We start from the raw sequence: 57,671 nt of genomic DNA, 5'->3' as shown, positions 1-57,671 counted from the left end.
CGGCGGTTTGGAGTGATGCTGGATCGGTCCGAGTCGGCGCTGGGCATCGTTCTCCGGTCACGCTTCTACCGTTCGGCGTTCCTGTCGCTGCTGGTGGCCGGCATCGGGGTGTCGTCAGCTACCCCGCAGCTGACGCTGTTCCTAGTACGGGACCTGGGCGCACCGCTGCCGGTCGCCGGGCTGTACTACGTGACCAACCTCGCCGCGCCGATCGCCGGGTACCTGATCGGCCGGTGGTCCGACCGGAGCCGCGACCGGCTGCTGTGGTTCCGGATCTGTTCACTGGTCGGCGGCGTTGGCTGGCTGGCGATGGCTGCTGCGAACGCGGTGTGGCTTCCGTTCGTGATCAGCACGCTGGCGCTGAGTGTCGCCGGTGGGGCGATGGCGCTGCTGTTCGCCGCCTGCCGGGACGAGCTCAGCCGGCACCCGACGCGCGCCGAGAACCGGGTGATCGCCACAGTGCGGATGGCGTTCACCACTGGCTGGATCCTGGGGCCGGTGTTCGGGAGCTGGTTCGGCGGGGTGTTCGGGCTGCGGCCGCTGCTGATCGCTACGGCGGTGTGCATGTTCGCGCAGCTGCTCCCGCTCGGCCGGCAGCGCGTCGAGCGGTACATCGACATCGCCACGCCAGCGGGTCATCCGCGGCGGCGGATCGCCGATTTGCTGCCGCTACTCGTCTTCACCGCGGTGTGCGTCCTCGCGATGACTGGTGACACGATCAAGTTCGGCTACCTACCGATCTACATGGCCGAGCAGTTGCAGGTGTCCGACTCGGTACGGGGTGCGGTGATCGGCATCCAGCCGCTGCTCGAGTTGATGCTCCTCCCGGTGGTGGCGCGGCTGGCTGACCGGTTCGGGGCGATGCGGGCGATGACGGCCGGTGCGGTGCTCGGGTTGAGCGGGAACGTCGCGTACGCACTCAGTACGTCGGTCGCCGGCCTGTTCCTGGGACAGGCGCTGACGGCCGGGCTGTGGGCGTGTGTCGGGGCGCTTGGGGTGACGATCGCGCAGCGGCTCTACCCACAGGGCGTCGGGACCGCGTCAGCTGTGTTCCTGAGCGCGATCCCGGTCGGCTCGGCCATCGGCGGCGCGATCGGTGGCCTCGGCGTGGCCGCGATCGGCCTTCCGCACGTCTTCTTCATCCCAGCCGCCCTCACCGCCCTCGCCATCGTCGCCTTCAGCGTCCTGAGCACGCGGGAGCTCCGCTAGTGCGGTGCACTAGCCCATCGCGGCTCGGATGGACTCGCGGAGGGAACCGAGGGTGGCGACCACTGCGGTCGGCTCGTAGCCGCAGTGGGCCATGCAGTTGGCGCAGCGCGGGTCCTTGCCGCGGCCGTACGTGTTCCAGTCCGTCTCGTCCAGCAACTGCTGGTACGTCTCCACGTACCCGTCGTCCATCAGGTAGCACGGCCGCTGCCAGCCCTTGAGTGAGTACAACGGGATCGCCCAGGCCGTGCAGTCGAAGTCGACTTTGCCTTCCAGGAAGTCCAGGAACAGCGGCGAGTGGTTCAGCCGCCACTTCTTCCGGCGCCCGTCGCCGAACGCCTTCCGGAACAGCTGCCGCGTCTCCTCCGGCCCGAGCCAGTGCTCTTGGTCCGGTGCCTTCTCGTACGCGAACCCGGGCGAGATCTGCATGTTGTCGACTTTCAGATCGTCGTTCAGGTAGTCGAGTACGTCGATCACGTCTTGTGGACTGTCGGTGTCGAAGAACGTCGTGTTCGTCATCACCCGGAAGCCGGCCGCCTGCGCCTGCTTGATCGCCGCGACCGCCTCGTCGAACACCCCGTCCTTGCACACCGACTGGTCGTGCCGTTCGCGCAGTCCGTCGATGTGCACCATCCAGGCGAAGTTCTTGTGCGGTGCGAACTTGTGCAGGTGTTTCGGCAGCAGGACGGCGTTTGTACACAAAAAGACGATCTTGTTCCGGGCCAGCAGTTGCCGGACGATCTCGTCGATCTCCTTGTGCATCAGCGGTTCGCCGCCGGCGATCGACACCATCGGCGCGCCGCACTCCTCGACCGCCGCGACCGCCTGCTCGACCGGCATCCGTTGTTTCAGCCAGTCGTGGGTCTGCTGGATCTTGCCGCAGCCGGCGCATTTCAGGTTGCAGGCGTACAGCGGCTCGAGCTCGAGCAGGATCGGGAACTTCTCCCGGCGGCGGAGCTTCTGCTTCATCAGGTATCCGCCCAGGCGGATGGACTGCCGCAGCGGCATGCTCACGGCTGAGTCACCTCTTTCGGTAGCGCGAAGCGGACGTCCTCGGTGGCGGAACCGGCCTCGGTCACGGTGACCGGTCCGAGGCCGGACAGGCAGCTGATCAGATTGTCGACAAGCGTGTGCGGCGCCGAGGCGCCGGCGGTGATCCCGATCCGGGTGACGCCGGCCAGGCGGTGCAAGGGCAGCTCGCCGGCGTCGTCGATCAGGATCGCAGGCGTGCCCGCGGCCTCGGCGACTTCGGCGAGCCGGCGGGAGTTGGACGAGTTCTGGGAACCGAGCACGATCACCAGCTCCGATTCGGCAGCGATGGCACGGACGGCCTGTTGGCGGTTCGTGGTGGCGTAACAGATGTCGTCTTTGCGCGGACCGCCGAGCGCCGGGAAGCGACGGCGAAGTACGGCCGCGGTCTCGGCGGCTTCGTCGACGGCGAGCGTGGTTTGCATCGCGTACGCGACATTGGTGGGGTCGGGGATGTGGATCGTCTCAGCCTCGGCCGGGTTCGAGACGACGAGTACGTGGTTCGGTGCTTCGCCGGTGGTGCCGACGACTTCTTCGTGGTCGGCGTGGCCGATGAGTACGACGGTGCTGCCGCGGTCGGCGTACCGGCGTACTTCTTGGTGGACCTTGGCGACCAGTGGGCAGGTGGCGTCGATGACTTGGAGGTGCCGCTCGGCTGCCTGCACGCGGACGGCCGGCGCGACGCCGTGGGCGGCGAGGACAAGCAGGCTGCCTTCGGGGACTTCGTCGACCTCTTCGACGAAGATGGCACCGCGGCGTTCCAGGTCACGGACGACGTGCAGATTGTGGACAATCTGACGACGTACATACACCGGTGCGCCGAAGCGCTGCAGGGCTTGCTCGACGGTGTCGATGGCGCGTTCCACTCCTGCGCAGAAGGAGCGTGGACCGGCCAGGAGCAGCTCCCGTTCACCCGTTGCCGCACTCCACTCGTTGATCACGTCTGCCGCGCGGCGCAGTTCGCGCAACGCTCGTACGCCCCGCTGTGGCATCCCCAGGCGGCGCAGAGGTTGTCCCGGCGTATCAACCACCGCACGTACCACCACGGTCTGCCCGTCGTCGCCTGCCAGCAGCGCCGACTCGGTGTCAACAGCAACAGCTCCAGCCGCCGCGAGGGCTGCCCGCTCCTCCGCCGAATCCACCACGTGATCGGCGGTAACCACCGGCCCCAGGTGCACAGTGAACCCCCGCCGCCGCAACTCTCCCGCGACAAGCACAGCCGCCTGACTCACCACACCACCAGCCGCCCCAACTACCTGGTCGGCGGACCGGACCTCGGTTGCGACTACCAGGTCTCCCGGGGCGATCCCGTCCACCAATGCGCCGGCCACTCCAGCCACCAGCACCGGACCATGCGGTGGAGTCCCTCGCGACCGTCCCGTGCGCATCGGAGGTGTAGTGAGCTTGCCCCGCAGCGCCATCCACTCCGCGTACAACGGCGTACACACCACGCCTGTCATCGGACATACCTGCCCAACGCCCAGATCGGAAAGACAATCCGGTACAGGTGGTACCCGATGTAGAAGTCTCCTGGAAAACCGGTACCTGTGTACCGGTGCTCGTCCCAGCCCCCGTCGGGACGCTGCGTCTCCACCAAGTACGCAAGACCGCGCTGCACCGCCTCACCACGAGCCTCAGCAGCCAGCAGGGTCAGCAGCGCCCACGCGGTCTGCGACGGCGTCGAATCACCCCGCCCAGCCCACGAAGTGTCAACGTACGAGCGTAGGTCCTCGCCCCAGCCACCATCAGCGTTCTGATGCGACTCCACCCACCGCACCGCCCGCTGGATCACCGGATCGTCCACTGGCATCCCCACAGCCACCAACGCCGGTACAACCGCCCCGGTCCCGTACACGTAGTTGGTCCCCCACCGACCGAACCACGAGCCGTCCTCCTCCTGCGAGTCCAGCAACCACTGCACCCCGCGCCGGCACTCCGCCGAACCACCGAGGCCCTCCGCCGCCAGCATCTCCACCACATGTGCGGTGACATCAGCCGACGGCGGATCGATCACCGCACCGAAGTCACAGAAGGGCAGCTTCAGCGGCGTGGTGTCCGTGTTGTCCGCGTCGAACGCACCCCATCCCCCATCAGTGGACTGCATCCCCGTCGTCCACTCCACAGCGTTGTCCAGTGCGCTCCGCAAGCGCTCCGGCTCCGGATGGTTGACCCGGCGCAGTGCAAGCACGATCTCCGCCGTGTCATCGGTATCGGGATACCCGTCGTTCGCGAACTCGAACGCCCAGCCGCCACTGACCAGATCCGGCCGGCGTACCTGCCAGTCGCCCGGTGCATCGATCTGCTCGCTCAGCAGCCAGTCAGTTGCCTTGAGCACCGTCTCGTCGTCCCCTGGTACTCCGGCATCAAGCAGCGCGCCTACTGCGAGTCCTGTGTCCCATACCGGCGACTGACACGCCTCTAGCCACCGCACTGGTCCGTCAGCAGTCTCGGCGTGCACCATGAAGCCGTCCAGCCCACGCAGCCCCGCGGCCATCACCGGATGGTCGGTCGGGTAGTTCATCAGCCGCAGCGCGATCAGCGAGTACACCCAAGGCGGCTGGATGCCTCCCCAGCCACCATCCGCCTCCTGCCGCGCCACGATCCACTCAGTCGCGCGGCGCATCGCCAACCGTCGCAGCCACTTCAACGGGCCACGCGGCCCCCAGCGCGTGTACGCGTTCAGCAGCACGTCCAGCCGCTGGAATGCACCGTCCAGCTTCCACACCGGCGCGTACGGCGCAGTCACTGCACCGGACCGCAGCTCGTCGACGGTGAACCCAACCGGATGGACAGGGCGGTGTGCACTGACGATGGTCAGCGGCACAATCGTCTGCCGCGCCCAACAGGCCCAGTTGTAGACGTTCAGTGGCGCCCAGCTCGGCAGGAAGATCAGCTCCGGTGGCAGGTCCGGGCAGTCGTCCCACTCCCACAGCCCGAACAGCGCCAGCCAGATGTGGGTGAACACCCGCGCCTTCTCCACCCCGCCGGCCGACCGGATGAACTCCGCCGCATTCGTCAGGTGTGCAGCCGCTGGATCGTCACCGGCCATCCGCAGCGCGACCCACGACTCCACTGTCGTCGACAGGTCTCCAGGACCACCCGGGAACGTCGCCCAGGTCCCGTCCTCGCGCTGCTGCGACCGTATCCACCGTGCCGTCTCCGCATCGGTCTGCGCCGTCGCCACCCCGAGGAAGTGCCGCAGCATCAGGTCCTCGGCGTCCATCGTCACGTTCGTCGCCAGATCGCCCTTCCACCAGCCGTCCTCGTGCTGCAACGAGCGCAGGTACGCCACCGCGGCGTCCAGGCACTCCTGCACGCGTACGTCGGCCGGCGCCTCGCTGGCGACCCGTTCGGCCGTCACAGCTGCCGCTCCGCGACGAACTGGGCCAACTGGTCAAGCTGCTCCCTGTTGGCCGACTGAACGCCCGCACTGTCCAGTGCCTTGCCCGCGCTGCGTACGCGCTCCTCCGCTTCCGCTAGGGCCCACTCGCGGCCACCGGCGCGTTCCACGAGTACGGCCGCATGCGCGAGGTCGTCGGCGGTCGGTGCCTCCGGATTGGCGAACCAGGCAGCCAGCTCCCGTCCGGGCGATCCACCGTACTCCAGCGACCACACAACTGGCAGCGTCTTCTTGTGCGCCTGCAGGTCGGCGAACACCGGTTTGCCGGTCTTCTCCGGCGCACCCCAGATGCCCAGCAAGTCGTCGACGAGCTGAAACGCCAGCCCGAGCTCACGCCCGTACCGCCGGAACGCTTCGCAGGTAGAGGGATCAGCACCGGCCAGGATCGCACCGAGCTGAGCTGATGCCCCCAGCAACGAACCGGTCTTCCCGACGGCCATGTCCACGCACTCCGCCAGGCTGACGTCGCTGCGCTGCTCAAACGCGACATCCAGCACCTGTCCGCGGATCAGCTCCCGCGTCGCCACAGCCAGCGCATGACCAGCCCGCGGAGCGTACGGCGAATCGCACTCCCCCAGGACCTCGTCCGCGAGACAAGCGAGCGCATCTCCGACCAGTACTGCGGTGGCATCGCCCCAGATCGCCCAGACCGTACGCCGGTGCCGGCGTTGCGTGTCGCGGTCCATCAGGTCGTCGTGGATGAGTGAGAAGTTGTGCACCAGCTCCACTGCGACACCACCAGGCACTCCGGGGTCTGGCGTACCTGCAACTGCTTCAGCCACCAGCAACGTGAGGCCCGGGCGGATTGCCTTGCCGGGACTCCCACTGGCCGGTCGCCCGTGCACGTCGCACCAGCCGAGGTGGTACGACGCCACCAACCGGCTGTGCTCGTCGAGCCGACTGACCGCCTGCCGCAGCGACGGCTCCACCAGCTCGCGCGAACGAGTCAGCAGATCCACCACCTTGGTTGCCGACGGCATCGGCTCCACAGCAGTCACAGGACCACATCCTCTGAGCCCAGTACAACCTGCGATGGCCGGTTGGTGAGCCTGTGACGCAGTACCGACGCGGCTGCAGCTTCGCCACTCCGGGCGGCGCTTTCCATCGTGGCGGGCCAGCCGGTGGCGGTCCAGGCGCCCGCAAGGTGGAGCCCGGGACGGTTGGTGGTCGCAGCCGGCCGGAGGCTGCCGGAGCCTGGGGCCGGCCGGAAGGTGGCATGTCGTTCTCGGGTCACGAAGAACTCCTTCACACGCGCGTCGGCGGCCGCGGGAAGCAGCCGCCGGAGAGCAGGCACCAACAGGTCACGCAGGTCGGCGACCGGGGTGTCGATCAGCTCGTCCGCCGCAGACAAGGACACCGCGACGTACTGCTCACCACCGGCTCGCTCCCCGCACTGCACGGTCCGGTCGAACACCCACTGCAGGGGACTGTCCACCCCGGCCACGAACGGCACGTCCAGTACCTGCCGGTCGAACACCACATGCGCATTGACGATCGGCGAACTACCGAGTGCCTCCGCCCACCCGGCCGGCAAGTCCACCGCACCATCCGGCAGCAGCCGCGCCGCCTCCGTCGGTGGAACAGCCAGTACTACGTCGTCGTACCGCTCACCTTCGATGCACCAACGACCCTCCTGTTCATTCAGTGCGCGTACGCGCGCCCGCAACCGCACCGCGACACCGGCCGCGGCCAGTGCCCGTGCAGCAGCTCCCCCGTGCAGCTGCTGCAACGGCACCAACGACCAGCCGATGTCGGCGGCGTCACTCTGTTCCAGCAGCCCGAGCTGGAACACGGTCGCTGCCACAGCAAGCGACGCCTCATCCGCTCGCGCATTGAGCGTCGCTATCCCGATCAGCTCCCACAGCGCCTCTACAGCGCGCGCGTCCTGCCCGTGAGCCGCCAGCCAGCTACCGAACGACTGCTCGTCAGTCTCCGGAGCCGTCCGGTCCACACGTCCCATGGCCAGCGCGCCACTGGCTGCAGCGACTCGCTCCACCAAGCTGAGCCAGCGGTACGACGCCAGAGCAGGTCCAAGGTGCAACGGCGCCGGTAGCTCGTTCCGTCTGATCCGTCCGACTCCAGGACGTCGTCCACTCCGCACTGGTACGTCCAGCCGCCGCTGCACGTGTACTTGGTCCCGTACGTCCAGACGCTCCAGCAACCGCAGGTACGACGTGCAGCACCGCAGGAACACGTGCTGACCGTTGTCGATCCACCGCCCGTCCCGCTCGAACGAATGCGTGAGGCCGCCCAGCTTCGGCCGCCCCTCCAACAGGTCCACCGCACAGCCCGCGTCCGCGAGCTGCAGCGCGGCAGTGATACCTGCCAGACCGCCTCCCACCACAGCTACTCGCCTCATGACCGGCCTCCCGCCAGTGACGTCAGAGCTACCTGTGCCTTCTCCCCCGCCGACAACGACAGCCGCTGGTCGTACACCAGCACTGGATTCGAACCGATCCGGCGAAGCAGGTGGTAGTAGATGCCGGACATGGCACGGCAGGACGCACCACTACGCCAGTCCAGGTACGGCAGCAGTCGCCAGCCGAGTGAGTACCAGTCCTGCGCACGACCGGCCGCGTACCGGATGTACCCGGCCAACCGCCCTTGTGGATCGTCCAGTGCGCCGTGATCGTCCAGCATGATGCGGACGCCGAAGCGCTCGAGTTCATCGGCCGGCAGGTACACCCGGCCGTTCGTCAGATCCTCGCGGATGTCGCGCAGGATGTTGGTCTGCTGCAATGCGATACCGAGCTGGTCCGCGTAGAGCGCCAGCGTCTCGAAGTCGGTGTCACTCGTCGGCCCGAAGATCGACAAGCACAGACGGCCTACCGACCCGGCCACGCGACGGCAGTACACAACCAGTTCGTCGAAGTCGGCGATGTGTACGTCCGCCAGGTCCGTCTCGACCCCGTCGACAAGCTCCTCGAACGCACCGAGCGGTACGGGGTACCGGCGCGCCGCATCAGCCACCGCCACATACACCGGATCGTCCAGGTCAGCCAGCCGGCCGAGGTTCTTCCGTACCTTCACCAGCTCCGCGCGCTTCTCGTCCAGCGGCAGATCGCCGTCGCCGATGTCGTCGATCCGCCGCGCCAGCGCGTACAGCGCGGACAGCGCGTTGCGCTTCGGCGGCGGGAGCAGCCGAATACCGTAGTAGAAGTTGCGGGCCTCGGTCCGGGTGATGTCCAGACAGGCCGTGTACGCGTCGTCAATCGTGGATGTCATCGCGCCATCGCCTTCAGCATCAAGCGCAGCGTGTCCGCCTTCGACGGGCGTGCCTGCTGCGAAAGCACGTCGCCGCCCGTACGCTGCAACGCCCGGACCGTCGCCTGCCCACCGGCCACGAACCCGGCGACGGACACCCGTGCCCAGCCGTGCAACCGCCCGACGATCGCGCTTCCCTCATCGAGCAGACGCGCGGCCCGGTCGGTCTCGAAGCTCATCAGCTCGCGCAGCGCCGGCGAGGCGACCCGCTGGTCGAGATCGGATTCGGGGACGCCGTACGTGGCGAGATCGTCTTGGGGAAGGTAGATCCGCCCCGCCTGGCGATCCTCCGCGACGTCCTGCCAATGTTCGACCAGCTGCAGCGCCGTACACACCAGATCGGACAGCCGCTCGGTCTCGGGATCGTTGACGTCGAAGACACCCAGCACCATCCGGCCGACCGGATCGGCGGACAGCCGGCAGTACCCGACGAGGTCGTCGAAGGTCTGGTAACGAGTGACCGTTTGGTCCTGCAGGTTCGCCAGAATCAAACGACGGAAGGGATCGGGTGGGAGATCGTGCGCCTGGATCACCCGGCGCAGGCGGCGCAACACCGGGTGATCGGGTTCCTGATCGGCCCAGATCCGGTCGAGATCGGCCGTGAACGCGTGCAGCGCCGCGGTCCGGTCCCCCGGAAAGCTGTCGCCAAGCTCGTCGACGGTGCGGGCATAGCCGTAAATCGCATGCAGACCCGCCCGTGGGGCGCCGGGAAGGACTTTCAGCACGACAGGGAAGTTCTCGCTCTGTTCCCTCCTGCCGAGTTCTTTCTGCAGTCCGTCTGGATGCACGTTTCCATGATCGGCAGCAGTTTCCTGCCAACTCTGCCTCGGTGGACCACATTCCACCGGCAGAAATTTGTCACGGAGTTACAGTTGGCTTGGAGGATCCGATGACTGTCGTACCGTTTGAGCGGGGCAGGCTCGAAGAGGCGCTGCTGAAGGGGCTTCCTGATCTGCTCGCGGAAGTTCGTGACCGGCTGGTGGAGCATTGGCCGGATTACGCGGCCTTTCTCGACACCGACCGGGACTCGGTGCTCGGGCCGGCCGAGTTGTTCGTGCACCGGCTACTGGACATGTCGATCGCCAACTTGAACAGTCCGGAGGAAACGACGTTCGAGCGCGGCGACGAGACCGTACGCCGCGTGTTCGAGGAAATCGGCCGCCGGCAGCTGCAGGAAGGCAACGACCTGACCCGGCTGCTGACCGCCTTCCAGCTCGGCGCGCGGGTCGCCTGGCGGCACGTCGCCGCGACCGCACTGCGGCTGGATTTCGCGCCGGTGCACCTGGCGGCGCTGGCCGATTCGGTGTTCGTGTTCGTCAACCAGCTGTCGTTCTCCGCCGCGAACGGCTACCTCCAGGAGCAGATCGACGACGCGATGGCCCGCGAACGCCGCCGCGAGGAGCTGGCCAACCTGCTGCTCTCCGGCCGCGCCAGCACCGAGGCGATCCGGTCGGCAGCGCAGCAGGCGGCGTGGCGCATCCCGGACACCGCCGCGGTGGTCATCTACAGCGACGGCGACCAACTCCCCGCGGGCGCGCTGATCCCCCGGCTGGAGCCCGGCGCGCTGCCGATCCGGCGCAACGGACTCGTGGTCGGCGCGATCGTCCCCGAACCGGCCGGTCCCGGACGCCGTCTGCAGCTCGCCCGTGAACTCGCCGGCATGGCCGCTGTCGTCGGAAATTCAGTGGCCGTCGCGCAACTGCCCCGCAGCCTGGAGATCGCCCGCATCGCGGTGCGGTTGCGGCGTACGGGCGTACTGTCCGACGACCCGGTCTTCGCCGACGAGCATCTGGACGCCCTGATCGTCTGGCGAGACGAGGCGCTGGTCGCCGCACTCCGCGACGAAATGCTCGCGCCGCTCGAAGGCGAAACCGCCGCAGCGCGCGAACGGCTCGCCGAGACGCTCGCCAGCTGGCTGCGGCACTTCGGCGACCGGCAGGCGATCGCCAACGAGTTGAGCATCCACCCGCAGACCGTCCGCTACCGGATGGCCCGCCTCAAGGCCCTGTACGGCGAACGGCTGGACGACCCGGAGTCACGCGCTCGCCTCTTCCTCGCCCTCGAATGGCCCGGTCCCTGACGCGTCATCCAGTTGCCTGAGCGTACGACCTACGCGCGCCGCCAACGCCGCGCCATCGACGAGCCGCGGATCGCTCGCCAGCCCGATGCCGAGAACGCCCGCCCAGCTCAGTGCACCGACTGCAAGTGGCGTGCCTGGTACGAGCGGCAGGATCGGGTACGCCAGCCGGTGTTCCACGCCGGCGAAGGTCAATTTGTCGGTGACGCCTGGCAGGTTGGATACGACTGCGTGCAGGAATCGCGGACCGTACACGGTGCGGGCGAACCATTGCGCGAACGGCTCCGGCACGACGCGCAGGCCGGTTGCCATCACGAATCGTGAAGCCAGTGCGCGCGTGGGGCGGCGTAGGCGTTCGGTGCGCGCGGAGACTTCGGTCAAGAGGTCGTCGAACGGACGGCCGTCCACCGGAACCTCGACGATGATCGCGCCGGTGGCATTGCCTTCCGCGGCGCTGTCGGGCGTACGCACCATGGTGGTGATGGAGAACCGCATGGTGCCCGGGAGATCCTTGCCGACGGCATGCAATCCGTCGGCAAGGGCAGCGATGAGGAGGTCGGTGACGCGTACGCCGCGGGCTGCTGCGAGCCGCCGTACCGTGTCCAGGGGGAGGTCGGCGACGCTGAACTGACGCTGGGCGGAACCGCCGGGCAACTTCGCTGCGGTCCCATCGGTCGCCAACTGCGCCAGCCCGACCGCAACCGCCGCCGCACGTCCCAGCCGCCCGACCCCGCCGCCGGCAGGCAACGCCAGTTCAACCCGGGGCTCGAACAAACTGAACGTCTGCAGGACGGTCCCGATCCCGTCCGCAATCGCATGATGCACCAGCACCACCAGCGCATCAGTCCGCTCGGTCCCACCTACGTCGCGGACCAGGGCGATGCGCCAGAGTGGGCGGTCTCTCGGCATCGGCTGCTCGGCGAGTTCGCCGACGAACCGGAGCAGGCCTGCCTCACCATCCGTCGAGTGATGCTCGATCACGTGCCAGTCGAGGTCGACGTTCTCCGCCTCCACCCAGCGTGGGCGGCGCCAACGACTCTCCGGACCGAGACGCTGGCGCATCCTCGGCAACCGCGCGAATCCCGCACCCACCAGCGCCCGGACCTCTTCAATCGTCGGCCGCCGGTCGGCAGGTTCGAGCATGACGATCCCACCGACGTGCTGCGCCGCCCCCGTCCGCTCGATGTGCAAGAAGAACGCATCAGCCGACGGTACGGCGCTCCCACTCATCGGCTCTGCACCTGCTCACCAAAGCGCGCCGACAACCGCCGGTACACGCCCGGAGCAACCCCGCGGACAGCCGGCGCCACGCGCAGCCAGCGCGGTACCCAGCTCTCGGCGCGATCGTTGGTGATGCCATCGACCAGCGCCCGCGCGACCCGATCCGCCGGTACCGGGCGCGGACGTGCCCGGTCATATGCGCGACCGCGCGCCGCGAAGAACCCGGTGTCCACCACACCCGGTACGGTCAGGCTCACCCCCACACCTGTATCACGAAGTTCCAGCCGAAGGCTCTCCGCGAAGATGTCGAGCGCGCCTTTCGTGGCGGCGTACACAGCCTCGCCCGCCACCCCTGTACGCCCGGCGATCGACCCAACCAGCGCGAGATGCCCGCTGCGACGCTCGATCATCGGGGGCAACAGACGGCGGATCAGGTGCAGCGGCGCTAGCAGGTTGAGCCCGACGAGGTGCTCCAACTCCGGACCGCTCAACTCAGTGAACGGCCCTGACCAGCCGGCGCCTGCGTTGGCTACGAGTACATCAACCTGCCCGTGAACCGCGACCGCTTCCCTGGCAACTTCCGCCGCCGCACCGGGCACCGCCAGGTCCCCCAGCACCACCGCGCCACCCACCCGATCGGCGACAGCAGCTGCGCGCCCTTCATTCCGCCCATGCACCACCACCCGGGCCCCCGCCGCGGCAAGCCGCTCCACCACCGCGGCCCCAATCCCCGCCGACCCGCCGGTCACCAACACAACCCGCCCATCCAGCCGCATCACACCTCCCACCCCCACCATGCACCCACCTCATCCCCCCCACCCCGCCGCCACGACGCGCTTTGAGAAGCCACCGCGTAAAAATCGGGACCGAAAGTACGTGGTGGGTTCTCAAAGCCGAGGTTGTGGGCGAGATGGTGGGCCGGGGTGGTGGGGCGGGGTGGTTGGCGGGGTGGTTGGCGGGGGGTTGGCGGGGTGGTTGGTTGGGTCAGCGGAAGGGGTAGCCGGGGTAGCGGTAGCCGGGGGCCCAGTACGGGGTCATTCCGTAGTAGCCGTAGAGGGTGTTCAGGTCGTCCGGTGGCTTGAACTCTTCCAGCTCGGGGTCGTAGCCGGGGGCGGATGCGATCTCGGATCGGGTCTTGCCGATGGTCACCTTTTCCTCGGTCACCTCGACGACGGCGTCCACGGGGATCAGGCGGTGTTCGGCGCCGATTCCGAGCAGGCCGCCGGACGCCACGTCGAGCAGGCGGACCCGGCGTTCGTCCGCGTCGATGAACAGCGTGCTGACCTTGCCGATGTCCTCGCCGTCGGATCCGACCACGGTACTGCCACGGACGTCGTCCTCGGGTTTCGCCAGCATCAGGTCGGTGTCGTCCAGCCGGATCAGGCCGATCGGTACTTCCTCGGTCATGATGTGCCACCTCCAGGCCCCGGCGGGTACCCGCGAACCCGCCCCGCCATTCGCCCAGCACCGGGCCGCAGCCGTTCACGCGGCACCGGGCGCGCGGCTCGGTCGGTGCGGATCCCGGTCCGGCGCCGGTACGGATCCGGGTCCGGCCGGGGTTCTCCCCGGGTCCCGGAGGACCCTGGGTCCAATAGTATGCGTTGCATAGTTTATCTCGCACACTATTGGAGCCGAGCATGACAACCACAACGCACGCCCGGTCGGTGGCCGGCGCGGTGCCGGTGCGGGAGCGAATCCTGGCGCCCGACCTGGCCCGTGGCTTCGCCCTGCTACTGGTCGCCCTCGCGCACGCGACCGGCATCCTGAACGGCACCGTCCCGGGTGTCGACCCCGACCCGCACGGCCCCGAGCGGGCCTTCTACTTCGTGATGTTCATGTTCGTGCACGCCTCCGCGCTGCCGCTGTTCGCGATGCTCTTCGGGTACGGCCTCGTGCAGTTCATGCGCCACCAGGACGAGCGCCAGGTACCGCCGGCGAAGACCCGCGCGGCACTGCTCCGGCGCCACCTCGGCCTGCTCGTACTGGGCGCACTACACGGCATCTTGCTGTTCGTCGGCGATGTACTCGGCGCGTTCGGCCTCGTCGGCCTGGTACTGACCGTGCTCGTACTGCGCCGCGGCAAGTGGGTGTACCGCATCGGCCTTGCGTACCTCGCGTTCGGCATCGTCTACCTCGGCGTACTGGCGGCACGCGTCTATCCGTCGATGTCCGGCAACTCGACCACCGACGTACCGGTCGGGCCGGACCCCACGGGAACGCTGCCGACCTATGCGGAGTCCGTCAGCGAGCGCCTGACGGACTGGCCGATCAGCACGCTCGTCCTATTGTCAACAATCCTGTTCGCGATGATCGGTATGTGGGCGGCGCGGGAGCGGATCCTCGAGGAGCCGGAGAAGCACCGCAAGCTGCTGTGGGGCGGTGCGATCGGTGGATTCGCGATCGCGATTGCCGGTACGTTGCCGATCGCTCTCACCGCCGCCGGGGTCGCCGGACCGGAGCAGTCGCTGGCCGGTGCGGCGAAGCAGCTGTACGAAGGCGCCGGGCTGTTCGGATCGGTCGGGTACATCTCGGTCTTCGGTCTGATCGGTTTGCGGCTCGCTCGTCGCCAGGGCGAGAGCCGCGTCGCCGGCGCACTGGTAGCGCTCGGGCAGCGGACGCTGACGTTCTACCTCTTGCAGTCTGTGTGTTGGCAGCTGCTGCTGACGCACTACGCGCTCCGGCTCGGTGAGCGAACGGACAGTCCGGCGTACACCGCGCTCGCCTGCGCGCTCGGGGTCTGGCTGGTCAGCCTGGTCCTGGCGTCGGTCCTGCAGCGGTACGGGTACCGCGGGCCGGCCGAGCGACTGATCCGCTGGTTCACGCACGGAAGCAATCGGCGATGATCTGACCATGCCCCCAGCACCACCCGAAAGCACAGACCATCCGGCCGAGCTGGCCCGGTTGTGGCGGACCGCTGGTCCGTCACGGCTGGGCCGGCGGCCGGAGCTTGATACCGAGCGGGTTGTCCGGGCCGCCGTCGAGCTCGCCGATCGTGGCGGGCTCGACGCGGTCGTGATGGCCAAGCTGGCGAGCCATCTCGACGTCACCACGATGGCTCTCTACCGGCACGTCGGGTCGAAGGACGAGCTGCTCGTACTCATGCAGGACGTTGCCGTCGGCGAACCACCCGCGATCGAGGCCACCGCCGACTTTCGCGCCGGCCTCCGGCATTGGGCCACAGCGATGCGCAAGTCGTACGACGAGCACCCGTGGCTGGCTGCCGTGACCGTCGGCGCACCGCCGCTCGGCCCGTACAGCGTCGCGTGGATGAACCTGGCGCTGGCCCAACTCCGCGCAACCACGCTGGACTGGCCCGAAAAGCTCGCCATCGTCGGCCTTCTCAGCAGTTATGTCCGCGAGTCGGCCCGTCTGGCGATCGACTTCGCCAGCACCGGCGCAGGTACTCCAAAAGCCGAAGCAGAGTACGCCCGCAGCCTCGCGCGGCTCATCGACCCCACCACGTACCCAGAGGTCGCTGAACTACTCACCGCGGGCGTCCTCGGCGCCACCCAAGCCGAAGACGCCGAAGACGAGTTCAATTACGGCCTGACCGTCATCCTGCGAGGCATCACACCGCACTAACACCAGCCACCCAAACCGGTTTGGGGCAGATCACCCACCCGAATCCGGCGGTAGAGCTCCCCAGTCCAGGCGCACAAGTGCCCCCAAACCGGTTTGGGGCGGGTGGCGGGCGATGCAGGGCGGGTGGTGAGTGATGCGGGGCGGGTTGTGGGTGATGTGGGGCGGGTTGGCGGGTTCAGTTCTGTGGGCGTACTCCGTGCGGTGCCGCCGGTCTGGTGAGGGACTCGGCCAGCAGGTCGATGACGGCCGCGTGTCGCTTGGCCGGGGTGTCGTCCTGACCTAAAGCGACAGTGTCGAGAAAGACTCGGCTGACCACCAGCTCGGCCGCGGTTCGTACCCGGGCCGGATCGTCGACAATATCGTCCGCCCCGGCCAGCACCTCCGCGACCGTGACCGCCGCCTCCTCGAACAACTCAGCCGCCCGAGATGCGATCTCCGGCCGCCCCTGCGCCTCCCGGAAGACGATGATCCGCGTCGCCCGGTCGTCTTCGAGTTGCTGGGCCATAGTGTCGACAATCCGACGAAGCCGCCGCCGCACCGTCCGGCCGCGCGCCGCCGTGCGCAGCACCTCGCTCGGTGCCGGGCGCTCCTGCACGATCGCGAGCAGCAGCTCCAGCTTCGTCGCGAAGTGATAGAACACCAGCCCGGACGGTACGCCGGCCTCGTGCGCGATCCGGGCCGTCGACGTCGCGTCGTAGCCGTGCTCGGCGAACAGCCGCTCGGCGGTTTCGACGATCAGCTGCCGCTTGGTGTGACGCGCGTGCGCGGGAGCAGTCATGAGCCGGCTGGTTGGGCGGCGGGCCAGGTTTCACCTTTCCGCTCGGCGGCGAGCTCGACAGCCCGCCGCAAGGACTTGAACACATAGTCCGGTACCCGTAGTCCACGCCGGTGCGCAAACATCAGCTCATACTCGGCGCGGCCCACCTGGCGGGCGTACTCGCGCAGCTCGGCCTCACCGCCGTCGCTCATCCGCAGCGCCTTCATCACGTCACCGAAATCGGTCACCTGCCGCTTGTTGTACGCCCCGACCACTTCGAACGTACGCTTCCGCAGCGCGCGCGTCAGCCACTTCTGCCAGCCGGACATCTGTCCCCACAACCCCTGCGCGGCCAGCTGGTAATACGCGAAATGGCCCGGCTCCTGGCGGCGGATCGGCGCGATCACGGTCCTGGCGATCGCCTTCTCCCCCAGCTCGAGCAGCCCGGCGTGCAGTTTGTTGTACGCGAGCACGGCCGACCGCTCCGTCGCCAGACCGGTCAGGTAGTAGAGCATCCGGCTGATGTCCTGCACCCCGGGCATCCGGCCGAGCGCACCGAGTAGCTTGAGGCTGAAGTCCACCTCGGACAGGTTCGCATCGGTCGGGGCGCGGCCGGCCTGCTGCTGCAGCTCGTCCAGGATCAGCCCGTGCTGGATCTCCTGCGGCATCCACACGTCGGCGTAGAAGTGCTTGTCCACCTCGGGCGGGTCCGGCAGCAGGATGTTCAGCTCCAGCACGTTCCGCTCGACCTCGAGCTCGACCCGGGCCATGTAGTCCAGGACGTGGCCGAACTTCTCCGCCAGCAGCCCCGGCCGCTTCATCGTGTAGTCGACGCTGTCGAGCGGGATCGGCGGGTGCTCCTCGCCGAGCCGGTCGACATGATCGGCCAGCCGGCTGTCCTCGCGGCGGCGACGTCGGGATGTGGTGACATTGCTCAGAAACATAGGCGGCACCTCGCTCGGTCTTCAGGGATGCCAGCTCGATCCCCCAGAGGTAAGCCTAACAAGGATGACTGACTGATCAGTCAGTCAGAGCTGTGACCCCGGCAACAGCGGGCGCCGCGTACGGGGCGTCCGGCAGCCCGAGGTTCCGCCAGACGAACCGCGGGATCCGGCCCAGGAACCCGTACAGGAACGCCGAACTGGCCGCGATCGCCGGCTGACTGTGCTCACTCGGGGTGAACCAGACCCAGTCCGCTTCGATCCGGAAGGTGTACCCGCCGGCCGCCATCAGGTATTCCATTTGCCGCGGATGGATCACGTCGTACGCGAACTTGGTGTGCTGCGCCTGCACGGCGAACCGCTTGTTGAACGCCTCGCTCTCGAAGCTGATCCCGCGGCCGAACCCCTTCCGCCCGACCTGCAGCTCCGGCATCCGGACCGGCAACTGGAACCCGAGGATCGGCTCGCTGTGGTTCTCCGTCACGGTGCGCGTCTGCGTACGGCCTTCGCTGTCCGTGGACGTTTCGGTGCGGGTGGTCTGCCAATGGTGGGTGAAGGCAACGAACGGCGGACCGTCCCCGTCGCGGCCACGAATCACGTCCGACGTGCTGTGACTGTGCCCGCCCCGGTTCACCGGCGTGACCTCGAGCAGACTGTCGTCGACCCCGACCCAGTGCCAGTCCGGGTGCTGGTAGAACGTCAACCGGTCCGGCGGCTCAGGCTGAATCCATTGGTCCAACGGCGCCGCATCGATCCTCGCCGCGACCGCCGCGAGCTGATCGAGCCAGGCCGCGAGCAGGTCGACGTCCTTGCGCGGCGGATCGAGCACGACGAGCTGATCGCTATCGACGCTCAGGTTCAACTCACCCGAAACCAGCCCCGTCAGCTGCGAACACACCTCCGGCGTCAGCACAGCCTGCGCGTACGCGGTGTCCCGCGCGCCGATCTGCCACCCGGCGCCGAGCTGTGCCGAAGCGGGGACGACATGTGCGTTCACGCCGTACCGAGTCGGCGCGCCACCGCCCATGATCCACAACTCGGGCAGCCGCCGCGACAACTGCACCATGCCGACCCAACCGGACCAGTGGTCCGACTTGTACTCGATCACCTGGAACGCCCGGCCGCTCGTCGTCGTGCCGATGACCTGATCGTCAGGCTTGCGGTTGAAACCGAGCCCGAACGGCGGGTTGCCGAGTCGCGCGACCGAATCCCAGCCCGGCGTGTTGACGAAGGTCCAGCCACGCTTGCGCACCGAGCTGATGAACTGCTGACGGCGCACCAGCGCAACGATTCCCCAGACGATCCCGGCCGCGGCCAGCACAGCCAGTACCAGTCCGATCGCTACCCATACGCTCACCGGCGCACCTCCTTCGAACTAGAGGGTAGCGGCCGCAAGGGGTCCGGGAAGGGGCTCGGCGTGCACGACCTGGAGACTGCTGACGGCGCGAGTAAGTACGACATACAGCCGGTGCAGGCCGCGTGGCTCGGCCGCGACGATTCGGGAGGGCTCGGCAACGATCACCGCGTCGAACTCCAGGCCCTTCGCCAGCGTGGCGGGTACGCAGACCAGCCGCACGGTGTCGACCTCGTCCTCGGTCTCGCCGAGCAGCGCGGTCTCCAGACCGGCGGCCGCGATCGCGTCCCGGAGCTGCCCGACGTGATCGTCCGCCGCGATCAGCGCGACCGAACCCTCACCGGCGAGCGCGGCCTGGCACTCAGCCACCACCTGCGCCGCGAGCGTCGCCTCGTCCGCCTCGACAATTCCCAGTGCGTCGGCAACGGTTCGTACGCCGGTCGGCTTGCTGAGCGTCGGCGCGATCTCGGGCAGCAGCCGGGCGGCGAAGTTGATGATCTGCGCCGGCACCCGGAATCCACGGTCCAGCTCGGCAACCACGCCGTCGCTCTTGTCCAGATGCCCGAGCACCAGGTCCCACGATCCCGCGGCCCAGGGCGTCGTGGCTTGCGCGAGATCGCCAAGGACGGTGGCCGAGCCGGTACGGCAGCGGCGGCCGAGTGCCCGCAACTGCATCGCCGACAGGTCCTGCGCTTCGTCCAGGACGAGATGCCCGAGCGATCCGCTGTGCCGTTCGATCAAATCCTCCAGCTCATCGAGCAGAACCGTGTCGGCGAAGGACCATTTGGTCGATTTCCACGAACGCGGCGGTTTCGTCCAGAGCAGGGCCGTACGCTCCGCATCCGTCAGCTCCGGCGCGGCGGCGGCCAGGAAGCCGGCGTCCGAGAAGAGCCGGTGCAGTACTTGCTCCGGGACGACGCGCGGCCAGACCGAATCGAGCACTTCCTTCACCGGCTTCGAGCGAGCGACCGCGTTCTGGACGCGATCATCGGGCGACTCGGCGCGCTCCTCCATCCGGACCAGCACGACGTGCGCGATCCGCTGTGCAAGGGCATTCCGGCCGGGCGCGTACCGGGTCGACTCGCGCAGGTCGGTGACGATGTCGACGACCTCGTAGTCGTGGACGCGATAACGCCGCGATCCCTTGCTGTAAAGGACTCCCTCGGTCGGCGTACCCACGTACGACCACAAGGCCCGCCGCAGTACGCAGGCCATCCGCGCGTCGCCCTTCAACCGCTCGGCCTCCGAATCGTCGGTGGCAGCAGTGGGTCGGGTGAGCAGTTCGTCGATCGTGATCTGCCGGACATCGACCTCACCGAGCGCCGGCAGCACCTTGCGGATGTACGAAAGGAACGACTTGTTCGGTCCGACGATGACGACGCCGCCGCGGCCGAGGCGTTCGCGCTCGGTGTAGAGCAGGTACGCGACGCGGTGCAGGCCGACGGCCGTCTTTCCGGTGCCGGGCGCACCTTGCACGCAGACGCTCGGATGCAGCGGCGCGCGGACCAGGTCGTCCTGCTCCGGCTGGATGGTGGCCACGATGTCGCGCATCGGGCCCGTCCGCGGCCGCTCGATCTCGGCGCGCAGGAACGCGTCGGCCTGATCGGGCTGATCGGCTTCGGCGGTGCCGGTGAGTGGTTCGTCCTCGAAGCCGGTCAGGTCGGCCGCGTCGGAGAACCCGTAGCGGCGGCGCATCAGCACCCGCTGCCGGTCGCTCTTGGTGGCGCGGTAGAACGGCACCGACACCGGCGCGCGCCAGTCGATCACCAGCGGTACGCCGCTGCCGTCGTGCACGTGCCGACGGCCGATGTAGATCTGGTCGAGGTCCTCGATCGTGCCCGGTTCGTAGTCGAGCCGGCCGAAGAAGAGCGGTACGTCGGGCAGGTCGAGCAGCGCGTGCGTACGCATCTCCTTGGCCCGCTGGTTGGCTTCGTTGGTGAAACGCTCGTCGTTGTCCTCGCCGCCGATGACCTGGACGTCACGGTCGACGACCTCGGCGTACATCCGGCTGAGGGCGGCGCGGGCGGTGTCGAGAAAGGCGCGTTCGGACGCGAGTTCAGGTTCGGCCATCGGAAAGCAAGCCTCGAATCGTGAGTGGCTGGGTCACGCCCCGGAGCAGATCCATCCGGTTCGATTCGATCCCGAAAAAGACAGATCGAGGACGTTACCAGCGGCTCAGGGCGACCGCCACCGATTTATTTCAGCCACTCCGGCGTGTGCTCCGGGTCCCGGGGGAACTCGGCCAAGTCGGCCTGGTAGATCGCCGGATCGACCGGCAGCGACCAGGCCGGCGGGCGGTCGTAGTCGAAGTCCGTCGCGAAGTGCCCGGTCGCGGACACCGTGACCCGAGCGGTCAGCCAGGCGCCCTTGCCCGGCTGGTACATCTGCCGGCGCAGCTCCTCGAAATGGTCCTCGAGCCCTTCCGGCAACGGATCGAGCTGGGTCTGCCCGGCCGGTCCGGTCACCTCCGCGTCCAGTTCCGCGTACGAGGTGGTGGCCCGGTACACCGCGGTCACCTCCCGCCAGCCGCCGGGCAGGTCCGCGACCAGCGCCCGTGCGATGGTGTCGATGACGCCGATCTCGCTCATTCGGCTCCCCGGGCAGAAGGCTTGGTCTCCTTGAAGATACTCCGCGGCGACCGCTGCCCATCGTGCCGGGCGACCACGGACCGGCCGGACGGCCGCCGGCTCGTGCCATTCGCGTGGCGTACGTCAATGGCCGCATGTACTTGCCCGCCGTCGTCGTTGCGTTCCCGATCCGGCTTGCCCGCATCGCGCTGGGCTTCGGTGTTGCGGCGGTCCTCGTTCTGCTCGGCGGGCAGCCAGCCGAGCCAGCCCTCCGCGTGCGTGACCCGCGCGTGGTCATCGGTCACGTACAGATAGCGGTCGTCGACCACGTACACCGACGGCGCGGACGTCGGCCGGATCGGCGGGTTGCTCGATCCGGGCCGACGCCCGCGGTCGCTGTGGCATGCGCTGTTTCTACATGCCGGTTCTTAACTCGTGGTTACCGTTCGATGGTCAGCCGTCGTTCTCGGCGGCGGGGATGACCGCGCCGGGGACGTTCTGCGGGGCGAAGATCTGGGCCTCACCGGGGTACGGCGTGGACCAGTTGTGCGCCTCGTACCAGTTGTAGTGGTTCATCTGGGCCGGGTTCGCGAAGTCGGCCTTCGCGTTCGGGCCGGTGGTGTGCTGCTGGTCCTTCCACGCCGACCACTGCGCCGCCATCGACTCCATCCCGGCCGGTACGGTCGCGGTGGGTGCCGCGGCGACGTTCGGGTTCTGCGCCGCCGGCGTGTCCGAGCCACAGGTCGGCTGCGGCTTCACGCCGCCGGTCAGCGAGGTCCGGTTCGGGACCGCGGTGAACGGCGTGAAGTTCGGCTTGCTGGTGAACGCGCCGAACATCGGGGTGGCAGCGGTGTCCTTCTGGTTCATCGGCTTGATCCCGAGGATCTGCTCGATCGTCCGGATCATCGTGATCTGGGTGTAGTAGTGACTGTCCACCACACCGTGCTGGGCGTACGGGCTGATGATCTGGATCGGCGCCCGGTGCCCGTCGACGTGATCGAGCCCCGCCTGCGAGTCGTCCTCGACGATGAAGATCGCCGAGTCCTTCCAGTACTTGCTGTGCGTGATCTGGTCGACGATCCGCCCGGTGGCCAGGTCGTTGTCGGCCACCTGCGCCGGACCGTTGGCAGCACCACCGGTGTGGTCGTTGGACAGCCAGAACATGTTCAGGTTGGCCGGGCCGTTCTTCAGGAAGTCCTGCTTCCAGATCTCCGCCTTGTAGATGTCCGGCACGTTGGTGTCGAACTGCGGGAAGCCCTGCACCGACACCTTGTTCAGCGACGGGATCGCCGAGCCGGTCTGGATCGGGTACTGGGTGCTGGAACCGGTGGACCGCATCGTCAAGGTGTCGCAGTACAGGTTCTGCCAGCTCGCGCCGGCCGGCTTCTGCTCGATCGATTGGAACTCGCCGAAGTCCTTGACGCTCTTGCCGGCCGCCTGGGCACCGGTCCAGATGAAGCCGCTCTTCTGGTGGCCGAGGGCATCGTTCTCGGTGTCGTAGCTGCGCAGGTACTCACCGGCCGACGACTCGGTGTACTCCGGGTTGTCCGCCTGCATCAGCCAGTTGTGACCCTCGGCGGAGTTCGTGCCGACGTCGTAGGTGTTGTCGTACAGCCCGAACTGCTTGGCCAGCGCGTGCTGGTTCGGCGTCACGTTCTCGCCGTACTGCGCCAGCGCCGGGTCGCCGTTGCCCTCCGGGATGTCGCCGTACACCTGGTCGTACGTCCGGTTCTCCTTGACGATCAGGAACACGTGCTTGATCGTCGACGGCGCACCAAGCTTCGCCGGTACCGGCACCGGGTTGCGATGGCCCTTGTCCGTGGCGAGCTGCGCCGAGCCCTTCGTCCAGCCGTTCTGGTCGAAGACCGTCTTGGTGTACTTCTTGATCGCGTGGTCGTCCGGCAGCTGGAACTTGGTCAGGCTGGACGTGGTGTCGTGCGTCGCGTGCCCGGCGGCCGTGGTGTCCCGGCGGGCGTCGATCCCGCGGGTGTTGGACACGACGATGTCCTTGCCGACCTGAGCGAGCTCGGCCGGGAAGTAGTCGGTCGGCAGCAGACCCACGTAGCTGACCGGCTCCAGCGCGTTCTTGAACTTGTACACCGCGACCGCGTTCGCCCGGCCGAGGGTGACCAGCAGGTGGCCGTCGTCGGTGAGCGTGACGCCGTTCGGCTCGTAGCCGACCGAGGCCTCCGGCCAGGGCTGCGTGGCAATGGTCTGGACTACCTTGCCGCGCTTGGTGTCGATCACCGAGACCGAGTTGGTGGCGGTGTTGGTGACGAAGACGACGCCGTTCTTGGCGTAGATGGCGGTCGGGTGCAGGCCGACGTCGATGCTGGCCGGCGCGGCCGACGGGTTCGCCGTGTCGATCACACTGACCGTACCCGTGGTGGTGATCGCGTTCTCGTTCGAAACCACGTCGGTGCCGTACGAGTTGATCGTCGTGTCACCCGGCTTGGCCGGACGGCCACCTTCGTTGCTCACGTACAACTTGCTGCCGACCATCACCATGTCGCGCGGCGCGTTGCCGGTCGCCCAGCTCTGCTTGATGGTGCCGGTGGCGGTGTCGATCGCGACCACCCGGTTCTGGCCGTTCACGGCGGCGTACACCGTCGAGCTGTCGGCCGAGAACACCGCTTCACTGGCCAGCGCGTGCTTGGCGCCGTCGGCGGCGATGGACACGAACGTCGGGTTCGCCAGCGATCCGTCCGGGTTCACGTCGAACTTCCGGTAGCCGTCGGTCTGCCCCAGCCAGACCTGCTTGCCGTCCGGCGAGTACGTCGGGCCTTCCTGGCCGATGTCGTTACCGGGGATCCTGAGGTCCGCGGCGGCGTTGTTGCCGACGTACTGCTGGACCTTCCAGTTCTTCAGGTCGACGATCGCCAGGGCCATCCCGCCGTCGGTCACGCCGGCGGCCAGGTGGCTGCCGTCGGGGCTGACCGTCGACGACATGATCTTGCCCTTCTGGAGGACAAGACGGTCGCCGATCGGCTTGATGTACTGGTCGGACGAGATCACCTGACCCTTGTCGGTGACCTGCCCGACCTGGTCGTGACCGAAGCCGGTCGTCGAGGCGACTGCCGTCCCGGCCAGGGCCACCGCGACCGCGGTGGTACCCGCGGTCACCAGTGGTACTCTGCGCCGGAGGGGACTCGACGAGCCCTTTCCGTCACGCCTGCGGCGGCGTGTTACCTGCATGGGAACTATCCCTTCACTTGGCGGGTAGCAGTTCGATGTTGCCGTCGAACTGCCACAGTGGGTTCGGTTGATCCCCGGACGGGGTGCGGACCAGGAAGAAGCCGTTAACTTCTTTCGGTCCGTCCCCGTCGGCGACATACCGACCGAGTGGGTTGATGTCGAGCTGATAGATCGCCGAACCGGCGGCCTCAACTCCCGGGATGTGCCAACTGACGACGCATCGCCAGTCGTTGCCGGGCCCGCGGGCGGCGACCTGGTCGCCACCCTTGGTGCACTCGGCGGCGCTCTGCAGCTGCTCCTCGGTGACATCGGCCCGATTGAGCTCTTTGGTCTGCAGGCGGTACAGGTGCGCGAACTCGACCGCTACCGCCCGCTGCACCTTGTCCTGGTCGATCCCGGACCCGAAGCCGGCCACCGGAGCGACGGCCGCGGTGCTGACACCGAGCAAGACGACGAGGGGCAGCAGGCCGGCCGTGACCGCGAGCCGGCCGGAGCCGTCGTTGGTCGGGTTGGTGAAGTCGCGCCGGACGAACAGGAAGTAGGCAAGACCGGTCGCGACCACTGCCCAGACCAGACTGACCACAACACCGATCAGTAGTGGACCAAGCTGCGCCGGACTGGTGAACAGGCCGTTCCAGCTGATGAAGGCATACCCGGGAAGCGCCAGGCGAAACGCCACCGGCACCGGCAGCTGCTGCACGATCTGCATCGCCAGCGCGACCACGGCCGGAAGCAGCAGGCCCATCGGCGAACGGCCGAGGGCGACCGAGCCGAGCAGACCGATCGCGGCCAGCGCGAGCGTCGGTGCGAGCGCGCAAAGCCAGGCGAGCAGTACGGCGCCGGCCGCGTCACCGGGTGACAACAGATGGCCGTCCAGGCCGATCAACTGGCGGTTGCCGACCACCAGTACGCCGCTGATCGTGCTGGACACGACGAGCCCGACGACCAGCAGGACAATGACAGTACCGCTGGAGAGCGCCTTTGAGATGAAGATGCGGCGCGGCGACCGCACCGCGACGAGCAAGTGCCGCCAGGTACCGAGGCGATCCTCGGACGCGAACACATCACCCGCGATCAACGAGGTGAGCAGCGGCAGCGCCCAGGAACCGGCGAAACCGAGCAGCACCAGCGGACCCGCCCAACCGGTCGCGTGCATCGAGCGACCGAACAACGTGTCGACCGGAAGCGAAGCCTGCTTGCTGATCACCGTCACGAACACCGCGGGCGCGAGCCAGCAGGCGATGATCAGGACCCGCACCCGCCACTGGGTCAGCAGCTTGACGAGTTCGAAGCGGTACCCGCGGATCACCGGTACCCGCGGCGCTGCCGACACCTCGGCGGTCGCGGGCTCGGCGGCAGTGGCCGTCATCAGTTCGTCTCCTGCTGTTCGGTGAGGGCCGGTTCGGTAAGGGCCAGGAACGCGGCTTCCAGCGGCGAGACCACCGGCGCCAGCTCGCGGACGGCGATGTCGTCGCGGACCAGCGCCTTGACGAGTTCGTCGAGCGCCGGAATGGTCGCGGAGATGACCAGCAATTCGACGCCGTCCTGGACGCTGGCGTCGTCGCGCAGCCGGATCCCGGGCGTACGACGGGCCAGCCGGCGCGCCGCCGCCGGGTTCGAGGTGATCACGCGATAGTCGAGCTCACTGTCCTCGGACGCCAGTTTGCTGATCGGTCCAGAGAACGCGACCCGCCCGGTGGCGAGGATCGTCACCTCCGAACAGAGCGCCTCGACGTCGTCCATCCGGTGACTCGACAACATCACCGCTGTACCGTCGGCGGCCAGCCGGGTCAGTACGCCGTACACGTGCTTCTTGCCGGCCGGGTCGAGGCCGTTCGACGGCTCGTCCAGGATCAGCAACCGTGGCTTGGTGAGCAGCGCGGCGGCCAGGCCGAGGCGTTGCCGCATCCCGAGGGAGAAGCCGCGGACCCGGTCGTCGGCGACATCGCTCAGACCGACCTGGTCGATCGCGTCGTCGATCTTCAACGTCCGCGAGCCCTCGCCCTTCCGGTCGCCGCGCAACGCGGCCAGGGCGGCGAGGTTCTGCCGGGCGGTCATCGACGGGTACAGGCCTGGACCGTCGACGAAGCCGGCCACTCCGTCCGGAACAGCGAGCACGCGGCCCACCGGCGTACCGAGAATCTCCAGGGTGCCTTTGTCAGGAACAGCAAGTCCGAGCAGGAGACCGAGCAACGTGGTCTTGCCAGCACCGTTCGGTCCGACCAGGCCATGCAACTGCCCCGGTGCGACGTCGAGGTCCACGCCGTCGAGCGCGACGACCTCGCCGAAGAACTTGCTGATGCCACGAGCACGGACAGCGGGCGGTGTGTCCATGGTTAATACATTAGAAAGAGATGTACCGATGGGTGAAGACCGAAAGTTAACTATTGGCGAACTGGAGTGAACTCCTTCAGCTCATGCTCTCAGCGCATTCTCAGCGGTAGGCGCGAGCTTGGAGCTCGAACAGCTCCGCGTACCGGCCGTTCGCGGCCAGCAGCTCCGCGTGCGTACCGAACTCCTCCATCCGGCCGTGGTGCATGACGACGATCAGATCGGCCATCCGCACGGTGGAGAACCGGTGCGACACCAGGACGGTGATCCCGCCGGTCTCGGTGGCGGCGGTCTTGGCGGCGTCGGCGTACTGCTCGTACAAGCGATGTTCGGCTTCCGGATCGAGCGCGGCCGTTGGCTCGTCCAGCAAGAGCAGCAGCGGTCGCTCGCGCATGAAGGCGCGGGCCAGCGCGAGCCGCTGCCACTGCCCACCGGACAGCTCCACGCCATCGGCGAACTTCTTGCCCAGCTGGGAGTCCAGTCCCTTCGGCAATCCGGCCACTACCGACTCCGCGTCACCACGTGCGACGGCCGCGAGGACCGCGTCCTCGTCGCCGAGCCGCGCGACATCGCCGATCCCGACCACCTCGCGCGCGGTCAGCTCGAACTTCACGAAGTCCTGGAACCCTGCCGACAACTGCGATCGCCACGCGTCCGGCTGGATGGTGGCGAGATCGGTCCCGTCGACCAGGACCTGCCCGGTCGTCGGGTCGTACATCCGGGCCAGCAGCTTCACCAGCGTGGTCTTGCCCGCACCGTTCTCCCCCACCAACGCAACCGCCGCGCCGGCTGGGATCTTCAGGTCGATCCCACTCAGCACAGCCGACTCCGAGCCCGGGTACGAGAAGCCGACGTCACGCAGCTCGATGCCGGAGGTCAGCCGCTCCGGCGCTTTCGTCCGGCTCGTACGCCACGCGTTCTGCTTCGCGTACTCACGCAGCCAGTCGTACCGGCTGAAGCTGCGTACTACCTCGCCGACCCAGTACACGTTCTGGGCGATACCGCCGGTCATTTGGTCGATCTGCCGGGCGAGGAGCAGTACCAGGACGACGTCGCCCGCCGTCGCCTGGCCGTTCCGCGCGCGGGCGACCACCCAAACGACCCCCGCGGCGTACGCGAGACCGAACCCGAGCCGGACCGAACCGTCGATCTTGCCGCCCCAGCGCGCGGCCGCGACCCGCCGGTTGAAGGGCTCGGTCTGCAGCGCGAAGATCTTGTCGATCAGCACCTTGCCGAGGCCGAAGACGCGCAGCTCCAGCCCGGTCCGCGGGTCCTTCGACACCTCGATCAGCCGGTCGACGAGCCGTTCCTGCGGCATCGAGTCCTCCCAGGCCTTCTGCTGCCGGGTGCTGCTCACGTACGCCGACCAGATCCGCGCGACACCCAGCAACGGGAGCACGAGCAGCAACGGGTGCACGGACCCGAGCAAGGCGAGGACGGTCGCGGTGTTGGTCACCGTGGCGAACGCCCACAGGATCACCTCGGCACCGACACCCATCCGCCACGCGCGCTCACGGACCAGCTCCAGCCGATCGGCGACATCCGGCCGCTCGTGCTGCGACAGGCCGGGAATCCCGGTGGTCACGTCCAGCAGGTCGGCGTGGACCCGCCCGGCCATCCGCTCCTGCGCGGTCTCCTGCAGCGGCCAGCCGAGACTGTCCGCGACGAAGGACACCGCGAGACCGCCGACGATGATGGCGATCCCGAGCGCGATCGTGCTCGACCGGTCCGACGCGATCCCGTCGACCAAGCGGCTCACACCGTACGTCTGCGTCGGCGCCGTGATCGCCCGCGCCGCGACCAGTACCGTCGACAGCGCCATCAGCGCCGGCGCCGCCCGGAACGACGTACTCACCCAAAGTTTGAGGATTCGCAGGTTACGCATCGAGCGCCTCCGAACCGGTCACGTAGCGCTCGGCCTGCAGGCGGAACATGGTCGCGTACTCGCCGTTTCCGGCCAGCAGCTCCTCGTGCGTCCCGTCCTCGATGATCCGGCCGTCGGACAGTACGCAGATCCGGTCCGCGTTCCGTACGACCGAGAACCGGTGCGAGATGATCAGTGACGCGACGCCGGAGGTGAGCTCCAGATAGCGCTCGACCAGCTCGGCTTCGGCGCGGACGTCGAGCGCCGCCGCCGGCTCGTCCAGCACCAGCACTCCGGCACCGGCGTGTACGGCGAACAATGCGCGGGCGAGCGCGACGCGCTGCCACTCACCACCGGACAGGTCGACACCGCCGTCGAACGTCTTGTCCAGCACGGTGTCCCAGCCCTTCGGCAACCCGCGGACGACCGCGTCGATGCCCGACTCGCGCGCGACCCGGGCGAGCGACAACTCGTCACCCGCCCGCTCCACCGCGCCGAACACGACATTGTCGGTGACCGACAGCGGGAAGCGCAGGAAGTCCTGCACGATCGCGGCGACGCGGCGCTGCCAGGCAGCCAGATCAAGATCGGCGAGGTCGACACCATCGACCAGAATCCGGCCGCTGGTCGGCCTGTACACACCGCCGAGCAGCTTCACCAGCGTCGACTTGCCGGCGCCGTTGACGCCGACCAGCGCGAGCGCCTCGCGGGCGTGCAGCGTCAGGTCGAGCTCCTTCAGCACGGCCACGTCGGAGCCCGGGTAGTGGAAGCTGACCTTCTCGAACCGGACCTCGCGGGCCGGCATCGTCTCGATCCGGTGCTGGGTCGTGACGACCGGCTCCGGGTGCCTCGTCTCGATCGTCGCGGGCAGGTCGCGCATCGCCCGGTACGCGGACAGGCCGCGGCGGACCTGCGCCACGCCGTACCCGTTGCTGGACTGACCGATCGCGAGGATGGCCGGCAGTGTGGTCGCGACCTGGGTCAGCTGCAACGAACCGTTCAGCGCCGCGCGGCCGACCGCGATGATCGCGATGCCGTTCACGATCAGCTGGACGCCGCCGATCAGCAAGGTCCGCTTCACGTTCGACCTGCGGCGCGCCCAGACCGGGCGGTAGCCGGCCGTCCATTCACCGACGTACCGCTTGACCAGCCAGTTGTGCAGGCCGAAGACGCGCAGCTCTTTCGGCGCGTCGCGCATGCCCAGGTCGAACAGGTAGTGCGCCCGGCGCTGCTCCTCGGTGTTGCCCCACCAGACGTCGACCTCACGCTCGATCAGGCGGCCGCTGTGCCACTCCAGCAGCACCGCCATCGCGACCAGCATGACGGCGACCCACCACGCGAACATCGCGCCGACGATGATCGCCGATCCGATCAGGGTGATCCGGCTGGCCAGCAGGAACGGCAGTTGGCTCATGCCGTGTGCGAGGTGGAAGCCGCCTTTGCCCTTGGCGCGCTCTTGGACGTCGAGCACTTCGGTGTCTTCGAGATGCTGGATGCGGCGTGGGCGTAGCAGCGGTTCGGTGATGCCGGTGCCGATCGCGCGGACCAGGGACGCGTCCATCGTCAACGAGGTGAGCTGCTGCAGTGCTGGTGTCAGGCTGTCGATCACGAAGACCGCGAGCAGCGCGCCGAGCAACCAGCCGAACGCGCCCAGGGCCATCGCTCCGGGGCGTCCGTCGATCACACCCGGAACCGCCCCGACGACCCGGCCGGTCAGCAACGTGACCGCCATCCCCAGCAGCGAACCGAGGACGGCCAGACCCATCGTCAGAAGGGTGCTCCCAGGTGCCACACGAACGCCGTAGCGAAGCAGAGTCAGCACCAGACAGACCGTAACCGCCCCCACCGACAAAACGCACCCGAGTTTCCGGCCAAGACCGCAAACAACCCCAAATCAGCCACCCACCACCAACGATCAGTGCGGGCGGGCGTGTTGTGCCCCAAACCGGTTTGGGGAGGATGAGTGCGTAGAGCGGGGCGAGTTGTACCCCCGGAACGGGCTGCTGGGCGCCCCAAACCGGTTTGGGGAGGGCGGGTGCGTGGAGCGGGGCGAGTTGTACCCCCGGAACGGGCTGCTGGGTGCCCCAAACCGGTTTGGGGGCACGCAGGTCGTCGGGCGGTTGGGGCTGGGGTGCGAGCGCGACGGCTAGCCGGTGATGGGGGTGGCGTGGGCTTCTTCGTAGCCGGCGGCGGCCAGGCGGTCCAGGGTGCGTTGGAGGACGGCGGTGTCCTCGAGGGTTCGGACCTCGGTGATCTTGCCCCACTTGATGCGCAGGATCTGGTGGACCACGTTCTCGTACGTCGAGCCGTCCACGACGCCGACGTGCACGGTGACCGCGGTCGCGACGCTGGTGTTCCACGGCCAGCCGCTGACGATCACGTCCTGAACGTCGAACCGGGTGTTCGGCAGCAGCCGGAAGCAGCGCTCCCACCAGCGCCGGAGCGCCTCGTGCGTACGCCGCTCACCCCCGAGCGCATGGTCGCCGTAGAACCGGTACGTGAACGACGGCGCCATCCCGGCCACCATCGCCTCCCAGTTGCCCGCACTGATCTGCGCGAACGCGTTCCGCACCTGCCGCGCGACGATCCGGTGGTAAATGCTCATGAATCCACCCTAGGCCTAGTAAGTTCAATAACACAACTGACTAGAATGACGGCATGCGGAACACCAGCTTCAAGCCGATGCACTGCTCGCTCGCCCAGTCCCTGGAAGTCATCGGCGACTGGTGGACACCCCTGGTACTACGCGACCTGTACCTGGGCCTGAACCGCTTCGACCAACTGGTCACGGACCTGGGCGTCTCCCGCAACCTGCTCACCGATCGACTGTCCACCCTGATAGACGGCGGCCTGGTAGAACGCACGCCGTACCAGCAAAACCCAGTCCGCTACACCTACGAGCTGACCGACGCCGGCCGCGAGCTCGTACCGATCCTGATGGCACTCACCGCATGGGGTGACCGCTGGGCAACTCCCCCGGCCGGTCAGCCGATCCGCTTCACCCACACGACCTGCGGCAAGCTCACCACGCCAACCGTGTGCTGCTCGGAGTGCGGCGACCCATTACAGATGGACGACGTCAAACCGTCACCCGGACCAGGCGGCCGGACAGCTCCTGGTACGGCGTTGATCGCGACTGTGCTAGGAATCGAGCCGAAGCTGTAGCAGCTCGGCGAGCGGCATCGACTCGCCGTCGCGCGCGCCCTGACCGACCACGAGCGGCGGATCGGAGGCCTCGACCCGCGCGCCCGCCACTCGCGCCTTCAAGCTGGCCGGCACGCCGAGAATGTAGAAGTTCCCGTCGACGTCGACGGCCAACGAGCGGTTGCGGCGCAGGTACCAACCGACCAGCTCGGTCCGGTAGCTCGCGTTCGACCCGATCACCTGGGCACGTAACGGCTCGGGCTCGACCCCACGCTCCTTCAGCGTCGCGATGAAGTCCCGCAGCAACTCCCGAGCCCGCGCGGTCTCGCCGGCCTTCTTCCGCTCCAGCGCCGCGGCATGCTCGGCCGCCGCCTGCCGCCGCTCCTCACGCCAGCTCGTCTCGTTGCCCACCACCTCAGCCTAGAAGATCAGGCAGAGCACAGGCAGAACGGGTGACCGGCCGGGTCCAGGAAGACGCGGAAGGTCGTACCCGGCTGGTGCTCGGCTTTGACGGCACCGATCTTCAGGACCTCGAGCTCGGCCTCGTCCAGGTTCGGGACCATCACGTCGAGATGCAGTTGCTGCGGCACGTCCTGAGTCGGCCAAGTCGGCGCCTTGTAGTTCTCGACCGTCTGGAACGAGATGCAGTTGCTGTTGTCCTCCGGACGGATCTCGCACCAGCCTTCGCGGGACTCGACCCGCCAGCCCAGGATCTCGCCGTAGAACTCCGCCAGCCGCTTGGCGTCCGGACAGTCGTACACGAAATTGGGGTACATCGCGATAGTCATGTCCGACACCGTACTGACGAATGCGGACGAATCGCGTCCGGTTATGACCCTGAGTTCCCGGCGCGTCCGACCAGGTTCAGCCAGGCCCGGTCGAGCCCCGCCGAGATGCACCCGGACACCACCGTCTCGGCACCCAGGTCGGTCACCCTCACCTCAGGCATGACCGGCGACAACCGGCTCAGCTGGTGGACGACCGCTTCCAGGAACCCCGGCGCCTGCCCGATACCGCCCCCGAGGACGACCAGCTCCGGGTCCACGACCGCGATCACCGAGCAGATCGCCTTCGCCACCAGCAGCGCCTCCTCGGTCACCACCGCGGCCGCGACCGCGTCCCCCCGGGCCGCCGCAGCGAACACCTTCTCAGCCGAAGAAGCTCCGGGTACGCCGGCCCGGCGCGCCGCGCGAACAACCGCCGCCGCCGAGGCCGATGCGTCGAAACTGCCCCGCCGCCGCGCGTCCCGGGCATCACTACCACTGCCCTCGGTGAACGGCAGATAGCTGATCTCACCCGCCACACCGTGGAAGCCGTGCCGCAGCTTCCCGTCCAGGACGAGCCCCATACCGATACCGGTCCCGACCGAGACAAACGCGAAGCTCTCCACATCACGCCCGTGACCGTGCACCCGCTCGGCAAGCGCAGCCGCGTCGATATCGTTCTCGATCATCAGCCCCGGACCGAACCGTTCGCGCAGGCCGGCCAGTACCGCCGGCGAGTCCCAGCCGGACAGCCGCCCGGTCAAGGTCAGTCGGTCGACGCGCGGGTCGTACACCCCTGGGCTTCCGAGCACGGTCTGCGTCACCTCTTCGGCGGAGATCCCGGCCTCGGCCAGTAGTTTCACCGCGAGCTCGGCCAGCCCGTTGACCCGGGTCATCGCGTCCACGGCCTTGGTGCGTACGCTCGCGCGGCTGCGCACTGTTCCGGCGAGGTCGGCGATCGCGCCACGCAAGTACTCCCGGCCGACGTCCAGCCCCAGGACGAAACCGGCTTCCGGGCGCACGTCGTACACGACGGCGGCCGGTCCCGGAACGCCGGTGCGCTGGCCGATCACATGCACTAGCCCGGACCGCTCCAGCGAACCGAGCGCGGCGGACACGGTCGGCTTCGACAGGCCGGACAGCCGGGCCAGCTCGGTCCGCGCCATCGGCCCCGATCGCCGAAGGTGATCGAGCAGTACCTGTTCGTTGATCTCCCGGATCAACTGCGGGCGCGCAGCCGACGCTCCCCCGGCGACAACCGTCACTTCCGACCCCCTCGCTGCTAACAACTCGGCGACAACTCTGGCAACAAGTTCTGATCATCCCTTGTGGAGCCGTGATTGTTAAGTTAGTTTCCAATCGATTCTATTGGATCGGCGCGAGGAGGTGCCACCCCGTGGTTTCCGCACCGGTCGTCCTCGGGCTCGACTTCGGTGGCACCAAGATCGCCATCGCCGTCGCCGAGCTGTCCGGCCACCGGCTGGGCACGACGACCATCGAGAGCCGCGACGGCGGAGACGCCGCCGAGGCACTGGCCCGCGGCCTGACCGCGGCGCACGACCTGCTCGCCGAAGTCGCACCCGGGCAGGCCCTGGCCGGCGTCGGCGCGGCCACCCTGGGCATTCCGTACGACGACCGGGTCGAACTCGCTCCGACCTTCCCGGGCTGGGGCGAGCTTCCGTTCGGACGACTGATCCGGGACGCGTTCCCGGGCGTACCCGTCCGGCTGGCCACCGATGTGAAGGCAGCGGCGGCCGCGGAACTGCGCTGGGGTGAACTCACCGGCTGCGACCCGGGCCTGTACGTCAACCTGGGCACCGGTCTCGCCATCGCGATCGTTGCCGGAGGCACCGTTATCACCGGCGCCAACGGCGCGTCCGGCGAGATCGGCTACAACCTGCGCACGGCCGCCGACGTCTGGACCGAGTCGGCCGGCCGCACGATCCTGGAACACGTCGTCAGCGGTCAGGCGCTCGAGACCACCGGCACCGCCCGGCTCGGGCGACCGGTCACGGCCGCCGACGTCTTCACGATGGCGCGCACCGAACCCGATGCCGCCGTCCTCACCGAGCAGTTCAGCCGCGAGCTGGCGCTGCACCTGGCCAACCTGACCATCGCCCTCGATCCGGCCCGGATCGTCGTCGGTGGCGGCCTGGTCCGGTCCTGGGACCAGCTCGAAACCGGCCTGCGCCGCGCCCTCGACGCGGCTGTCCCGTTCCCGCCGGACCTGGCCGTGGCCCGGTTCCCGGCGGACGCCCCGCTGATCGGGGCGCTCGCGCTCGGCGTCGAGGCCGCCGGAGCGGTGCTCGGCGCGCACGCCTTCGGACACCTGTAGGACCCAGTCAGGACCCAGTTAGGACCCAGCAGGACTCGGCAGCACCCAGAAGGATCCAGCACTACCCTGGAGTGAAAGGCAGAAGACGATGAGGGGCAGCATCACACGCATCGCCGTCGCCGCGATGGCGGTCGGCGCACTGGCCGCTGGATGTGGCGGTGGCGACAAGCCGATCGGGGGCGCGACCTCGGCCGGCAACCCGTCGTCCTCGGCCTCCACCGGCGGCGGTTCCGGGCAGTACAAGAAGGGTGGCTCGGTCACCATCGCGAACGTCGGTGGGCAGACCTGGCCGTGTCAGTTCAACCCGTTCAACCCGGCGGTCAACCAGGAAGCACTCGGCTTCGTGTACGAGCCGCTGACCTTCGTGAATGTGCTGAAGGCCGGCGAAACCACGCCGATGCTGGCGACCGCGTTCACCTGGTCGCCGAAGAAGGACTCGATCGTCTTCACCATCCGCGACGGCGTGAAGTGGAGCGACGGCCAGGCCTTCACCGCGGACGACGTCGTCTACACGTTCACCCGGATGAAGGAAGAGCCCGCGCTCGACCTGTACTCGCTGTGGACCGGCGCCGGCCTGACCAGCGTGACGGCCGCGGGGAACAAGGTGACCTTCAAGTTCAAGGCGCCGGCCGAGCCGTACTTCTTCAACTTCGCCAACCAGGTCGGCATCATTCCCAAGCACATCTGGTCGGCCGGCGAGGCAGCTTCGAAGCCGGCGACCTGGGCCGATCCGAAGCCGGTCGGCACCGGTCCGTACACGGTCGAGTCCTGCAGCAGCAACAACATCTCATACGTTGCCAACGGCACCTACTGGCAGCCGGGCAAACCGTACCTGCAGAAGGTCCAGTACCCGGCGTACCTGGACAACAACCCGGCCAACCTCGACCTGGCCAGCGGCAAGGCGCAGTGGGGCGGCCAGTACATCCCGAACATCGACAACTTCTACAAGTCGAAGTCGCCGGAGAACAACTACTGGTTCCCGCCGACCGCGAACGTGGCGATCGTGCCGAACAACGATCCGTCCCGCAAGGTCACCAGCAACCTCGCGATCCGGCAGGCGATCGCGTACGCGCTGGACCGGGAGCAGATCTCCAAGATCGGTGAGAGTGGCTACCAGCCGGCCGCGAACCAGACCGGGGTGGTCACACCGACCTTCAACAAGTACTTCGACCAGGGCGCGCTGACGGCCGCGGGGTACGACAAGCCGAACCAGGACAAGGCCAAACAGCTCCTGCAAAGCGCCGGGTACTCGTCCTCGAACCCGTTGAAGCTCAACATCATCACGGTCACCGGCTACACCGACTGGGATGCGTCGCTGGCCGTCGTGAAGCAGCAGCTCGCCAAGGTGGGCATCGAGCTGACGATCCAGGACCTGCAGCAGCAGTCGTACAACCAAAAGCTGTTCAACGGCGACTACGATCTCGCGTACTCGAGCCAGTCCGGCGGACCGACGCCGTACTACGAGCTGCGGCAGCTGCTGTACTCGAAGAACACCGCCCCGATCGGCAAGGCCGCGAGCACGAACTACTCGCGGTACAGCAACCCCGCGGTGGACAAGCTGTTCGACCAGTACGCCGGCGCTGACCCGGATACGCAGGTCAAGCTGATCAAGCAGATCTCCTCGTACATGATCAAGGACGTACCGGTGATCCCGACCACCGAATCGGTCGACTGGTACCAGTACAACACCAAGGACCTGGGCGGCTGGCCGACGCAGGACAACCCGTACGCGCAGCCCGCGCCGTACAACATCCCCGATGTCGGGCAGGTGCTGACCAACCTGTACTCGAAGTCTGCCCAAAAGTAACGACACAGAAGTAAGGAAATGGTGAGCGTGAGCACGAGGAGGTGGTGAGAGTGCGATACCTGATAAGACGCCTCGGGTTCTTCGTGCTCACGCTGTGGGCGGCGATGACACTGAACTTCTTCATCCCGCGAATGATGCCTGGCAGCCCCGAGGAGGCCCTGCGGGAACGGTTCAGCAAGGGCGGTTCAGTGGTGACGCCCGAGCAGTTGCGGACCGTACTGGCCGAGTTCGGTTTCGACCCGGGCAAGGGCCTGCTGCTGCAGTACCTGGAGTACTTGAAGGCGATGGTCAGCGGGCATTGGGGTGTGTCGATCGGCAGCAGCCTCGGCGTACCGGTGACCACCTTGATCGGCGATGCACTGCCATGGACGCTCGGACTGGTCGGTATCGCGACCATCCTCGCGTTCGCGATCGGCACCCTGATCGGTACGGTGTCCGGCTGGCGGCGCGGAGGGCTGATCGACGGGATCGTGCCGCCGGTTTTCATCGTCACCTCGGCGCTGCCGTACTTCTGGGTCGCGCTGCTGCTCATCTCGTTGTTTGCGATCGGCAACAATCCGGTGCTGCCGAACGACTTCAACTACGACCAGGGCCTGACCCCGGCGTTCAGCGGCGAGTTCATCTGGAGCGTGATCAAGCACGGCATCCTGCCGGCCAGTACGATCCTGATCACCGCGGTCGGCGGCTGGATTCTGACCATGCGGAACAACATGATCACCACGCTGGCCGAGGACTACGTCCGGATGGCCCGCGCGAAGGGCATCCCGAACCGGAAGATCATGTTCGGGTACGCCGGCCGGAACGCCTTCCTGCCGAACCTGTCCGGCTTCGCGATGTCGCTCGGTTTCGTCATCTCCGGGACGATCCTGGTCGAGTACGTGTTCAACTACCCCGGCCTCGGCTACATGTTCTACAACGCCACCGTCAGTACGGACTATCCGTTGCTGCAGGCACTCTTCCTGCTGGTCACATTGGCGGTACTGATCTGCGTACTGCTCTGTGACTTCGCGGTGTTCCTGCTCGATCCACGCGCTCGGACGAAGGGGTAATCGATGACTGCGATTGTCGCAGGCGCTGCCGCCGCTCCGCCGACTGCCAGCCGCCGTCCGCGCGGTGGCTTGATCCGGGCCGTGCTCCGCAACCGCAAGGCCATGCTGGGGGCGGGCTTGCTGTTGCTGTTCATCCTGCTCGCCGCGTTCCCCGGGCTGTTCGTCCCGGGCGCGCACCACGATCCCCAGGCGATCGGCGACCTGCCGCTGCAGCACCCGTCCGGAAGTCACTGGCTCGGTACGACGGGCCTCGGCCAGGACGTGTACGCGCAACTGATCTACAGCACCCGTGAGTCCTTGGTGATCGCCGTCGTCGCGGGCCTTGGCGCGACCATCCTGTCGGTGATCATCGGCGTCTCCGCCGCGTACCTGGGTGGGTTCGCGGACGACGGGCTGTCGATGCTCACGGACATCTTCCTGGTGCTGCCGACCTTCCCGCTGATCATCGTGCTGGCCACGTACGCGGGCAAGGGCAATCTGACCGTGATCATCATCGTGCTGATCCTGACCGGCTGGTCGTACGGCGCTCGGCAGATGCGGGCGCAGGCCCTGTCCCTGCGGAACCGCGATTTCCTCGAGTCGGCGCGGGTGCGCGGCGAGCGGCGCTCGTACATCATCGTGGTCGAAGTACTGCCGACGATGATCTCGCTGATCGTGGCCAACTTCCTCGGCGCGGCGCTGTACTCCGTACTGACCGCCGCCGGGCTGCAGTTCCTCGGCCTCGGCGATCCCAACTCGCTGAGCTGGGGCACGATGCTCTACTGGGCGCAGAACCAGGGCGCCCTGGTGAACGGGCTGCCCGCGTGGGCGCTCTCCCCCGGTCTGGCGGTGGCGCTGCTCGGGGTGTCCTTCGCCCTGCTCAACTACGCGTTCGACGAGATCAGCAATCCCGCACTGCGGCCGGTTCGGAGGCGACGTGCACGATCAGCCACTTCTTGAGGTCAGGGACCTTTCGGTCGAGTACGACACCGGGTCGAATCCCGTGGTCGCGGTCGATCGCGTCGATCTCGATGTCCACGCCGGTGAGTTCGTCGGCGTGGTCGGCGAATCCGGCTGCGGGAAGTCGACGCTGCTCTTCGCGATCGCGCACCTGCTCAGCTCGCCCGCGGCGATCAGCGGCGGCAGCGTGACGTTCCAGGGGCAAAACCTGGTCACGATGAGCGAGAAGAAGCTCGCGGCGCTGCGCTGGCGGGACTTCTCGGTCGTGATGCAGAGCGCGATGAACGCGCTCAACCCGGTGAAGAGCATCGGCGCCCAGTTCAAGGACACGATCATGGCGCACGACGAGCCGGTCGCCGACGACCGGCCGGCCGAGGTGCTGCGCCTGGTCGGGATCGACCCGATCCACCTGGACAGCTACCCGCACCAGCTCAGCGGCGGGATGCGGCAGCGGGCGATGATCGCGATGGCGCTGCTGTTCACGCCGGACCTGATCATCATGGACGAGCCGACGTCGGCGCTGGACGTGGTCGCGCAGCGGTCGCTGATGGTGCAGATCAAGGAGCTGCAGCGCCGGCTCGGGTTCGCGGTCATCTTCGTCACCCATGACATGTCGCTGGTCAGCCACTTCTCGGACAAGCTGGTGGTGATGTACGCGGGCCAGGTGGTCGAGTTCGGCGATACACGCGCGGTGTTCGATCATCCTGAACACCCGTACAGCGCGGGGTTGCTGGACGCGTTCCCGTCGATCCGCGGGCCGAAGGTGCCGCTGACCGGCATCCCGGGCGCGCCGCCTGACCTGGCCAACCCACCGAGCGGCTGCCGCTTCCAGCCACGCTGCCCGAAGGCCTTCGAGGACTGCCCGAAGATCGCGCCGGACCTGTATCAGGTCGGCCCGGTCCAGGCTCGCTGCCTCCTGCATGCCCCATCGATCTCAGCTTCGGAGGAGGCGTCATGACCACCTCAGACGTTGAGCTGGTGGGTGCTACCGAGTCGGCCGCAGCGCCGGTTATCGAGGCTCGGGAGTTGACTCGGCACTTCCGCGTCGGGCGGGGGTTCTCGCGGCAGTTGCTGCATGCGGTCGACGACGTGAACTTCACCATCGGCCGGCAGGAGATCGTCGCGCTCGCCGGTGAGAGCGGCAGCGGTAAGAGTACGATCGCGCGGTTGCTCGCGGGCGTGTACAAACCGACCAGCGGCGAGATCTACTACCAGGGCCGGGCGATGTCGACGTTCCGGTCCCGGAAGGACCAGCTGGCGTACCGCGGTGACGTACCGATGGTCTTCCAGGACCCGTTCAGCTCGCTCAACCCTGCCTTCCGGGTGTCGCATGGCATCCTGCGCAGCCTGAAACTGCACCGGCCGGAGCTTTCGCGGCAACAACGGTACGAGGAGGCGGAGCGGGTCGTCGAGGCAGTCGGACTGACCCCGGCCGGCGACATCATGCAGCGCTACCCGTACGAGCTGAGTGGTGGCCAACGGCAACGGATCGGGTTCGCCCAGGCGCTCGCGCACAAGCCGAAGCTGATCCTCGCCGACGAACCGGTGTCGATGCTGGACGTGTCGATCCGGATCGGTCTGCTCAACCTGATGGCCGAGCTGCGGCGTACGGAAGGCGTCTCGTTCCTGTACATCACGCATGACATCGCGAGCGCGCGGTACGTGGCCGATCGGTTGATGATCATGTACGCCGGGCACGTGGTCGAGAAGGGCCCGACCGAGTCCGTACTGCAGAATCCCAAGCACCCGTACACGGATCTCCTGCTCGGTGCGGTGCCGGATCCGCGGGCGCCACTCAGTACCGGAATCGAAGGTGACACCGGGGAACCGCCGAAGGTGATCGATCCGACGCCCGGTTGCCGGTTCCGGTGGCGATGCCCGCTGGCGATCGATCGCTGTCACGAGGAGACGCCGCAGCTTCGGGTGCTCGGGACGAACCACGAGGCTGCCTGCCATGTGGCCGAACCAGACCGGGCGGGATCTGGTTCGGCCACGGTTCCGGATTAGCTCACGGTGACACTGAGCTGGGTCGTCGGGGTGAGGATGACGGACCGGCTCAGCGTCACGACTGCGCGGTTGCCGGTGGCAACTACACGGGCAGGTACCCGGTTGTGGCCGACGCGCACTTCGACGGTCTTGGCCGGCTTGGTGGTTTCGACGGCGAGCGTGGTCAGCTGGAGCCGGCCGTAGCGGACCTCGACCGAGGCTGTCAGCGACCGTGAGTTGCGGCGCTGCTTGTAGAGGCCCCAGCCCTCGGCGGCGGTGAACGCGCTGCGGAAGTCCTCCGGGTGGATGCGCGGCGCGAACCCGAGGTGACCCTTCGGGCCGTGGTACTCGTAACCGCACGCCGCCAGGTACACGCCGAAGCCCATCATCGCCCGGGCGTAGTGATCACTGGCCTCGATCTCGTTGTACGGGTTGCGTTTCGTGGCCGAGTAGCGGTCGTACATCGCGCGGGTGACCGCGAGTCCTTCCTCGGTCAAGCCCTCCGAGAACAGGTGCGCCGCGAACTGGTACTCCTGGCCGGTCCACACCTCGTTGAAGTACATCAGCCCGCGGGTTTCGTCCGACCCGCCGTGCGGCCAGGTCGCCATGATCACGCCCGACTCACCTTCGGTCGTGTACACCCGGCCGACACCGATCCCGGGCGGGCGGTACGTCTGCGGGTCGGCGCGGAAGTTCGACTCGTACAGCTTCGTCAGGGCTGTCCGCGATTGCTTCGCGTCGAACACCCGCGGCAGGCCTAGCTGCGCGGCGTACGTCTGCCCGTACAGCTGGTCGATGAACAATCCGCGGTTGCTGTTCTCCGTGTTCGGATGCGCCGGGTCGAGCTTGTGGACGAAGTAGCCGTACTCCTCGTTCCACAAGTGCTCGGCGAGGTACGCGGACCCTCGGTCGGCGATCGTGCTGTACCGCTTGGCGCTCGCCGCGTCACCCACATCCGTCGCCATTGCCGCGGCGGCGCGAAGGGCAGCGACGTACAGGCCGCTGATCCACGGGACCTCGCCGAACCATTCGGTGTCGAGGGTGTTCCACTGGCTGCCGCGGATGATGCCGTCCTCGTCGGCGCCGTCCCGGTGCGTGACCAGGAACTCCACCGCGGTGCGTACCCGTGGCCAGACGCGCTTCAGGAAGGTGTCGTCCTTGCTCATCTGGTGCTCGCGGTAGATGCGCAGGATCGTGCCACTCTGCCCGTCGGCGAACGAACTCGACGCGTCGCCCGCTTCGCCGCGGTTGCCGATCTCTCCGGTCGGCCGGAACGCGATGCCGAGGTCGACGCGTTCGCGGGTGTCGCGTTCCAGTTCGGGGAACAGGCGGCCGATCGCCTGCGCGTAGTTCCAGACGTGCTCGCAGGTGCCGGCGCAGCAGTACGTTCCTTCCCACGCGTAGAAGCGGCCGTTGTCCCAGCGGTAGCAGGTGCTGGTGGCGATTGTCGACGCTGTCGCCAAGGTGCGCTCGAGGAACCAGTGCGGGAGGGACGAGTCTTCGTACCAGGTCTGCACCCAGGTCTTGGTGTCGCGCTGCAGCCGGTCGACGTTCTTGCCGACGTACGTGACGACGTCGCGCGCTGAGGCGAAGCGGGTCGCGTAGTGGCGGCGGAAGGTCGATGCACCGACCAGCTCGGAGAAGAGGTCGCGCTCCGGGTTCGGGAAGAACCAGCCGTAGGCGAAGCGGATCGTCCGGGACTCCCCCGGCGCCAGCGTGACGTTGACCGCGACCGTCCCCACCTGCGGGTCGGCGCCCTCGACCGGAGCCGACGGCGAGTCGAAGAGCGCCTTGGTTGTCGACCAGTCTGCAATCGACGGGCGCGAAACGGCTCCGGGTGTCAGTGCCGCCAGCGCGAACGTCCCGCCATCCGGGCGCTCCGCCACCGGCTGCCGCCTGATCGGGCGATCGCTGAAGATGATCCGGTCGACGTTGACGTGGCCCCAGCCGCCGGTGTTGTTGTCGACAATCTGAATGTGTGCAGTCTTGCCCGCGTACGGCCCGACATCCATCGACACCGCGTTCAGCGGCTCGATGTCGGTGCCGGCCGTACTGGCCACCACCTTGCCGTCGACGACGACGTTCAGGCACGTCTCGCCGTTGTGGTGCCCGCCGCCGACCCAAGCGGTCACGAACCGGCGCTCGATCACGAAGTCCCGGCTGGTCAGCGACCCGGTGTACCGGTCCGGATCACCGGTGCCGCGGAAGTTGTACGAGGTGACGAACCGTCCGCTCACGTTCAGGTCGGTCCGCACCCCGAACGCCCGGCGGAACCCGTCCGGCGTCTCGGCGGCGGTCACCGGCCCGGACCCGAACGCCTCGCCCGTCACCGTCCAGCCGTCGTAGTCCGTCCGCTCCCAGTTCTCGAACAGGATGTCCGCCCGGTCGGTGAAGACGATCTGGTCACAGCTCAGGTGACCCCAAGCGCCGGTGTGATTGTCAACAATCTCAAGGTGGGCAACCTGACCCTTGTACGCGTCCAGGTCCAGCAGTTGCGCGACCAGCGGCTCGCTCTCGTCACCGGTCGCGGACGCCACCACCTTCCCGCCGACCACGACGTTCGCGCAGGTCTGGCCCGGGTGCCGGCCACCGCTCAGCCCGATCGCCACGTACCGGCGTTCGATCGTGAACTCGCGGCTGGTCAGCTTCCCGGTCGCTCCGTCCCACGTGCCGCCGCGGTAGTCGTACGAGGTGATGAACCGGGTCCCCGACACGTTCAGATCGCCGAATCGCTTCATCAGGTTCGGCACGTCCAGCGGCCGGACCGGACCGGCGCCGAACGCCGTACCCTCGACCGTCCAGCCCTCGAAGGTGTCCTTCTCCCAGTCCTCGAACAGGATGTCGTTCTGCTCGGCGCGCAGATCATCGGCCGCCCCGAACTGGATGCCACCTTTGAAGCTCTCCGAGTGCAGCGTGGTCGGCTGCCGGTCGCGACTCTCGATGCACACCGGGTTCTCCACGTACCCGAGCAACGTCGCATGCACCGCCGACTGCGAAGTGTTCTTCAGCGTGTACGACATGATCGTCGTCGGCACCGTCGAGTCCAGCGTCGCCAACGGTACGAACGGCGAAAATGCCTCCAACTGCACCGACACCGGACTCGCACTGTCCGCGTACGAAACCCGGCCGATCGGGTACGACCCGGTGAACCGCACGTCGCGGAAACCGGCCGCGTCGACCGTACGCGTCGTGGTCCGGCCGCGCGCGGTGGTCCGCAGCGCGAACCCCTGACCGAACCGCCCCGCGCCCGGCTGATCCGCCGACAACGGGTTCGCGTAGTTGCGCCCCGAGAAGTCGGCGCCGCCGAGCGGGAACGACGTCGGGTTGAAGACGTCCCACGCCCAGAGCCGCCCGTCACCGGCCAGGTACACCTGCCCGGTGGTGCCGCCGCCGACCGGCATCCCGATCCGCGCCAGCGCGGCGCCGGTGTACGAGGTCGGCCGGCCGCGGTCGAACAGCACCCGGGAGTCGACCTGGGGCGGCGCGGCCAGCGCGGACAGGGCCTGGCCGGGCAGCCCCAGCGCGCCGACCGCGCCGACGCCGAGCGCGATGAAGGTACGGCGGCTGAGGTGCGCGCGCGGGCAGTCACCGGCGCAGGAACGGTTCGCGCAGCCGGGCGGCAGATCGCTGGCGGTCATTCGGTTCTCCTTCACGCGGGCGGACGCGGTGCTCTTCGGCAAGCTGTCGTGTTCCAGCTGTGCTGTTCGACAGCTTCCAGAATGAGAAATCGATTTCCGACACCGTAATCAGCCGCACCGAGAAGGTCAATGCCGGATGCAACCTTCGATGTACCCGGCGTCGTTTATGGTGTGGGGGTTCCGGCGGGGGGTGAGGGCGTGGAGTCGCAGCAGCGAAGACGGTTCGGCAGGACCGTCGCGCTGACGCTTGCCTGCGTACTGGTCTGCGCGGTCGCCTTCGCCGGCGCCGTCTTCGTGCTGATGCCAGGCGCGCGCGACCGCAGTACGCCGAGCGCCGCGACCGGATCGCCGACCCCGAGCAAACCCACCCCGACGAGCACCACCGAACCGACCCTCCCCGGATCGACCGACGAACCGCTCCCAGGCGTCGACACCCCAGCCACGGCCGCCCCCTCGACGCCGGTCGCGGTCACCGGTACGTACGAGTGCCCCGGCTTCAGCGGCATCGAGTCGAAGGTCCCGTTGCCGATGCTGATGAACGACACGTTCGCGTGGGGCGACGACCCGCCGTACAAGGTCGGCACCGGGAACGGCGACATCAACTGGCGTTCGGACCCGTACAAGAAACCGAGCTGGTACATGTGGCTGCACTCGCTGCGCTGGCTGGGCAAGGGCATTCAGGCCGGCCAGAACGGCGACCGCAAAGCACTCCGGCACGTCCTCGCGATCATCCGCGACTGGGTCCAGGACAACCCGTACAGCTGGAAGGGCGATGTCGGCGCCTGGGAAGCCACGATGCACCGCACCAACGTGCTGCTGTGTACGCGGCAGGCCGTGCTGACCGGCCTGCACGTGAAGACGCTGCCGGCGCAGTACGCGTGGCTGGACAAAGCGCTGATCGACCACGCGCAGTTCATGATCGCGAACTTCAGCGGCCTGTCGAACCACGGCACCGACGAGAGCATCGCGCTGTTCGGCGTCGGCTGCACGTTGAAGCGCCCGGACCTGAAGAAGCTCGCCGTCGACCGGCTGACGCAGGCGATCACCACCGCGATCGACCCGCAAGGATCGACCAACGAGCAGTCCGTCGGGTACGCGATGTTCAACTACACACTCTGGGGCCGCGCGACCACCGCACTGCAGCGCTGCGGTTCGGATCCGGGGCCGGTGATCTCCCAGCGGCGGCAGGCGCTGGCCGAGTGGCTGGCGCTCGCCACCAAGTCGACGGGCTACCTGCAACAGGTCGGTGATGCCGTACGGCAGAAGGCGGTCGGCGCCGCCGGCACATCACTCGACTATGCCGCATCGTCCGGGAAGAAGGGCGCCAAGCCGCCGAAGCGCGCCGCCGTGTTCGACGCCGGGTACGTGTTCGGGCGGACCGGCTGGGGCGAGACGCGACCGTTCGCGGACGAGTCCACGTACAGCATCCGGTACGGTCCGGCGCGCCAGCTGCACGGGCACGACGACCACATGTCGCTCACGTACTCCTCGCACGGCCGCGACATCCTGATCGATCCGGGTCACTCCGGCTACCAGCTGGACAAGTGGCAGGCCTGGTCGAAGAGTCAGGCCGCGCACAACGTGATGACGATCCCGTCTGCGCAGACGGCCTCGGTCGAGACCCGGCTGCTACGGGCAGCGATCGCGCCGGCCTGGGAGTCGTACTCGCTGAGCGACTCCCCCGCGCCGGACGTGACCCGCAAACGCGACGTGCTGGTACTGAAGGACCCCGACCTGGTCATCACCCTGGATCGCGGGCAGTCGGCGAGCGACCAGCGGTACGAGACGCTGTGGCATCTCGCACCGGAGCAGAAGGTCACGATCCAGTCCCCCACCACAGCTGTTGCGACGAAGCCGGGTGACAAATCGAAGACGTACCTGCTGCAGATCCCGTACCAGCAGCAGCCGCCGGCCGATGGCATCACTGTGGTCCAAGGTCAGCAGGATCCGGTGCAGGGCTGGTACTACCCGGACATCTTCCACCGGCAGGCCGCGCCCGTGGTCAAGTTCAATCGCAACGGCAGTACGGCGACCATCCTGTCCGCGATCGTCCCGGCCAACTCGACCGAGACGGTGTCGTACACGACGCGTACGGCCGGCTCGATGTACTTCGTCGACCTGACCGTCGGCACCCGCAAGACCACCATCCGGATCGCCGACGACGGCAGACTCACCCGGATCAAGTAGAGGGTTTGCCGGACCGCCCGTCGGTTACTGGTGGCGCGTGGGTATCGGACTCGCGTTGGCCTCCGCGTTGTGCTTCGGCCTGTCGGATTTCGCCGCCGGGCTCGCCGCCCGCCGCGTACACAGCACCGTCGTCGTGCTGGTCGGACAGCTGTTCGGGGTCACACTCGTCACGATCATCGCGCTCTTCGTCGCCGCGCCCCACATCACGCCGGCCGCGCTCGGCTGGGGCGCACTGTCCGGTATCGGGACCGGGCTCGGCGCCGCATTCCTGTTCGAGGCGATGAAGACCGGGCGGTTCAGTCTGGTCGTACCGCTCAGTGATGTCGCCGGGGTCGCGATCCCGGTCGTGATCGGGGTCGCGCTGCTGCACGACAAGCTCAGCTGGTGGTCGTGGGCCGGTTTCGCGATCGCGGGCCCGGCGATCTGGCTGATGACGAGCGGACGCGGACCACGGACCGGTACGACCGCGGGAGCCGGTTGGGCGCTGCTGTCCGGCGCCGCGTTCGCCTTGCAGTACGTGGCTTTGGCTCATGCCGACGCAGCCGCTGGTTTGTGGCCGCTCGCACTCAATCGGCTGGTCGCGATCCTCACGGTCGCGCCGATCGCCGTACGCCGAGAGCGCCTCCGCATGCGGCGCAGCACCGCCGCGCTCGCGATCGCGTCCGGTGTGCTCGGGACCTCCGCGATCAGTGCCTTCATGCTTGCGAGCCGAGAACAGGCGCTCTCGGTGGCGGTCGTCCTGACGTCGCTCTATCCGGCTGTCACCGTCATCCTCGGCATCGCTGTGTTGCACGAACGCCTCAACCGGCGGCAGCTCATCGGCCTGGCATGCGCGACCGCCACCGTCGTACTGGTCTCGCTGTGAGCTACTCCGGTTGCTTTACCTTGAGCGCCGCGGCTCTGGCTGCCGTCTTGGCTGCGGCTTTGGCTTCGGCTGCGAATGCGTCGCGGGGGCTTTGCACCGATGCCAGCGACACGATGTCCCGGCCGTAGCAGAACGACGCGAGCCAGATCGCCAGTACGCGCACCTTCCGGTCCCAGGTCGGCACCGCGAGCACGTGGTAACCCCGATGCATCAGCCAAGCCGGCAGACCTTTGATCACGATCCGCCGGTACTGGAAGATGCCGGTGCCGAGGCCGAGCGTGGCGATCGCGCCGAGACTGTGATGGACGTACGGTTTCGGCTCGTGTCCGCGCAACGATCGCAGCAGGTTCTTCGCGAGCAGTTTCCCTTGGCGTACGGCGTTCTGCGCGTTCGGCACCGTGTACGCATCGGGGCGCGACGCGGCCAGGTCCGGTACCGCCGCGTCGTCACCGGCCGCCCACGCGTCCGGAACGATCTCGGTCTGCGTACCGATCCGCAGATCAGCCCGTACCTGCACCAGCCCGCGCGCGTTGTGCGGAAGATCGGTGTGGTTCCGCAGCAACCGGGTCGCGGCGTTGCCCGCGGTCCACACGATCAGCTCGGAGTCGAATTCGGTGCCGTCCGACAAGACCACATGCCCGTCGTCGGCCGAGGTCATCGTGCAGTTCAGATGTACGGACGCACCGCGGCGTTCGAGCATCCGTACGACCCACTCGCCCGGCTTGTCGCTGACCTCCGGCAGAATCCGCCCACTCGCCTCGACCAGGTGGAACGCGAGGTCGCTCTCGGACAGCTCCGGGTACTTCTTCAGCAATGCCCGCGCCATCGACAGCAGCTCCGCGAACCCCTCGACCCCGGAGAACCCACCGCCGACGAACGTGACCGTCAGCAGCTTCCGCCGCAGCGGTCCCGGCTCCAGCCCGGCTGCCTCGTCGAACGCCGTGAACATCCGGTCCCGGATCGCGACCGCTTCCTCGACGTGCTTCATCCCGATCGCGCGATCCGCGACACCTGGTACATCGAACGTCCGTGTCACCGCGCCGGCGGTCACCGCGATCACGTCGTACGCCATCGTGAAATCAGCGCCTTGCGCCGGCCGGATGGTCACCGCCTTGTCCGCATGCGAGATGCCGACGACCATGCCGGCGACGATCTTGGTCCGGCGCAGATTGCGCCGCAGCGACACCGCCGCGTGCCGCGCCTCGACCGACCCGGCGACCACCTCGGGCAGGAACGGCTGGTACGTCATGTACGGGCGCGGGTCTACGATCACCACCTCGGCCTCGCCGCGCCGCAGCTTCTTCTCCAAGCGCCACGCGGTGTAGAAGCCGGCGTACCCGCCGCCCACCACCAAGATCCTGCGCATCCGCAGCCCTCCTCTTTGTGCCTGCTCAGACTAGTGGGTTCGCTGGCGTAACAGGCTGAGTAGTAACGCGAGTGGCGGCCAGTTCGCGTGGCCGCGGCGGGTGAGGGTGTACGCGCGCATGCGCGGCTCGGGCGTGTGCAGGCGGCGGAGCGAAATGCCCGTGGTTTTCGGGTAGGTGGCGGGCAGCAGGGCGACGCCCAGGCCGGCGATGATCATGTCGCTGACCAGTTGGAGGCTGTCGGCGCGCTGCGTGATGTGCGGTTCGAATCCGGCGAGGGCGGCGATCGTACGCACGACCTGCTCGTCGGCGGTGTTGCGGGAGTTGACGATCCAATCGGTGTTGGCGAACGCGCTTAGTACGTCGGCCGACGTACCGGGGGTGCGGCGGGAGCGGGACGGTACGGCGAGGCTCCAGCTCGACTGCCAGAGCTGTGTTATTTCAAGCGAGGCGTCGATCGGCGCGGGCGCGAGGTTGTAGTCGTACCCGATCGCGAGGTCGACCTGATCGCGTTCGAGCATGGCGCGGGCGTCGGGCGGTTCCTGCTCCTGGATCTCCAGGCGTACGGCGGGATGCTCGACCGCCAGCCGATGCACGACCGGCAGCAGACTGTCCCGGATCGCGGTATGAAACGCGGCGACCCGGACCGTACCGGCCGGCGTCGCGGACGGATCGAGATCGGCCCGGGCCGCCTCGTGCGCGGCGAGAATGTGCACCGCATGCCCCGCGAGCCGGCGCCCCGCCGGAGTCAACCGAACCCGCCGCCCAGCCGGCTCGACCAGCGGCGTACCAACCTCCTTAGCAAGCGCAGCAATCTGCTGCGAAACAGTCGAAGTGGTGACGTTGAGTGCTTCCGCGACCGCATGCATAGAACCCAGCCGAGAAAGCGCAACCAACAACTCAAGCCGCCGCACATCCATCGCCCCTCCTCTCCGCACCGAACCGTTCTTTCCTCCCCCGCGCCGACACCGACCCCTTCCTTTCTTCCCCCGCGCCGCACCCAGCTCTTCTTTCCTTCCTTCCCTTGATTGTTTATTGATCATGAACGGTCTGTCCAGGAATCCCACGTGGACGCGAACGGATTCGGCGGCTTCACTGGGGACATGCGCACAGGTGGAAGCCGGACCGGCGTCGCGTTCGCGGTCCTCTCGATGACCATGGTCCAGCTCGGCCTGGCCGCCTCGGTCGGGCTGTTCGACCGGGTCGGTCCGGAAGGCGCGGCCTGGCTTCGGCTGGCATGTGCCGGGTTGATCGTGCTGGTGCTGTTCCGGCCGCGGCCGAGTTCGTTCTCGCGGAACTCGTTCCTGGTCGCGATCGGTCTCGGGGTCGCGACCGCGGGGGTGACGTTGCTGTTCATGGCCGCAGTGGCGCGGTTACCGCTCGGGACGGCGAGCGCGCTGGAGTTCCTTGGTCCGCTTGGGGTCGCGGTCGTACGTAGCCGGGGGCGATTGATCTGGCCTGCGTTGGCGTTCGTCGGCGTGCTGCTCCTGACGCAACCGTGGCGTGGATCGGTCGACGGCATCGGCGTGCTCTTCGCCTTGAGCGCAGCGGCGTGCTGGGCGGCGTACATCATCCTCACCCAGCACCTCGGCAGCAACGTCACCGGCATGCAGGGCATGGGCGTCTCCCTCCCCGTCGCCGCCCTCGTCGCCACCGCGATCGCCGGCCCGAGCACGATCCCCGTAATGACCTGGCAACTGGTCTTGACCGGCTTCGGCTTGGCGTTACTCCTGCCGGTAATCCCCTTCAGCCTCGAATACCTCGCCCTACGCCGCCTCGACACCGGCGTCTTCGGCACCCTCATGAGCCTGGAACCAGCCCTCGCCCTACTCATCGGCTGGATCTTCCTCACCCAATCCCCCACCCTCCTCCAATCCATCGGCATCGCCGCAGTAGTAACCGCCGGCATCGGCGCCGAACGAACCACCCCCACCCACCCAACCAACCCGACCGCCCCACCCACACCAACCAATCCAACCGAGCCAAGCGACCCGCACAACACCTCCGAGGCAGACGCCCCACACCAGGCAGGCATCCCGCGCAAGGCGTGCGTACCGGACGTCCCGCGCAAGACGCCCGAGGCAGACGCCCCACACAAGCCGGGCGCCGTCGTCTCCGAGCACTGACCCGGCCCGGTGTCGGCCCCCAACCACACCCCCGCCCAGCGGGCTTGCCCCCTCCTGTGGAGGGTTGCCCCCTCCTGTGGAGGGTTGCCCCCTCAAATTCCGAGGGGGCAACCCACTATTTCAGGGGGCAACCTCTGTCGAGGGGATCATTGTGCGGAGGATCGTCGCGTCTTCGTTGGCGCCGAGCGGCTGCGCAGCCGACCGAGCCGAGCCGACCACCCCGGTCACACGATCGCCCGCGAGCCCTAACCACACCCACCCAACCAGCACCCGGCCACACCCCGCACGCACCGCCCACCCCACCGGACCCGCACTCATCCCGCCCGCACATCCCACCGGACTGGCACTCGCTCGCACGCACCGCCCCATCCGACCAGCACCCGCACCCACCAGCAGCCGCCCCGCCTTCACCCCATCGCTACCCGTCCAGCACCCGCCCCACCGGACCTGCACTCACCCCGCAGACACCTGCCACCAAACGAGCACCCGCCCCGCGTACACCCCATCCCACCCCGGCAACACCCGCCCCCGCATACACCCCGTCCCACCCCGCCCGCGTACATCCCATCCGGCCCCGCCGGCGCCGGCCCTGGCTTGCCTGGCGGGTGCTTGCCCCCTCGGGTGGAGGGTTGGCCCCTGAAAATTTGAGGGGGCAACCCACTATTTCAGGGGGCAACCTCTGTTGAGGGGATCATTGTGCGGAGGGTGAGCGCGTTTTCGTTGGCGCCGAAGGGGGGCGTGCCTGGTTGGAGGTGCTTGCCGGCGGCGAGGGGTCCGATGGGGACTGGGTCGAAACCGAGTGCGTCAACGAGCTCGGCGGTGCGGGTGGCGGCTGGTTCTGGGCCGGCGATGGCGATGGCTTTGCGGTTGGGCGTACCGGCGGGGCTCGCGCCGGCTTCCAGGTCGTGGTAGCCCATGTGATTGAACGCCTTCACCACCTGCGCGCCGACCAGGAACTCCTGCACGAGCTCCGACGACGACGTCCGCGGATCGGTCAGGTCGTCGCGGATACCGTCGACCTCCCACCAGTAGTTCATCGCGTCGATCACGAGCTTTCCGCGCAGAGCATCCGCGGGAATCGTCCGGTACTTCCCCAGCGGCAGCGCGAGAATCACCACCTCGGCCTCCGCGACCACCTCGCTCGCGGTACTGGCGACAGCTCCCGGCGCGATCACCTCGACGATCAACTCGATCTTCGAAACCGCACCGGAACCCGCGATCAGCACCCGGTACCCAGCCGCCACCGCAAGCCGCGCCAGCACCGTACCGACCTTCCCCGCCCCCAAGATCCCAACCACCGGCCCACGCCCCACGCCAGCACCCCTCGGACCGCCCTCGCCCGCACCCTCCACACCTTCCAGGTCGGCACCTTCCGCGCCCGCGCTCTCCGCACCTTCCACGTACACGCCCATCGCGCCTTGCGCGTTCGCGCCCGTCGCGTCCGGGTCGCCCAGGGAATTCGTCACTGTGGGTTCTCGGTGAGGAGGTCGCGGACTAGTGGGATGACCTTGGTGCCGTACAGTTCGACTGCCTTCAGGCGGGCGCTCGTCGGTAGCGGGCCGCCTGAGTAGATCAGGTCGAAGCGCGCAACATCGAGCGTCTTGATCGCCCCGGCGATCCGGCGCGCGACGGTCTCCGGCGAGCCGACGTACATCGAGCCATGCAGCACCTCCGACTCGAACTCGTCGCGCTTCAGCGGCGGCCACCCGCGGAGCGCGCCGATCCGGTCGCGCATCACCTTGTACGGCTCGTAGTAGATCTCCTTCGCCAGCTCATCCGTTTCCGCGACGAACCCGGGCGAGTGCATGCCGACCGGATGCGCGACGGTCCCGAGCTGCGCCGCCGCCCGCTTGTACAGGTCGACGTACGGAACGAACCGCTCCGGTGATCCGCCGATGATCGCGAGCATCAAGGGCAGTCCGTAGTACGCCGTCCGCACAACGGACTGTGGCGACCCGCCGACGCCGACCCAGGTCGCCAGCCGGCCGGACTCGGTTTTCGGGTAGACGTCCGCGTTGTCGAGCGCGGGGCGTACGGTGCCGTTCCAGCTGACCGGCTTTTCGTCGAGGAGTTGCGTGAAGAGCTGCAGTTTCTCCTCGAAAAGTACGTCGTAGTCGGCGAGGTCGTACCCGAAGAGGGGGAACGATTCGGTGAACGATCCGCGACCGAGAATCACCTCGGCACGCCCGTTCGAGAGCGCGTCGACGGTCGAGAACCGCTGGAACACGCGCACCGGATCGTCCGAACTGAGCACGGTCACCCCGGAACCGAGCTTGATCCGCGAGGTCCGCGTCGCGATCCCCGCGAGCACCGTCTCCGGGGTGGAAATCGAGAACTCCGGCCGATGATGCTCACCAAGCGCGATCGCGTCCACGCCAACCTGATCAGCCAGCACAGCCTCGTCCACCACTTGCCGAATCGCCGCCGCGGCCGTCACCAGCTCCCCGGCATCATCCACCGGAATGTCTCCGAAGGTGTCCAGCCCAAATGCCACGTCGGTCATCCAGCCCACTCCTGTCCGCTCACGTCCAATTCAGTTGAATCGTAAACAACAAGAGCCTTGCACATCATTCCCGGCGCCGCCGTCCCCAAGCCCATGGCCGTGCTCGCCGAGCTGCGCCACCAGCCCTGCTCTTGCGGCAGCCGACTGGGGTTGGTCAGGCGGTGAGGCCGGAAAGGTTGTCGAGGGTCGAGCGGATGACGTCCGCGAACGCGACGCCGTCAGGTCCTTCCGGTGCGGCGATCCAGCGGCCGAAGGCGACCCGGAACACCGCTACCCCGGTCTCGGCGGCCAGCGCGGCGACGTCCGGCTCGACGCCACGGTCGAGCAGTGCCTGCGTGAGCGCGGTGGTCAGCGTCGCCAGCTTGATCAGCTCGCGCTCCCGCAGCTCGGGTGTCGAGCTGATCACCGCCTGCCGGCGCCGCGAGTACTCTTGCGGGATCGTGTCGAAGAGGTCCGACGAGGCCAGTACGGCGGCCGCGACCGTTTCCATCGGCGTCGCGCTTGCGGGCGCTTCGGCCAGCGCTTTGACCATGTGCTGTTCGAGTTGCTCGGAGCCCGCGAACAGCACCTCGCGCTTGTCGGCGAAGTGCCGGAAGAACGTCCGTGCGGTGACTCCGGCGCGATCGGCGATGTCGGCGACGGTCGTGCCGTCGTACCCGCGCTCGGCGTACAGCGCCAGCGCGGCCTCTCGCAGCCGTCCGGCCGCGCCCGGTTCCCACCGTCCCATGTCGTCGATCCTAGCCGATGTCACATGATGACATCAGGGTGTACGGTGGTGATGTCACCAACTGACATCACGAAGGGAACCATCATGCGTGTCTTCATCACCGGCGCTTCCGGCCACGTCGGCTCCGCTGTCGTCCCCGAGCTCCTGGCGCACGGGCACTCCGTACTCGGCCTGGCTCGGTCGGACGAGTCGGCGCAGCGCCTGACCGGCTGGGGCGCCGAGGCCGTCCGCGGCGACCTGCACGACCTCGACCGGCTGCACGCTGCCTCGTCCGGTGCTGATGGCGTGATCCATCTGGCGTTCCGGCACGACGCCATGCAGGCAGGCGATCTGGCCGGCGCGGCCGAGTCCGATCTCGCCGCATTGCAGACAATCGGCAATGCACTGGCCGGTACCGGCAAGCCGCTGGTCAGTACGTCCGGGATCGGTATGCTCGCGCGGATTGTCAACAATCGACCGGGCACCGAGGCCGACTTCGATCCGAACGGCGGCTACCGCGTCGACGCCGAGAACTTCGTCGTCGACCTGGCCGGCAAGGACGTGCGGACGTCCGTGCTCCGGCTGCCGGCCATCACCCACAGCCGGCTCGATCTGCACGGCTTCGCGCCCGCGCTGATCGCGTTCGCACGGCAGAACGGCTTCGCCGCGTACCTCGGCGAAGGCACGAACCGCTGGCCGGCCGTGCACACGCTCGACGCGGCCCGGCTGTACCGGCTGGCGCTGGAATCAGCACCCGCCGGAAGCCGGTTGCACGCCGTACAGGACGAGGGCTTCGAGTTCCGTACCATCGCCGAGGCGATCGGCCGCGGACTGGGGCTCCCCGCCCGCTCGATCACCGCGGACGAGGCGCCTCAGTACCTCGGCTTTCTTGCTCAGTTCGCCGCGATGAACGCGCCGGCCTCATCCACGTACACGCAGCAGCTCCTCGGCTGGCAGCCCACCGAGCCCGATCTGCTCGCCGACCTCGCGGAGGGCTTCTACTTCTAGCTCAGACTTGCAGGACGGGCGCGATCGCCTTTGTGCGCGAGCCCTCGTACGCGGCGAGCAGGATGCCGAGGACGGCGATGCCTTCGGCCTCGGTGTGCAGCGGGCGCTGCTTGCTCGCGAGCGAGTCGGCGAAGTGACCGATCTCGGCAACGAAGGTGTCGACCGGTTCGAATTCGAAGGTCTCGGTCTCGCCGGAGCGCAGGCGGTACGACAGCGACGTACCGTCACTGGTCAGCGAACCGAGCTCGCCGACAGCGGAGAACCGTTCGGTGGAGGCGGCCGGCTGGTACGCCCAGCTGGTCACCAGCTGCCCGACGACGCCGTTGTCGAACCGGATCAGCACCTGCGCCGAATCCTCGCCCTCCATGAACTTCAACCGGTGCGTGGAGAGCATCGCGGTGGCCTCGACCGGGAGGCCACCGGCGAGGTGGAGCATCAGATAAGTGGGGTGGTACCCGGTGTCGATGAGCTCGCCACCACCACTTGTCTTGGCACTCGCCCGCCAGCCCATCGAGCTCGGGTCGAAGTCGTTGTAGAAGCTGTCGGTGGTACGCACCTCGTACACGGTGCCGATCGTTCCGGCCTCGAGCAACTCCTTGGCCTTCGCGACCGCCGGCATGAACAGCTGGTTGTGCGCGCACATCAGCGTCACGCCGTTCTCGGTCACTGCCTTGCGTACGTCAGCGGCCTCGTCCGCGGAGAGGCAGAGCGGCTTCTCGCAGAGCACGTGCTTGCCCGCTTCCGCCGCGGCGACGATCGCGTCCCGGTGCAGATGATGCGGTAGGCAGATGTCGACCGCGTCCAGCTCCTCTGCGGCCAGCATCTCGCGATAGTCGGTGTACGCCGTGGCGCCGAGTTCCTCGCCACGTTTCTTCGCGGTCTCCTGCACCGCGTCCGCGACCGCGGTGACGCCGATCCGGTCCGCGTGCGCCCGATAGCCCTTGATGTGCGCCGACGCGATCCCGCCGGCACCGATGAGTCCGACCTTGATCATCAAGCAGTCTCCTCGATTGTGGACAATCGGAACGTTCAGTTGTAGACAATCGACTGACCGGACTCGGCTGCCGCGTTCGCGGCCACCACCAGCCGGGTCAGCTCCACCGCGCGCGAGATGTTCTCGTCCGCCCGGGTGCCGTTGTTGATGTGGTCCACCCACTGCGCGAACGCATCGGTCGAGTGCTCCGGCACCGGCACCTGCTCGCCGTTCACGGTCAGCACATTGCCCGCGTCGGTGTACGTCAGCGTGCCCTCGGTCCCGAACAACTCGATCGTGAACGGGTTGCTGCTGGCGAACCCGGCTTCGATCACGCCGATCGTCTGGTCGCCGTACCCGGCCACCACGACGGCGTTGTCCTCCAAACCGCGCCCGGCCACCGACCGGTACGTCGCACTCACCGTCTCCGGGTTCGCGCCGAGGAAGAGCTGAGTCAGGTACACCGGATGGCAGCCGAGGTCGGTCAGTGCGCCCCCGATCGCCGCCTTCGGCTCGAAGAACCGCTGCGGCAGCCAGCCCTCGTTGCCGTCGCGCCCGATCGCGCCATCATGCGAAAGCCGCACCCGCCCGTACGTGAGCCGGCCGAGTGTGCCCTTGTCGAGCACCTCGCGGATCGCGGTCGTGTACCCGTGGTAGAGCCGCGGCAGCGAGACGGTCAGCTTGACGCCGGCCGCGTCGGTCGCGGCGACGATCTCCTCCGCCTCGGCGACCGTCGGCGCCAGTACCTTCTCGGTGAAGATGTGCTTGCCGGCCCGCGCCGCCCGCACCATCACGTCGCGGTGCGCGTCGGTCGGGGTGGTGATGACGACCCCGTCCAGATCGTCCCGGGCGAGCAGTGCGTCCAGGTCGGCGGTGTACTCGGCGCCGAACTTCGCGGCACCGTCCCGGCCGCGCTCGGCGTCGTCGTCCCAGACGGCCACCAGCTCCGTCCCCGGGTGTTCCAGGGCCTGCCTCGAATAGTCGCCGGCGTGGACGTGCCAGAAGCTGAGGGTGGCGATCTTCAGCGGGTTGGACACTCTGGTCCTCCTCGGTTCGGGGAGCAGCGGAAACGTTTCGGATCGACCGTCGGCAGCTCACGGTACAACGTTGTCAGGACCCAGCAACAGACCCCCGGCGCGGCCTTTCAGTCGGTGAGACCGGCGCGCCGGGGTCTGCTTCAGGTGCTGCTTGTTCGAGGTTGCGGGCTGCTTATCCGATCGGCGCCCACGGCCCGTACGGGTCGCCCGGCGGCTGGTTCCGGGTCCACCACTTCGCCTGGTACCGCTTGTTCTTGTACAGCACCGCATCGCCCTTCTCGAAGATCCGCGACGCGGTCCAGATCGCCGTACCGTCCTCGGTCATCGCCAGCTCCTGCCACGCGCCGTACGGTTCGCCTGGCGTCTGCCGGATGCTCGCCCAGGGCGCGAGGTACGGCTTGTCCTGGTACGACACGCGGTCGCCGGACTTGTACAGCGTCTTCGCGTTCCAC

General features: G+C 67.9%; 51 protein-coding genes (2 of these 51 only partly in view). 16 read left to right on the top strand and 35 right to left on the bottom strand.

All coding sequences use genetic code 11. The features are described from left to right. Positions 1-16 carry the 3' portion of an ADP-ribosylglycohydrolase family protein gene (locus tag ABD260_RS17975; protein ID WP_344234727.1) on the top strand. 1,337 nt of this gene lie to the left of the window's left edge, so only the last 16 of its 1,353 coding nucleotides appear in the window; its start codon lies beyond the left edge, outside the window; its stop codon occupies positions 14-16. Beyond that, positions 16-1,209, top strand: a complete 1,194-nt coding sequence (locus ABD260_RS17970; RefSeq protein WP_344234726.1) for an MFS transporter — start codon at positions 16-18, stop codon at positions 1,207-1,209. Before ABD260_RS17975 ends, ABD260_RS17970 begins: the two co-directional genes overlap by 1 nt. Before the next feature lie 9 nt (positions 1,210-1,218). Here the strand turns inward: ABD260_RS17970 and hpnH are convergent, their stop codons facing one another. From hpnH to hpnC, 7 genes are read right to left on the bottom strand one after another with little or no spacing between them, the layout of a single operon-like run. Continuing rightward, on the bottom strand, positions 1,219-2,214 hold the full coding sequence (gene hpnH, locus ABD260_RS17965; protein WP_344234735.1) for an adenosyl-hopene transferase HpnH: 996 nt from the start codon (positions 2,212-2,214) through the stop codon (positions 1,219-1,221). A 2-nt stretch (positions 2,215-2,216) separates the two neighbouring features. Beyond that, the gene (gene ispH / locus ABD260_RS17960) at positions 2,217-3,695 is read right to left on the bottom strand and encodes a 4-hydroxy-3-methylbut-2-enyl diphosphate reductase (protein ID WP_344234725.1); all 1,479 of its coding nucleotides are present in this window, start codon (positions 3,693-3,695) and stop codon (positions 2,217-2,219) included. After that, complete coding sequence (shc, locus tag ABD260_RS17955) at positions 3,692-5,596, bottom strand: squalene--hopene cyclase (protein ID WP_344234724.1); 1,905 nt, start codon at positions 5,594-5,596, stop codon at positions 3,692-3,694. The genes ispH and shc overlap by 4 nt, the downstream gene beginning before the upstream one ends. After that, positions 5,593-6,633, bottom strand: a complete 1,041-nt coding sequence (locus ABD260_RS17950; protein ID WP_344234723.1) for a polyprenyl synthetase family protein — start codon at positions 6,631-6,633, stop codon at positions 5,593-5,595. The genes shc and ABD260_RS17950 overlap by 4 nt, the downstream gene beginning before the upstream one ends. Then, positions 6,630-7,994 (bottom strand): hydroxysqualene dehydroxylase HpnE, encoded by a 1,365-nt coding sequence (hpnE, locus tag ABD260_RS17945; protein WP_344234722.1) that lies wholly within the window; start codon positions 7,992-7,994, stop codon positions 6,630-6,632. Before hpnE ends, ABD260_RS17950 begins: the two co-directional genes overlap by 4 nt. After that, positions 7,991-8,860, bottom strand: a complete 870-nt coding sequence (locus tag ABD260_RS17940; protein ID WP_344234721.1) for a squalene/phytoene synthase family protein — start codon at positions 8,858-8,860, stop codon at positions 7,991-7,993. Before ABD260_RS17940 ends, hpnE begins: the two co-directional genes overlap by 4 nt. Beyond that, positions 8,857-9,687: a squalene synthase HpnC gene (gene hpnC, locus ABD260_RS17935; RefSeq protein ID WP_344234720.1), complete on the bottom strand. Its 831-nt coding sequence runs from the start codon at positions 9,685-9,687 to the stop codon at positions 8,857-8,859. The genes ABD260_RS17940 and hpnC overlap by 4 nt, the downstream gene beginning before the upstream one ends. A gap of 101 nt (positions 9,688-9,788) precedes the next feature. Between hpnC and ABD260_RS17930 the strand changes: the two genes are divergently transcribed. Beyond that, the gene (locus ABD260_RS17930) at positions 9,789-10,979 is read left to right on the top strand and encodes a PucR family transcriptional regulator (protein WP_344234719.1); all 1,191 of its coding nucleotides are present in this window, start codon (positions 9,789-9,791) and stop codon (positions 10,977-10,979) included. Here ABD260_RS17930 and ABD260_RS17925 read toward each other — a convergent pair. The 3 genes from ABD260_RS17925 to ABD260_RS17915 all read right to left on the bottom strand — a co-directional run bounded on the left by ABD260_RS17925 (position 10,935) and on the right by ABD260_RS17915 (position 13,604). After that, positions 10,935-12,206 carry a wax ester/triacylglycerol synthase domain-containing protein gene (locus ABD260_RS17925; protein WP_344234718.1) on the bottom strand — a complete coding sequence of 424 codons (1,272 nt, stop codon included), beginning with the start codon at positions 12,204-12,206 and terminating at the stop codon, positions 10,935-10,937. The genes ABD260_RS17930 and ABD260_RS17925 overlap by 45 nt on opposite strands. Continuing rightward, a complete protein-coding gene (locus ABD260_RS17920; RefSeq protein ID WP_344234717.1) occupies positions 12,203-12,994 on the bottom strand; it encodes an SDR family NAD(P)-dependent oxidoreductase in 792 nt (263 codons plus the stop codon). Before ABD260_RS17920 ends, ABD260_RS17925 begins: the two co-directional genes overlap by 4 nt. Before the next feature lie 187 nt (positions 12,995-13,181). After that, positions 13,182-13,604 carry a PRC-barrel domain-containing protein gene (locus ABD260_RS17915; RefSeq protein ID WP_344234716.1) on the bottom strand — a complete coding sequence of 141 codons (423 nt, stop codon included), beginning with the start codon at positions 13,602-13,604 and terminating at the stop codon, positions 13,182-13,184. A gap of 230 nt (positions 13,605-13,834) precedes the next feature. Here ABD260_RS17915 and ABD260_RS17910 point away from each other — a divergent pair, with 230 nt between their 5' ends. Further along, a complete protein-coding gene (locus ABD260_RS17910) occupies positions 13,835-15,040 on the top strand; it encodes a DUF418 domain-containing protein (protein WP_344234715.1) in 1,206 nt (401 codons plus the stop codon). Between the two features lie 7 nt (positions 15,041-15,047). Continuing rightward, a complete protein-coding gene (locus ABD260_RS17905; RefSeq protein ID WP_344234714.1) occupies positions 15,048-15,779 on the top strand; it encodes a TetR/AcrR family transcriptional regulator in 732 nt (243 codons plus the stop codon). Positions 15,780-15,954: 175 nt separating this feature from the next. Here ABD260_RS17905 and ABD260_RS17900 read toward each other — a convergent pair whose 3' ends face one another. From ABD260_RS17900 to ABD260_RS17845, 12 genes are all read right to left on the bottom strand, one after another. Continuing rightward, positions 15,955-16,557 (bottom strand): TetR/AcrR family transcriptional regulator, encoded by a 603-nt coding sequence (locus ABD260_RS17900; protein WP_344234713.1) that lies wholly within the window; start codon positions 16,555-16,557, stop codon positions 15,955-15,957. Beyond that, on the bottom strand, positions 16,554-17,480 hold the full coding sequence (locus tag ABD260_RS17895) for a GTP-binding protein LepA (protein ID WP_344234712.1): 927 nt from the start codon (positions 17,478-17,480) through the stop codon (positions 16,554-16,556). Before ABD260_RS17895 ends, ABD260_RS17900 begins: the two co-directional genes overlap by 4 nt. 76 nt (positions 17,481-17,556) lie before the next feature. Then, complete coding sequence (locus tag ABD260_RS17890; protein WP_344234711.1) at positions 17,557-18,834, bottom strand: hypothetical protein; 1,278 nt, start codon at positions 18,832-18,834, stop codon at positions 17,557-17,559. A gap of 18 nt (positions 18,835-18,852) precedes the next feature. Continuing rightward, complete coding sequence (locus tag ABD260_RS17885; RefSeq protein ID WP_344234710.1) at positions 18,853-20,901, bottom strand: HelD family protein; 2,049 nt, start codon at positions 20,899-20,901, stop codon at positions 18,853-18,855. Between the two features lie 125 nt (positions 20,902-21,026). Further along, positions 21,027-21,419 carry an antitoxin YezG family protein gene (locus ABD260_RS17880; protein ID WP_344234709.1) on the bottom strand — a complete coding sequence of 131 codons (393 nt, stop codon included), beginning with the start codon at positions 21,417-21,419 and terminating at the stop codon, positions 21,027-21,029. Beyond that, positions 21,416-21,733: a DNA/RNA non-specific endonuclease gene (locus tag ABD260_RS17875; protein ID WP_344234708.1), complete on the bottom strand. Its 318-nt coding sequence runs from the start codon at positions 21,731-21,733 to the stop codon at positions 21,416-21,418. The genes ABD260_RS17880 and ABD260_RS17875 overlap by 4 nt, the downstream gene beginning before the upstream one ends. Positions 21,734-21,851: 118 nt before the next feature. Next, complete coding sequence (locus ABD260_RS17870; RefSeq protein WP_344234707.1) at positions 21,852-24,521, bottom strand: alkaline phosphatase family protein; 2,670 nt, start codon at positions 24,519-24,521, stop codon at positions 21,852-21,854. Positions 24,522-24,606: 85 nt separating this feature from the next. Further along, positions 24,607-25,962: an ABC transporter permease gene (locus ABD260_RS17865; RefSeq protein WP_344234706.1), complete on the bottom strand. Its 1,356-nt coding sequence runs from the start codon at positions 25,960-25,962 to the stop codon at positions 24,607-24,609. After that, positions 25,962-26,927, bottom strand: a complete 966-nt coding sequence (locus ABD260_RS17860) for an ABC transporter ATP-binding protein (protein WP_344234705.1) — start codon at positions 26,925-26,927, stop codon at positions 25,962-25,964. Before ABD260_RS17860 ends, ABD260_RS17865 begins: the two co-directional genes overlap by 1 nt. Before the next feature lie 100 nt (positions 26,928-27,027). Then, positions 27,028-28,809, bottom strand: a complete 1,782-nt coding sequence (locus ABD260_RS17855) for an ABC transporter ATP-binding protein (protein ID WP_344234704.1) — start codon at positions 28,807-28,809, stop codon at positions 27,028-27,030. After that, a complete protein-coding gene (locus ABD260_RS17850) occupies positions 28,802-30,553 on the bottom strand; it encodes an ABC transporter ATP-binding protein (RefSeq protein WP_344234703.1) in 1,752 nt (583 codons plus the stop codon). Before ABD260_RS17850 ends, ABD260_RS17855 begins: the two co-directional genes overlap by 8 nt. A 381-nt stretch (positions 30,554-30,934) precedes the next feature. Continuing rightward, entirely contained in the window at positions 30,935-31,393 is a 459-nt protein-coding gene (locus ABD260_RS17845; RefSeq protein ID WP_344234702.1) for a nuclear transport factor 2 family protein, read from the bottom strand. Positions 31,394-31,446: 53 nt separating this feature from the next. Between ABD260_RS17845 and ABD260_RS17840 the strand changes: the two genes are divergently transcribed. Then, the gene (locus tag ABD260_RS17840; protein ID WP_344234701.1) at positions 31,447-31,953 is read left to right on the top strand and encodes a winged helix-turn-helix transcriptional regulator; all 507 of its coding nucleotides are present in this window, start codon (positions 31,447-31,449) and stop codon (positions 31,951-31,953) included. Here the strand turns inward: ABD260_RS17840 and ABD260_RS17835 are convergent. The 3 genes from ABD260_RS17835 to ABD260_RS17825 are packed head-to-tail and all read right to left on the bottom strand — an operon-like array spanning position 31,930 to position 33,961. Further along, positions 31,930-32,343: a hypothetical protein gene (locus ABD260_RS17835; RefSeq protein ID WP_344234700.1), complete on the bottom strand. Its 414-nt coding sequence runs from the start codon at positions 32,341-32,343 to the stop codon at positions 31,930-31,932. The genes ABD260_RS17840 and ABD260_RS17835 overlap by 24 nt on opposite strands. 17 nt (positions 32,344-32,360) lie before the next feature. Then, on the bottom strand, positions 32,361-32,720 hold the full coding sequence (locus tag ABD260_RS17830) for a VOC family protein (protein WP_344234699.1): 360 nt from the start codon (positions 32,718-32,720) through the stop codon (positions 32,361-32,363). Positions 32,721-32,761: 41 nt separating this feature from the next. Next, positions 32,762-33,961 carry an ROK family transcriptional regulator gene (locus tag ABD260_RS17825; RefSeq protein ID WP_344234698.1) on the bottom strand — a complete coding sequence of 400 codons (1,200 nt, stop codon included), beginning with the start codon at positions 33,959-33,961 and terminating at the stop codon, positions 32,762-32,764. A gap of 131 nt (positions 33,962-34,092) precedes the next feature. Between ABD260_RS17825 and ABD260_RS17820 the strand changes: the two genes are divergently transcribed. The 6 genes from ABD260_RS17820 to ABD260_RS17795 all read left to right on the top strand — a co-directional run bounded on the left by ABD260_RS17820 (position 34,093) and on the right by ABD260_RS17795 (position 40,833). Next, a complete protein-coding gene (locus ABD260_RS17820; protein ID WP_344234697.1) occupies positions 34,093-35,031 on the top strand; it encodes an ROK family protein in 939 nt (312 codons plus the stop codon). An 88-nt stretch (positions 35,032-35,119) separates the two neighbouring features. Further along, positions 35,120-36,838, top strand: a complete 1,719-nt coding sequence (locus tag ABD260_RS17815) for an ABC transporter substrate-binding protein (protein WP_344234696.1) — start codon at positions 35,120-35,122, stop codon at positions 36,836-36,838. 50 nt (positions 36,839-36,888) lie between these two features. Continuing rightward, positions 36,889-37,887, top strand: coding sequence for an ABC transporter permease (locus ABD260_RS17810; RefSeq protein WP_344234695.1), 999 nt, complete (start codon positions 36,889-36,891; stop codon positions 37,885-37,887). Positions 37,888-37,890: 3 nt separating this feature from the next. Further along, positions 37,891-38,826, top strand: a complete 936-nt coding sequence (locus tag ABD260_RS17805) for an ABC transporter permease (RefSeq protein WP_344234694.1) — start codon at positions 37,891-37,893, stop codon at positions 38,824-38,826. Next, the gene (locus tag ABD260_RS17800; protein WP_344234693.1) at positions 38,804-39,784 is read left to right on the top strand and encodes an ABC transporter ATP-binding protein; all 981 of its coding nucleotides are present in this window, start codon (positions 38,804-38,806) and stop codon (positions 39,782-39,784) included. The genes ABD260_RS17805 and ABD260_RS17800 overlap by 23 nt, the downstream gene beginning before the upstream one ends. Next, the gene (locus tag ABD260_RS17795) at positions 39,781-40,833 is read left to right on the top strand and encodes an ABC transporter ATP-binding protein (protein WP_344234692.1); all 1,053 of its coding nucleotides are present in this window, start codon (positions 39,781-39,783) and stop codon (positions 40,831-40,833) included. The genes ABD260_RS17800 and ABD260_RS17795 overlap by 4 nt, the downstream gene beginning before the upstream one ends. Here ABD260_RS17795 and ABD260_RS17790 read toward each other — a convergent pair. Together ABD260_RS17790 and ABD260_RS17785 are read right to left on the bottom strand one after the other, a co-directional pair. Then, entirely contained in the window at positions 40,830-44,450 is a 3,621-nt protein-coding gene (locus tag ABD260_RS17790) for a GH116 family glycosyl hydrolase (RefSeq protein WP_344234691.1), read from the bottom strand. The two genes, ABD260_RS17795 and ABD260_RS17790, sit on opposite strands and share 4 nt — an antisense overlap. Next, the gene (locus tag ABD260_RS17785) at positions 44,398-44,580 is read right to left on the bottom strand and encodes a hypothetical protein (RefSeq protein ID WP_344234690.1); all 183 of its coding nucleotides are present in this window, start codon (positions 44,578-44,580) and stop codon (positions 44,398-44,400) included. The genes ABD260_RS17790 and ABD260_RS17785 overlap by 53 nt, the downstream gene beginning before the upstream one ends. Positions 44,581-44,648: 68 nt before the next feature. Here ABD260_RS17785 and ABD260_RS17780 point away from each other — a divergent pair, with 68 nt between their 5' ends. Together ABD260_RS17780 and ABD260_RS17775 are read left to right on the top strand one after the other, a co-directional pair. Next, positions 44,649-46,637, top strand: coding sequence for a heparinase II/III domain-containing protein (locus tag ABD260_RS17780; protein WP_344234689.1), 1,989 nt, complete (start codon positions 44,649-44,651; stop codon positions 46,635-46,637). A gap of 37 nt (positions 46,638-46,674) precedes the next feature. Beyond that, positions 46,675-47,502 (top strand): GRP family sugar transporter, encoded by an 828-nt coding sequence (locus ABD260_RS17775; RefSeq protein WP_344234688.1) that lies wholly within the window; start codon positions 46,675-46,677, stop codon positions 47,500-47,502. Between the two features lies 1 nt (position 47,503). On the opposite strand, the gene ABD260_RS17770 is transcribed toward ABD260_RS17775, so the two are convergent. Together ABD260_RS17770 and ABD260_RS17765 are read right to left on the bottom strand one after the other, a co-directional pair. Then, positions 47,504-48,868 carry an NAD(P)/FAD-dependent oxidoreductase gene (locus ABD260_RS17770; protein WP_344234687.1) on the bottom strand — a complete coding sequence of 455 codons (1,365 nt, stop codon included), beginning with the start codon at positions 48,866-48,868 and terminating at the stop codon, positions 47,504-47,506. A gap of 30 nt (positions 48,869-48,898) precedes the next feature. Then, on the bottom strand, positions 48,899-49,786 hold the full coding sequence (locus ABD260_RS17765) for a LysR family transcriptional regulator (RefSeq protein ID WP_344234686.1): 888 nt from the start codon (positions 49,784-49,786) through the stop codon (positions 48,899-48,901). A 183-nt stretch (positions 49,787-49,969) separates the two neighbouring features. Between ABD260_RS17765 and ABD260_RS17760 the strand changes: the two genes are divergently transcribed. Beyond that, on the top strand, positions 49,970-50,992 hold the full coding sequence (locus tag ABD260_RS17760) for an EamA family transporter (RefSeq protein WP_344234685.1): 1,023 nt from the start codon (positions 49,970-49,972) through the stop codon (positions 50,990-50,992). Positions 50,993-51,657: 665 nt separating this feature from the next. Here ABD260_RS17760 and ABD260_RS17755 read toward each other — a convergent pair. The 3 genes from ABD260_RS17755 to ABD260_RS17745 form a co-directional block, all read right to left on the bottom strand. Next, complete coding sequence (locus ABD260_RS17755) at positions 51,658-52,458, bottom strand: NADPH-dependent F420 reductase (protein ID WP_344234684.1); 801 nt, start codon at positions 52,456-52,458, stop codon at positions 51,658-51,660. Then, positions 52,455-53,495 (bottom strand): LLM class flavin-dependent oxidoreductase, encoded by a 1,041-nt coding sequence (locus ABD260_RS17750; protein ID WP_344234683.1) that lies wholly within the window; start codon positions 53,493-53,495, stop codon positions 52,455-52,457. The genes ABD260_RS17755 and ABD260_RS17750 overlap by 4 nt, the downstream gene beginning before the upstream one ends. 154 nt (positions 53,496-53,649) lie before the next feature. Beyond that, positions 53,650-54,222 carry a TetR/AcrR family transcriptional regulator gene (locus tag ABD260_RS17745; RefSeq protein WP_344234682.1) on the bottom strand — a complete coding sequence of 191 codons (573 nt, stop codon included), beginning with the start codon at positions 54,220-54,222 and terminating at the stop codon, positions 53,650-53,652. A gap of 84 nt (positions 54,223-54,306) precedes the next feature. On the opposite strand from ABD260_RS17745, the gene ABD260_RS17740 reads away from it, so the two are divergent. Next, positions 54,307-55,209: an SDR family oxidoreductase gene (locus ABD260_RS17740; RefSeq protein ID WP_344234681.1), complete on the top strand. Its 903-nt coding sequence runs from the start codon at positions 54,307-54,309 to the stop codon at positions 55,207-55,209. 1 nt (position 55,210) lies between these two features. Here ABD260_RS17740 and ABD260_RS17735 read toward each other — a convergent pair whose 3' ends face one another. The 3 genes from ABD260_RS17735 to ABD260_RS17725 all read right to left on the bottom strand — a co-directional run. Then, positions 55,211-56,203 (bottom strand): Gfo/Idh/MocA family protein, encoded by a 993-nt coding sequence (locus ABD260_RS17735; protein WP_344234680.1) that lies wholly within the window; start codon positions 56,201-56,203, stop codon positions 55,211-55,213. Positions 56,204-56,238: 35 nt separating this feature from the next. Beyond that, complete coding sequence (locus ABD260_RS17730; RefSeq protein ID WP_344234679.1) at positions 56,239-57,219, bottom strand: Gfo/Idh/MocA family protein; 981 nt, start codon at positions 57,217-57,219, stop codon at positions 56,239-56,241. Between the two features lie 172 nt (positions 57,220-57,391). Next, a protein-coding gene (locus ABD260_RS17725) for an Ig-like domain repeat protein (RefSeq protein WP_344234678.1) crosses the window boundary here: on the bottom strand, positions 57,392-57,671 show its end. The gene runs 4,484 nt beyond the window's last position; the window shows 280 of its 4,764 coding nt (coding positions 4,485-4,764); its start codon lies off the right edge, out of view — the gene reads right to left on this strand; it ends in the stop codon at positions 57,392-57,394.

Source organism: Kribbella hippodromi (assembly GCF_039531045.1).
Lineage (GTDB): Bacteria > Actinomycetota > Actinomycetes > Propionibacteriales > Kribbellaceae > Kribbella > Kribbella hippodromi.
This window is presented reverse-complemented; position numbering and strand designations above follow the sequence as displayed.

Bases quoted from the DNA above. Each gene is read 5' to 3' on its own strand.
- ABD260_RS17970 (WP_344234726.1), top strand. From the start codon at position 16: ATGCTGGATCGGTCCGAGTCGGCGCTGGGCATCGTTCTCCGGTCACGC.
- hpnH (WP_344234735.1), bottom strand. From the start codon at position 2,214: ATGCCGCTGCGGCAGTCCATCCGCCTGGGCGGATACCTGATGAAGCAG.
- ispH (WP_344234725.1), bottom strand. From the start codon at position 3,695: ATGACAGGCGTGGTGTGTACGCCGTTGTACGCGGAGTGGATGGCGCTG.
- hpnE (WP_344234722.1), bottom strand. From the start codon at position 7,994: ATGAGGCGAGTAGCTGTGGTGGGAGGCGGTCTGGCAGGTATCACTGCC.
- ABD260_RS17940 (WP_344234721.1), bottom strand. From the start codon at position 8,860: ATGACATCCACGATTGACGACGCGTACACGGCCTGTCTGGACATCACC.
- ABD260_RS17930 (WP_344234719.1), top strand. From the start codon at position 9,789: ATGACTGTCGTACCGTTTGAGCGGGGCAGGCTCGAAGAGGCGCTGCTG.
- ABD260_RS17925 (WP_344234718.1), bottom strand. From the start codon at position 12,206: ATGAGTGGGAGCGCCGTACCGTCGGCTGATGCGTTCTTCTTGCACATC.
- ABD260_RS17920 (WP_344234717.1), bottom strand. From the start codon at position 12,994: ATGGTGGGGGTGGGAGGTGTGATGCGGCTGGATGGGCGGGTTGTGTTG.
- ABD260_RS17915 (WP_344234716.1), bottom strand. From the start codon at position 13,604: ATGACCGAGGAAGTACCGATCGGCCTGATCCGGCTGGACGACACCGAC.
- ABD260_RS17910 (WP_344234715.1), top strand. From the start codon at position 13,835: ATGACAACCACAACGCACGCCCGGTCGGTGGCCGGCGCGGTGCCGGTG.
- ABD260_RS17905 (WP_344234714.1), top strand. From the start codon at position 15,048: ATGCCCCCAGCACCACCCGAAAGCACAGACCATCCGGCCGAGCTGGCC.
- ABD260_RS17900 (WP_344234713.1), bottom strand. From the start codon at position 16,557: ATGACTGCTCCCGCGCACGCGCGTCACACCAAGCGGCAGCTGATCGTC.
- ABD260_RS17895 (WP_344234712.1), bottom strand. From the start codon at position 17,480: ATGTTTCTGAGCAATGTCACCACATCCCGACGTCGCCGCCGCGAGGAC.
- ABD260_RS17885 (WP_344234710.1), bottom strand. From the start codon at position 20,901: ATGGCCGAACCTGAACTCGCGTCCGAACGCGCCTTTCTCGACACCGCC.
- ABD260_RS17880 (WP_344234709.1), bottom strand. From the start codon at position 21,419: ATGAGCGAGATCGGCGTCATCGACACCATCGCACGGGCGCTGGTCGCG.
- ABD260_RS17865 (WP_344234706.1), bottom strand. From the start codon at position 25,962: ATGACGGCCACTGCCGCCGAGCCCGCGACCGCCGAGGTGTCGGCAGCG.
- ABD260_RS17860 (WP_344234705.1), bottom strand. From the start codon at position 26,927: ATGGACACACCGCCCGCTGTCCGTGCTCGTGGCATCAGCAAGTTCTTC.
- ABD260_RS17855 (WP_344234704.1), bottom strand. From the start codon at position 28,809: ATGCGTAACCTGCGAATCCTCAAACTTTGGGTGAGTACGTCGTTCCGG.
- ABD260_RS17850 (WP_344234703.1), bottom strand. From the start codon at position 30,553: ATGGGTCTGGCCGTCCTCGGTTCGCTGCTGGGGATGGCGGTCACGTTG.
- ABD260_RS17845 (WP_344234702.1), bottom strand. From the start codon at position 31,393: ATGAGCATTTACCACCGGATCGTCGCGCGGCAGGTGCGGAACGCGTTC.
- ABD260_RS17840 (WP_344234701.1), top strand. From the start codon at position 31,447: ATGCGGAACACCAGCTTCAAGCCGATGCACTGCTCGCTCGCCCAGTCC.
- ABD260_RS17830 (WP_344234699.1), bottom strand. From the start codon at position 32,720: ATGACTATCGCGATGTACCCCAATTTCGTGTACGACTGTCCGGACGCC.
- ABD260_RS17815 (WP_344234696.1), top strand. From the start codon at position 35,120: ATGAGGGGCAGCATCACACGCATCGCCGTCGCCGCGATGGCGGTCGGC.
- ABD260_RS17805 (WP_344234694.1), top strand. From the start codon at position 37,891: ATGACTGCGATTGTCGCAGGCGCTGCCGCCGCTCCGCCGACTGCCAGC.
- ABD260_RS17795 (WP_344234692.1), top strand. From the start codon at position 39,781: ATGACCACCTCAGACGTTGAGCTGGTGGGTGCTACCGAGTCGGCCGCA.
- ABD260_RS17790 (WP_344234691.1), bottom strand. From the start codon at position 44,450: ATGACCGCCAGCGATCTGCCGCCCGGCTGCGCGAACCGTTCCTGCGCC.
- ABD260_RS17770 (WP_344234687.1), bottom strand. From the start codon at position 48,868: ATGCGCAGGATCTTGGTGGTGGGCGGCGGGTACGCCGGCTTCTACACC.
- ABD260_RS17765 (WP_344234686.1), bottom strand. From the start codon at position 49,786: ATGGATGTGCGGCGGCTTGAGTTGTTGGTTGCGCTTTCTCGGCTGGGT.
- ABD260_RS17760 (WP_344234685.1), top strand. From the start codon at position 49,970: ATGCGCACAGGTGGAAGCCGGACCGGCGTCGCGTTCGCGGTCCTCTCG.
- ABD260_RS17750 (WP_344234683.1), bottom strand. From the start codon at position 53,495: ATGACCGACGTGGCATTTGGGCTGGACACCTTCGGAGACATTCCGGTG.
- ABD260_RS17745 (WP_344234682.1), bottom strand. From the start codon at position 54,222: ATGGGACGGTGGGAACCGGGCGCGGCCGGACGGCTGCGAGAGGCCGCG.
- ABD260_RS17740 (WP_344234681.1), top strand. From the start codon at position 54,307: ATGCGTGTCTTCATCACCGGCGCTTCCGGCCACGTCGGCTCCGCTGTC.
- ABD260_RS17735 (WP_344234680.1), bottom strand. From the start codon at position 56,203: ATGATCAAGGTCGGACTCATCGGTGCCGGCGGGATCGCGTCGGCGCAC.